The organism is Providencia sp. 2.29 (genome assembly GCF_015832305.1).
Taxonomy (GTDB): Bacteria; Pseudomonadota; Gammaproteobacteria; order Enterobacterales; family Enterobacteriaceae; genus Providencia; species Providencia stuartii.
On the sequence record NZ_CP065420.1, the window covers coordinates 2,994,866 to 3,052,536 of the forward strand.

Genomic DNA, 57,671 nt, shown 5'->3' on the forward strand with positions numbered 1-57,671 from the left:
AAGCACTGACTCTCGCACTTCAGGTTGGCTCTATTATGCGGGTTATCATTGGGCTAATAATCTCATTAATTTCAGTGCCTCAACCACTATAACCACAACTCAGTATCATGATATTGCAACAAATTATTCTGCGCCACCATTGGCGTTTAAGGGTAATGCTGTTTTTGGCTATAATTCGGAATATCTTGGTAGTTTTAGCCTGTCCTATTTTGGCTTTCGCCCCCATAATGACCCGACAATAGGTTATTTGGGTGCTCATTGGTACAAACCCATTAACGATACGCTATCTATTAGCGCCAGTATTAATAAAAAACTTACCGATGATAAAGAAAGCATTATATACCTAGCAGCCACCATGCTACTCGGGAATAAGCAAAGCATTCGCATCACGAGCCAAAAAAACCAGAATGCTCAAACGTACCAGATAAATGCAAACCAATCGGCCCCTTCAGAGGGAGGGTTAGGCTGGAATATTACGGCAAGCAAGCAGGATAGTGAAAATAATCACCAAATCGATATTAATTATTTTACCGATAAAATACATCTTAGCTCAGGGTTTAATAACCTAAACCAAACCCACTCACAGTATATTGGTGCAAGTGGTGCTATCGTCGCAGCTAATAATCAATTTTTTATTTCAAAGCCAATTATGAATAGCTTCGCCATTGTATCAACAAATGGTATCGGCAACCTTCCTATTCGGTTAGAAAATAGCGTTATCGGTACAACAAATCATGATGGGTTACTTTTAATTCCTTCACTTAATAGTTACCAGCGAAATGTGCTAACGTTAGATCCAACTCATTTACCTGCCAATATTCAAGTTAAACAGACCCAAATAGACGTTATCCCCAAATATCATTCAGGTGTTCTCGCTAAATTTGATTTAATTAAAACGCACCCTGCATTAGTGATCCTCGCTGACCCAAATGGTGTGCTATTACCTGAGGGAAGCCAAGTTGCATTAAATGGCCAAAAAGAGAATTTAGTGACAGTGGGATACGATGGCATAGCCTATTTCGATACCTTAAAAACTGACAACCATCTGCTGATCCATTACCCCAAAGGAGAATGTACTGTCACATTTACCTATCCAAAAACCGATGAGCTTATTCCTCAGATTGGCCCATTACACTGCCATCCTGAGTCATCCCCTTATTTAGATTAAAATCCGTCAACCAAGGATCAAATAATGTCTATTCACATTACCAACAAATACAAAACGCTGAGCTTATTATTCACTTTCTTTGCAATATTTCTCAATCAACCTCGCCCCGCTTATGGCTTAACTTGCTCCATTTTAAATATCGACACACTTAATTTCGGCAACATCATGCCCTTAACTAATAATACTGCAACTACCTCACTCACTATTCATTATAGTTGTACGAAGGAGTTACTCGATACGTTTCTTGGCGCCACACTATGTTTAAATATAGGTAACTCCAGTACCTCTAGCCAAATCGTTTCTCGGCAAATGTCCCCCATTGGAATAAATGCCCCCATAAGCTATCAGTTATATCAAAATGCAAATTATAGTCTTATTTGGGGGAGCCAATATATTTCTGACACTAGCCCTGTCATGATCAAACTGAATATCGGTCAAGGGTCAACGCCAACAACAGGTTCGGTGACCGTTTATGCCCAATTATCGCTCAATCCATCAACCGTGATCCCTGCCACTTATATTGATACCTATACCTCATTGACTGCTAGCTCAACTTTAAATATCGGTCTGCTCAGTACGCCAAATAGTTGCGGTTCCATTATTGGCCCCACTTTTCCTTTTACTGTGACAACCACAGTTAATAAGCAATGCATTGTTTCCGCCAGCGGCGATATTCATCTCGGTAATGTCAAAAGCCAGACAACCAACACCACAGCTAATGGTAATATTTCTGTTACCTGTACAAATACAACCCCTTTTAGTATTGGTTTACTACCTTCAAATAATAATTTGCAAGGTGCAGGTTTCTTGCAAAGTCCAACAACAACCGATCAAATACCTTATCAACTTAGCTCAACACCAGGAGCCAATGGGATAATATGGGGTAACAACCTCGTTAATTTGGTTTCCGATATAGGCTCTGGTATCGCTAAGCTTTACCCCGTGTATGTCACTGTTCCTTCTGCTAACTACCAACCCGGAAATTACAGCGATACCGTGACAGTTAATGTCAGCTATTAGTTTTATGGCAAAACAGAGTTAGTTAGACATCATCAAGATATTCCTATTTTGATAAGAGCTTAGAGCTTGTTCTAATTCATTTTCCCATATCATATGCTTTAAAATTCATTAAGTAATAAATAAGGTGTGAAAATAAAATATAAAATTCATCAATATCTTTTAATTAAGACAATCGCCCTATGAGTACAAAATTCCACGCTGGGAATGATCTTTGAAGATTTGCTTATTAAACAATGCATGTAACTATTTGTTATTATGGATAAAAATTAAAACAATCAGAATAATTATTTTATAGGATATACTTTTTTAGCATTAAAATTTACAACTAACAGACTTTATCCTCTACTTAACAAGCATTCTAAGTGTAAGATTTTTTATCATTGTAAAACAATGAGTTAAAGAAATTAAACGTTAGGAATTTTCTGGAACGTTTTTTCGCTCAATGTACATAGATTTTTTCTAATATTTTCGATAGTTAAGCGTTTTTCATCAAAATAACGAACAAAAGCGAAAACATTTTATACTGCTTAAATACTAAAAATGGCAAAACGAAAGCAATAAATATCGATATGACAATTATTTTACGCTGAGTCACTTATCCTAGGCTGTTCGGATTATTCCGATACATTTACATCCCCACCCTCGGCATATATTATTTTTCCTAACCGAAATCACCATGCGCATTGGCTGATATTAATGATATTGAGCAAGGAATATATTGCTCTTATTGCAATAAACCATCGTTATTAATCACCTGACTTATTATGATAACTCAGGATAATAAAAGGACATATTATGCCAACTCCATGTTATATCTCTATCGAAGGAAAAACGCAGGGCAACATCACTGCGGGAGCATTTACCCCTGAATCGGTCGGTAACATCTACGTAGAAGGTCATGAAGACCAAATGCTGGTACAAGAGTTTTCCCATATTGTGACCGTACCAACTGACCCCCAATCCGGTCAACCTTCAGGCCAACGTGCTCACAAGCCATTCCGTTTTACTGTGGCATTAAACAAAGCGGTACCACTGCTGTATAACGCACTGGCGTCCGGTGAAATGCTGCCAAAAGTGGAACTGAAATGGTACCGCACGTCTGTTGAAGGGAAGCAAGAGCACTTCTTCACCACCACACTGACCGATGCGACTATCGTCAACATCGATTGCCAAATGCCACACTGCCAAGATCCGGCCAAAGCGGATTATACGCAGCTGCTCGAAGTGTCACTCTCTTACCGTAAGGTGGACTGGGAGCACACCGTAGCAGGCACTTCTGGTGCTGATGACTGGCGCGCACCGCTGGAAGCGTAATCGCTTCACTCGACGAGCCTACATAGGCTCGTCTTTCTCTATTTAATGTCATGACGCCTACCCGTTAATTCGGAGCCTATTTATGTTCTCAAAAGACCCCAAAAAACCATCTATAGATCCGATAGCCTCGATTCAAGACGAAGTCATCAATCAAGCTAAAGATGCCTTAATTTCTCAAGCGTCCGCCAAAACTCAACAAGCCATTAATGCGGCGCAAACAGCGTTATCTGTAGCCTCTAATATGACCTCACGCCTTAATGGTGTTTCTGCTGCACTCACACCCGGCGGTGGGTTTACTGGTGGACTACAAGGAGCAATATCTTCAGAAACAGGCGCTTATAGTGAGATGGCTGATAAAGCACAATCCACACTTCTCAGTGCTCTAGGACTCAACCCTGATCCAAGTGGATTAGTATTTACCTGTGAAATCGGATTATTACCTCCGGGAACATTACAAGTTACCGATTTTTCATTAACGGAAGGGCTTTCTTCACTCTTTAGCTTGAGCATTAATGCCGTCAGCCTACTCCCAGTGATAGATTTCCAAGAACATCTTGGTCAAGTTTCATCACTTACCGTCAAACGTGACGGTAAAGTTGTGCGTACCGTAAAAGGTATTCTTGCAGGGGCTGCTCAAGGTAATACCGATGGAGTGAAAACGTGGTATCATTTTGATATTCGTCCTGAAATGTGGATCATGACCCTCAACCAAGACAGTCGTATTTTCCAAGACCAAAACGCCCCCACCATTTTAAAAACCTTATTAGACGAAGCGCACGTCAAATCAGACTGTCTTTTTTACCGTGAAGCTTTACATCCGGTACGGACCTACACCACACAAAAACGGGAATCCGCTTATGACTTTTGGTGTCGCTTAGCCTTTGAAGAAGGGATTAACTTCTGGTTTGAAGATGAAGAGATGTTCTATAGCGATGAACATATGGGAATGACCGCGGGGATCCACCTCACCTACAACCCACAAGCCGATACCGATATAACGGATAGCACCGTTTCAACATGGCAATACGGTGAATATCTATGCTCAGATGAGACGATCCAAAAAGATAATAATTATGTTCGACCTTCCTACCCTCTGATGCATAAAGGGAAATTAGAAAAAGGTGGGCAACATAGTGTGTTTGAAAGTTATGGTCGTTTCCAATTAGATGCGGAAGGCGAACCTTTAACAAAGGTCCGATTTGAGCAATTACGTAGCGGTAGTCGCATGGGGAATGCCACGACTAACTGTTTTGCCTTACGTCCGGGAAAAATTTTCACCTTACAAAATCACCCAAATGCGCTGATGAATGACAGTTGGCAAGTCATCACTGTCACTCACCATGGCGTACAACCACTCGCCGATAACGGGGGTGGTGACGGAACTCAACTAAGTAATAGCGTTACATTTATACCTGGCCGTGAAGAATGGCGCCCGCCTCATCATTACAAACCAACTGCCGATGGTGATGAATTAGCCACCGTAGTTGGTCCTCCAGGAGAAGAAATTTACGTCAACGAATATGGTGCCGTTAAAGTCCATTTCCATTGGGATCGCTATGGTAAGCCTGATCATGGCGCCTCCTGTTGGGTGCGTGTTGCTATGGGATGGAGTGGCAATGGCTACGGTTTTTCTGCCGTACCTCGTATTGGCACTATTGTGCAGATAAGCTACTTAAACGGGGATATTGACCGCCCCATTATCACGGGATGTACCTACGATGGGCGTAATGCACCACCAATAAAATTTCCTGAAAATAAAACGCGTACGACCTTCCGTACGAAAACCCATAAAGGAAAAGGTTTTAACGAGCTACGTTTTGAAGATGAGGATGGCAAGCAGGAAGTGTTTATTCATGCCCAAAAGGACATGAATACGAAAGTGCTCAATGACCGTACTACCCATGTATTACATGACCATATGGAAGTGGTTGATAACGACCAAGCGATGCTGGTGAAAGGCAATCGCACTGAAAGCATTAATAAAGACAATACAGAGACTGTTGGGCAAAGTAAAACTATCAATGTTACCAATCAGTTATCCATTAATGTCGGTGATGTCATTGAACTCCGCTGTGGAGCCAGCGTGTTGCGGATGGATAGTGCAGGCCATGTCACAATTAATGGACATAAGTTTAATTTTGAAGCATCCGGACCTGTACAAATTACCGGTAAAGATGTGGACTTAAACTAGAGGATAAGAAATGGAATTTCGTAATCTTACGCCTTTTTCAGTTCTTAATTATAAAATGCTCAATGTGGAAGATATTGAGCACCATGTAATTGCTATGAAGGTTGGGTACGCTCTGGTCCCAACAGAAAATAAAGGGGAATATGTTCCTTCTTTACTGACTGATTTAAATTTTGAGTTTGAAGATCAATTTATTAGTAAACCAAACAGTTCATCTGTTCTCGTAGAAAGTGACTTAGCCCCCTTCAAACCTCATTGTGATGTACTAATCAATGGCATAGCGTATGCACCAGACAACACGCCCGCTGAATCCATTACTGTCTCTTTTACCATGACAAGCCGAGATAATAAGGTACTAATTGAAAAATCCCTACGCTGTTTTGGGGCTCGTCAGTTTGTACTCGATGAAAAGTCAGGTGAATGGAAGTTAACTTCTCCTTCTCCCATACGGCAATTGCCGATTGATTATCGTTATGCATTTGGTGGTGAATGTAAGGTCTATGAAAATGAAAAACTGGCTAAGCCTATTCCCGATGAAGCGTTATTTCCTGAGGCGCTACGTGCTGAGCATCCTGAAAAGGATTTCGCACCGATAGCACACAGTACCTATGAATACAATCCGCTAGGACAAGGATTTATCACACCATGGTATCAACAATCTAAAGAAATCACTGTACTTCCTGCCCCACAAATCGAATCATTAGAATATCCAATCACCACTGAATGGTTGACGTCACAATTAAATAATGAGTTGCAACAAAATCCTGTCGCTGGATTTGGGGCGATTGGTCGAGCATGGTTGCCTCGGCGCTTGCTTGCTGGAACCTATGATGAAACTTGGTTAAACCAACGTCATCCTTATCTCCCCAGTGATTTTGATTTTGGTTATTGGAACTGTGCACCAATCGACCAACAAATTACTTACCCAAAAACTGATTTTTCACTAATACTCAAAAATTTAACACCAAGTGGTGAACTCAACACAACATTACCGGGACATCGGCCTTTTGTTTTATTGCGCATGTTAAATGGCCTTTTTATCCCTCTACATCTCAATTTAGATACGCTGTTAATTGATACTGAGAAATTACAACTGTCCTTAACCTATCGCTTAATGTTTGAAGCTGATTTACCTATACGTGTATGTGAAGCTCGATTTGAAATGGATCCAAATGCCCCATTAGTTCGTCTTGCTGAAACTCAAGAGGAGTTGAACCATGGCTGATAATTATTTAGCTCGCCAACAAGGTGAATGGTTGGTGATTAGCTTAACCCCTGATGTCTGTAAAACGCCTATGGGTTCATCAACACCGCCAATTCCATACCCTGTTATTGCAAAATTAGAAACTGCAGTCTCTGTGGTGCCATCCGTCAAAGCCAATGGTCATCCTGTTGTTGTTTACGATCAAAGCTATATTCCAACCACTTTAGGTGATGCGCCAGGAGTAGCTAATGGTGTGAAAAGTGGTACTGTCGGCGGCAAATGCTATCCCATCGAGCATTCAAAGAGTGTTCGAGTAGGAAAAAAACCTATATTGCGTCATGACGATAAATTTTGGATGAATGGGAAATAGGGATATAAAAAATGAAAGTTTATCTGACAGACGAAGTCCCCGAATTAGGGAAAGATAATCGTTATACAAGCATTGAGACCATAGATAAACAATGGGGAGATAGTATATTATCCACTGCCCCGCAAGGTTCTGCTGAAAGTAATGGACAACGCATTAGTTATGTTGGGTTAGAGTCTGGTCTAAATTTACAATTCCACTCGTCTTCCTCAAATGACTATGTCACAGTTTCATTAAAAGATAATGAATACAATGAGATACCAGGTTCACCTGTTCATTATATCAGCAATCAGACTTACGATGAATTTATCCAGAAACATCAACTTGATAACATACCGTTATCATCCCATTTTTTTCCTCCCTCAAATGGAATAGAAGCAAATGGAAATACGATAGGTATAATCACGCATATTGCCCTAACCGATAATCAAGAAGTGGGAAACGCGAATCCTATTGTAACTAGTGAAGGTCAAGAAGAAACAGAGGTTATTTCTCAAATCCTGAATCAAGCCATAAATCAAATCCCTTCGACGCAATCCGAAAGCACTAAGTGGATATTAGAAACACAAAAAAAGGTTAGAAAAACCGTTAATGATTTAGCAGACGACCCTATCGGGGGGGCAATAGGCGCAGGCAAGCAATTCTATAATGATATTGTGGATATTGGTGAATTGCTAGTGACAGGCCTACATTATTATTCTGCTTTTGAATCCATAAAACTGGCGATAATAGGGAAAATTTTTGGGATTGATTCGTTAGCTGACTATGCAATAAAAAATGCTAAAAATTCACTTGAATCGGCTAAAAATACGGATTTAGATCACTTGAAAGCAGAATTAACGACTCCAGCAGAAAATGCAGGAGCTTCAATCTATGAGGTTGCTAGTTATGCAACAGGCGCGGGTGGACTAGCAAAAGCCACCGTAAAAACGACAGCTAAAACGGTAAAAAAAGCGAATAAGGCGCGCAAAGATCTCGATGTTCCGATGGGGGATATAAGCACACCGCCCTCAGCAGGGGGAACAATTAAGGGAAAAGGCAAGGATAACCTGAATACGCCAGAAAAAACACCGGAACCACCGCAAACCAAAATCAATGAAGATAGCCAGAAAACCAAATCATCAGATGGCGGTAAAAATAATAAAAATGATGATGTACACACATGTGGTGATCCCGTTGATATGGTACGTGGGGATCTTATCCAAGTATGGCAGGCGATTAATATCCCAGGGGTACTCCCCATTGAATTAGTGCGAAGTTACTACTCGACTCAAACACACCGCGGTATTTTTGGTAATAAATGGGCAGATAATTGGTCCATGCAGCTTGAAGTTAATTCAAAAACGGTTGAGTTTCAAGATAGTGAAGGGCATTCCTACTTATTTGACACTCCCGAAGAGGAGGTTTATGCCCGTAATATGCGTGTACCTCACTATTTATTACAAGGAAATAAGCGTACAGGTTTATGGATACAAGATAATCGTCGCCAACAAAAATATCATTTTAAACATCAGTTTGCGGCTGTTCATAAGTTAGCATCAATACCAACTTGCAAGGATTATCATTGCAATTTGAGTATGACGACAAACATCAGCTTAAGCACCTTACCCGTTACGATGGTTTAGAATTACATTTACATTATGCTCATGACCAATTAATTCACATTGATTTACACCATCAAAAGCAAATTAAGCGATTGGTGACTTGTGCTTACGATAAATATGGTTTTTTGAGTGAATGTGATGCTTTCCAACAAAACCACTTATGGCACACTTATACACCTGAAGGTTGGATGACCTCATGGCGAGATACAGATCAAACAGAACTCACTATTCGTTATGATAAACAAGGACGGGTCATTCAAACTCATTCAGATAGTGGGTATTGGTGCGATCGTTTCTTATATGATGACACATTACAGATTAACACTTATATAGACGGTGAAGGAGGTCATTACCGCTATTATTACAATGAAGATCAATTGGTCGTGCGCACACTTGATCCCCTTGGACGAGAAACACGTACAGAATGGCAAGATTTCAAAAAAATCAGTGAAACCAATGATATTGGTGAAATAACTCGCTATGTTTATCATGCCGATGGCTCATTGGCACAAGTTTACCTCCCAAATAAACGCCATATAGGTTATGAATATAATGATGATGGGCAGCTCACTCGCTATGTTTCTCCCTTAGGAGATATATGGCAACTTACCTATGATGATATGCATAATTTATCAGCCATCATCGATCCACAAGGTCAAATACAAACTTACGAATATAGCCAACACGGCGAACTGCTCAAAGCCATTTCTCCCGATGGTGCACAGTGGCAATATGAATACAACGCCGCACATCAACTGATTAAGAGCACTAACCCATACCAAAATAGCACTGAATATCAGTTTGATGAACTCGGTCGCTTACAAGCTTATACCGATGCACTCAAGCACACTACCCGCTACCGTTATAGTCAAGAGCATGACGGCGTTAACGGCAGTGTCAGCGATGTATTATTACCTGATGGCACCCATCAACACATTGAATATGACAGCGAGCGCCGCATTGTTGCGGTCACCGACGGTGAAGGTCGCACTACCCGCTATCGGTATGGCCCGTTTGATTTGCTCATGGCAATGGTACGCCCCGATGGCAGCGAAATTCATTTTGAATATGACGCATTAACTCGTCTGAAAAAAGTGATAAGCTCACTCGGTGAAACATATACCTATGAGCGTGATGCGGCTGGGCAAATCATTCGAGAAACCGATTTTACTGGACGCGTACTTGAATATCGTTACGACCGCTTAGGCCGACGCATTGCCACCCGTTACCCCGATAACCACGAGCTTCGCTGGCGCTATGCCTCCTCGGGGGTCATCATTGAACAAAGTGAATGGGTCGACGATGGCATTAACACGCAATGCCTCTCCACCACCACCTATGAATACGATACCCATTTACGCCTCGTGAAAGCCACTAACCCCGATTCCGTGGTCGAGTTCGAATACAATGCCCACGGCCAGTTAACCTGCGAACGCATTAATGGCCGTGAGGTACACCATCAATGGGATGAAGCTACACATACCCTCACCCAAACGCGCTTTGGTGAACGTGAACTCCATTACGCTTTCGGTCAATTGGGGGAATTAACTTCCCTACAAGTGGGTCAGCATGCCCCCTTACGCTTTAGCTACAATGCCGTGGGACAAGAATATTTACGCCGCAGTGACGCCGGCTTTGTGAACTCCAGTCACTACAATGCAGCCGGTTTATTAGCACACCAACGGGCTGGACGCGGCTCCGAGAACTTCTTACGTGCCATGCAAGAAGCGCCGCATTTGCCTCCGGTCTGCACCGATGTGCACCGGTCATTCCACTATGACCGCGCCCATAATGTCGTGGGTATTGAAGATACGCGTTGGCAGCGAACCCAATACCGTTATAACGCCAATGACCAAATCACAGAAACCCAATACAGTAATCAGCACCGTAGCCAATACGAGCGTTTTCAGTACGACGCTAACTTAAACCTGATTGAACACACTGTCGTGCCTGAAGGCGCTCAAGTGGCTCTCCATCAGTTATCCCAACAGCAACAAGCCGGACGCGTTATTCGCCGTGGGTTACCTCGTGGTTATCAAGACTACCATTACGATGTGAATGGGCGATTGGCTAAGAAAGTGGTACATCAACACGGCTATCGCCCTCAAGAGTGGCGCTATCTGTGGAACACCCAAAACCAACTTATCACTTGCTTTACCCCCAGTGGCGATGTCTGGCGTTACACCTACGATGCCTTTGGGCGGCGGCTCAGTAAAACTAAAACGGTGGATAGCGAAAAACTCAATGCGCATCCCGCCTTCCCCGTGTTAAAACCTCGTGTGACCGCGTGGCACTACTTGTGGTCCGGTGACCAAATGGTGGAAGAGGCCCCCGTCTATGCCGACGGAACTGTGGCATATGATGCGGGTATTCAATGGCTCTATCAGCCGGGGGCCATCACTCCTACTGCTCGCTATCAAAAGGGGCAATTACACTATGTGGTCACTGACCATCAAGGTACACCCCGAGAGATTTTTACTGAAAAAGGGATAGCCAGTTGGGCAGGACGCCTCAATACATGGGGTCAAATGGCGTTTTGGCAGTCTCAAGACGGTCGAGCCGACAATGACCCAAATTATACCGAATGCCATTTTCGTTTTGCTGGGCAATATGAAGACCGCGAAACGGGCTTGTATTATAACCGCTTTCGGTACTATGATAAGGACAGTGGGCAGTATATTTCACCAGACCCGATAGGGCTACTGGGCGGGTTGAATCCGTATGGGTATGTGCACTGTCCGACAGGGTTTATAGACCCGTTGGGGTTGGCTGGTTATTGCTGTAATGAGTTACTAAAAGAAGATAGATTTAGAAGACATCATTCAAGTTCAGCTATATATCTTAAACACACCAAAGCTAAAACTCAGGAAGAAGCAATGATGTTTTCTAGTGGAGGAAAACCTGCTCAATATTGGGATATAGACGCCCCCAATGGCAAAGTAACCGGTAGTTCAATGACCAGTTTTAGAAATAAAACAGAGAAAGAAGCCTTACGATATGGAGTATATTCTCCTCAAAAAGGTGGCTCCGATTATTATATATATGATGCAGGTAGAACAATTGGCTTTAATAATGGTCAACCTACACAATACATGAGAGTTGAAGTTACAAAATCTACTAATGAGTTTCATGGACATCCAATCAGTAACCAAACTTACAATGACTACATGAGAAAGGTTGAGTAATGGATAACTTATATAAAAAATATTCACCTTTACTTGGATTATATGTTCCGAGTGACTGGTTAGTTGTTAAAAATAATATGTATGATGTTGCACCTGAGATATTAAACTTACCTCATACTGAAGATGAATTATTTTTAATAAAAGATACTTTCTTTGAAAATGATATTTTTATATCAAGATCAAACCTACCAATATCAACAAAAAAAAGAGCAATATCAATAGTATCCATATTTGCTAGATTGCAAGAAAATTTTAATGATAAGAATCATATTTATTGTATTTATGATATAGAGTTATCATTGATCTTAGATGATAAGGAGTTTTCATTCACTAATGAAAATGGTGCAACAAATCGATTTGATGCAGCCAAAATAGCTTCTGAATATATGATTATCTTTACACAATATATTATGCCAAATTTAATTTTAGGTAAAAAACTCACCCAAAATCTATTTGAATCATATATTAGAAAAGCTTATGAAGAAAGAAATTAAGTTTTAGGTTAATTTTAATAACCAGAAGATCTTCAAATCTTCTGGCTTCTTTGTTTTTAAGAGCTGCTCAGTTTACCCTTTAGCCGCTCACATACTCAGCCATCAACTTGCGCATGGTGTGTTTGATGGCACTGAGTTGCGCTTGCTGTTGTTGGTTTTGCTGCTTCATCGCTCGAATGTCTTCGCTGTTCGGTATCAATACCAAACAGCCGTTTAAAATTTTTACCGTAAAGGTGAAACCTATCTCAAATCCTGCGTCTTTTAACCAATGCCCTTTTAGGTGTATTGCGGGCGGTGGTGTGGCTTTACTGCCGTTTGGGGCATAACCAACGATGTAATAACGTTCTATTTTTTGAGATTTAAGGGCTACATCAGCCCCAGTTTTGGTGCATCAACACGGCTATCGCCCTAAAGGGTGGCGCTATCTGTGAAACACCCAAAACCAACTTATCCGTTGCTTTACCCCCAGTGGCGATGTCTGGCGTTACACCTACGATGCCTTTAGGCCGCGGCTCAGTAAAACTAAAACGCTGGGTAGCGAAAAACACAATGCGCATCCCGCCTTCCCCGTGTTAAAACCTCGTGTGACCGCGTGGCACTACTTGTGGTCCGGTGACCAAATGGTGGAAGAGGCCCCCCGCCTATGCCGACGGTACCGTGGCATATGATGCGGGTATTCAATGGCTCTATCAGCCGGGGGCCATCACTCCTACTGCTCGCTATCAAAAGGGGCAATTGCACTCTATGGTGACAGACTATCAAGACACACCCCGAGAGATTTTTACTGAAAAAGGAATAGCCAGTTGGGCAGGACGCTTCAATACGTGGGGTCAAATGGCGTTTTGGCAGTCTCAAGACGGTCGAGCCGACAATGACCCAAATTATACCGAATGCCATTTTCGTTTTGCCGGGCAATATGAAGACCGCGAAACGGGCTTGTATTATAACCGCTTTCGGTACTATGATAAGGACAGTGGGCTGTATATTTCACCAGACCCGATAGGGCTACGGGGTAGGTTAAATCCGTATGGGTATGTGCACTGTCCGACAGGGTTTATAGATCCGTTGGGGTTGGCGGGGAGTTGCCCTCTAATTACAAAAGGTGCAGATGTTACCTCTGACATTATTCAAGGTGCACTGAAAGGGGATACAATGCAAACCGTCCAAGGTTCTGTATCCTTACCAGCTATTCAACGTTATGTTGACCGATTATTAAAAGGTGATGTGGCTCCACCAATAAAAGTTGATGGTAATGTTATCGTTGAAGGTAACCATCGCTATGTGGCTGGCAAAATTGTAGGAAAAATCCCTGAAACAGTACCAGGAACATTATCTCCTAGCCAAGCGGCACGTATCAAACCAATGTCTGAAATAAAGGTAGATACTTTTGACTGGGGGAACTATTAAATGATAAACATCCATTTTGAATCTACCAACGAAATTAAAAAAATAGATAGTGATACCTTAGATGGCTATGATTTCTCTGGGGAATTATTACATACGGCAATTTTTGAAGGATTATCCTTACAACACGCATCTTTCGAGCAAGCTAATTTACGTAGTGCCAATTTTGCATATTGCATATTAAATAATACCAATTTTACTAGCTCATTATTGATGAATACTAACTTCTTAGGCTCATCATTAATTAACTGTAAGTTAGTAAACTCTAAACTCAGTGGCGCATTTTTTCAGGACGCTAATTTAGAGGGAGCTAATTTAAAAAATGCAGATTTATTTGCTGTAAATATGAATAATGCAAATCTAAAAGGGACTAATATGAATGCTAGTAGAATTATGGATGCAACTTTTATCAACGCAATCTTTGATAAAAATACAATCTGGCCTGAGGGATTTTCACCTTTAAAAGCCGGAGCTAAATATGTTGATTAAATAATGTCTAACTAGAAGAATTATCCTCTAGTTAGACATTATTAAGAGCCATTCAGTTTAGCCTTTAGTCTCTAACATACTCCACCATCAACTCACGCATGGTGTGTTTGATGGCACTGAGTTGCGCCTGCTGTTGTTGGTTTTGCTGCTTAATCGCTCGGATGTCTTCGCTGTCGGGGATTAACACCAAACAGCCGTTTAAAATCTTCACCGTAAAAGTGAATCCTGCCTCAAAACCTGCGGCTTTTAGCCACTGGCCTTTTAGGTGTATCGCCGGCGGTGGGCGGGTTTTACTGCCACTCAGGGTATACCCCACCGTGTAATAACGTTCTATTTTTTGAGATTTAAGGGCTACATCAGCCCCAGTTTTGGTGCATCAACACAGCTATCGCCCTCAAGAGTGGCGCTATCTGTGAAACACCCAAAACCAACTTATCCGTTGCTTTACCCCCAGTGGCGATGTCTGGCGTTACACCTACGATGCCTTTGGGCGGCGGCTCAGTAAAACTAAAACGCTGGATAGCGAAAAACACAATGCGCATCCCGCCTTCCCCGTGTTAAAACCTCGTGTGACCGCATGGCACTACTTGTGGTCCGGTGACCAAATGGTGGAAGAGGCCCCCGTCTATGCCGACGGTACCGTGGCATATGATGCGGGTATTCAATGGCTCTATCAGCCGGGGGCCATCACTCCTACTGCTCGCTATCAAAAGGGGCAATTGCACTATGTGGTCACTGACCATCAAAGTACACCCCGAGAGATTTTTACTGAAAAAGGGATAGCCAGTTGGGCAGGACGCCTCAATACGTGGGGGTAAATGACGTTTTGGCAGTCTCACGACGGTCGAGCCGACAATGACCCAAATTATACCGAATGCCATTTTCGTTTTGCCGGGCAATATGAAGACCGCGAAACGGGCTTGTATTATAACCGATTTCTATACTAGGATAAGAATACCGGACAATATCTATGTCCTGACCCAATAGGGCTACTGGGTGGTGTGAATCCGTATGGGTATGTGCACTGTCCGACAGTTTGGGTGGACCCGTTTGGGTTGGCGGGGTGTTGCCTTGGGCTCACAGCATCCATTAACTGGAAGGGGTTCAATCCTCAGAAGAGAGATTACCAAATTGATGGTGTGACACATAATAACTTATCTGGTTTACAATATCATTATCTTAAGCATGGTAAGAATTCGGTGATATCACTCAGCCTCAATATTTAAATAAAGCCAAAGAGTTTTCTAAAAAACCGCTTACGGAAAGCATGCAGGAAGCTAAGGTTAATAACATTATTATTAAACATGATAAGAGTACTGATGAGATCTTTGTCAGTCATGCTGGTAAAAGAGAAATGCGGACTTATTATATAGATGATGGTCGGGATAGCGATGCATTCCAAACTGCAATTGAATTAGCGAAGAGTTTATAATGAAGATTGAATTTTTATATTCAGAAGTGATTGATTTCTTGAAACTTCATGCATTATTTAAAGAGACTGTTGATGGGCGGGTTCAATTTCTTTTTGAGCTGAGTGAAATAGAAGATAAGCAACCACTAGAGGCAATAAAACAAAAGTATAATGATATAATACTTGATAATTTTAATTATTCAAAATTACTAAAAAATAGTTTTTTTGAAGAAATCATCAAAGATATTACAGGAAATGAAATAATAATTATAGACCGTGATGACAATTTAATTCGTGGTGTTCCTTGTTCCGCCTGTAACTATATTGTTTTTGAAGACAAAGAAGATGCATTTTATGAAATTTGTCCGGTGTGCAGATGGCAAAATGATGGTAGCTCTGGAGATGACTATAGTAGCTGTAACCATAGTTCCATGAATGAATACAAAAATACTGAATTTTTTAAACATCAATTAAATATAGAGAGTAAAAATTACGTGAAGTTTAATAACCAATAGCATATAAACAAGTAAAAACGATTATATTGAGTAATAGTCCGGAAAGATCCCCCCATGATTTTCCGGCTTTATTTGAGAGCTGCTCAGTTTACCCTTTAGCCGCTCACATACTCAGCCATCAAGTTGCGCTTGCTGTTGTTGGTTTTGCTGCTTCATCGCTCGAATGTCTTCGCTGTTCGGTATCAATACCAAACAGCTGTTTAAGATTTTGACGATAAAAGTGAAGCCTATCTCAAATCCTGCGTCTTTTAACCAATGCCCTTTTAGGTGTATTGCCGGTGATGGATTGGCTTTACTGCCGTTTGGGGCATAACCGACGGTGTAATAACGTTCTATTTTTTTGAGATTTAAGGGCTATATCAGCCCCAGTTTTGGTGCATCAACACGGCTATCGCCCTAAAGAGTGGCGATATCACTGGAATACCTAACACCAATTGATGGCCTGTTTCTCTCCCCCTTCCCCGCTGTATAGAAGGAGTTTACTAACGTTTAGGTATTAATAATGACTGAAAACTTACCATTTAACACCGATTTTATATGAAAATTAAATGAGTATGCATGAATGTTGATATCAGTTTTACTACAGAGATAAAAGCAGATTTAGAGAATATAAAAATACTGAATAGAAGTAATAATCACTAGCTTAATTTTTACTAAAAGAGAAAAAGATGAGTTTAGAATGGCTCTTGGGGACACTATTTAGTTACAGATATACCAATAAATTATCATAATAGGTTATTATTTTTATCGCTCAAATAAAACTCACACTCTAAATAAAAATGGAGGTCTGAGATCTGAGTGCTTAGTGAAATTGAAGTATATTTAATATATTACTACTATTTATATGCTCTTTATGTACAAAATCACTTATCTGGTATCCCCCATATAAGTACCACGAATACCTCCCCATCATGATCACTTAACATGATGGGGAAATTTAAGAAATAACAATTAAACTCTACTTTATAACTTAAAGTAAAAATATAAAATACTTAAACATGCTAATAAGACTAAAAAATCATTAGATGAGTTTTATTTCAGGAGCACTTATGATTATTCAATGAGAAATAAAAACATTATAGTATTTATCTTGAACCATATTCATATCTATATCAAAAGCATTTAGATAAACCCCTTTAAAAAACTCAAACAGTGTAATTTTAAAAAAACCTAAAATTATAATCAAAACATCAGTAGGGATCGCACAAACACCACACTCATATCTAGATATTTGCTGCTGAGATACATTCATAATTCCAGCTAATTCCCTACCACTTAAAGAATAACTTTTCCTCAATTTTCTTAATTCTATTCCTACAGCTTTAATAAACACTTCCCTATGGCTCAAATCTAATTCAATTTGTTCAAATTCTAAATTACTAATTTTCATTTTTATTTAACCCCGAGTACAGAACGAAACATAAAGTCTGAATCATTCAATATTTCTTCGGTAATTTAATCAATTATCCTGATTAAATCAAATTATCCTAAAACAATATCCATTGATTATAGAAACCCAAAAAACAACAAATAAGTGTAAAAACTAATGAATTCTCTTGAACTTATAAGCCTTAATAGCTCTTAATCCAAAAAAGACCATCATTATTGAATAGTAATAAAAACCAAAAGAAAACTCAGGAGGGAATATATTCAGATTAAATATTCGATTTTTACAAAAAAAAGCATTTAAATTTAATTGATAAAGTATATATTACAAAAAAAGGTAAAAATCATTAAGATTTATTCAATATCTTATAAATTAGGTTAAAAAACAGTCTACGGTGTAATACTTATATTAAAAAACGAAATATTACGAAACACTCAGCATCAAACTGACATAATACAGGCAGTTTACTCCCCTCTACGGCTTATTCAAAAATCTGATTTAGACATTCTCATTTATATTACTTTACTCATTTTATTAGATACATTTTTCTCTTGAAAAGAGTATTTCATCTCTTCATCAAATAAAATTTCAGCAACTCAGTTAGAGCAGAGCTTACTTCAAAATCAATATATATAAATTGGATTTTTTTACCTCATAATAAAAAATGAAGGCACTTAAATTCAATTAGAAGATATATAATAAAATAAAAACCAAGTAAACTCGAAAACAATAAAATAGATATTGAACATCGAAAAAATTAAATCATGCTATATCTCAATGCTAACTGAGCGCATCATGATGATAGCTGAAAATTAATAATCATCTAAAATAATACTATAAATCTGAAATTATTCACTTACTACTTATCCTAAAATAAGACAGCGACAACTAGATTCACCCTATCCTTTTAAGTGATCATATGAACAGCAATTTTACGGAAACATATAGCCGTAATAAATACGCCTATTATTCCCTAATAACCACATTTTAATTCACAGCCTGCTTGGCGATACCGTTGCTGAGTTTCACTCGATAGCCCACTATCGCTAATAATTGTTTTAATACAAGATAGGGTTGCAACAGCATGAGGTTCGAACATATCAAACTTTGTGTGATCCGCTAGCAAAATAACCTCTGGTGAACGCGCTATTAGTTTGCGTTTAACTCCCACCTCAAACATAGTAGCATTCGTTATTCCCATCTCAATCGATAATGCATCACAAGACATAAAGACACAATCAACGGCAAAAGCATTTAACGTCTCTAATGCTAGGCTTTCACCTACCGTAAAATAACCAGGCCTGATTAACCCCCCAATGATATAACTTTCTACATTTGGAAACATTCCAAGTTGGTTAGCTATTTTGATGTCATTACAAATGACTTTAACGCTAATATCCCCCAGACACTTCGCTAATTCTAAACAAGTAGAGCCTGAGTCAAGAAAAAAACAGTCGCCTTCATGAATTAATTTGCGAGCAATGAGTGCGATTTCACGTTTAGATGCACAATTTAAAGAGCGTCTGACATCAAATTGAGACTCTTTATCTGTCGTACTGTCGTCGAAATTTAAGTGCCCATGAGTTCGCGTCATACCAGGATAATGTTCAGCGATATATTGAAAATCGCGACGAATTGTCGCTTCTGCACAACCAAACAACTCCACCGCTTGTTGTGTTGAAAGCTCTCGACATTTCCAAAGATAGTGCAGCATCTGTTGGATCCGATCAGATTTATACAGACTCATAAGCGACTTCTCTCCGAATTTAATTGCTAAGTTGTTTTATCGTATTTTCATAATCGTCAGTCGAAAACAGTGCTCTTCCTATGACAAGATTATTAATACCAACCTTTTTTAATGACTGAATTTTATCTGCACTGATCCCACCATCAGCCCAATACTCCAGTTGGCTAAAGAGTGGTGGTATTTGCTGAATTTTATCCACTATTGATGGTATAAATTGCTGATTTTCACCATCCGGCTCGCTAGTCATCAACATCAAAGCATCTAATTTATTAATGAGGTATTGATAAGGAGCAACTGGTGTACTTGGATTTAATGCTATGCCTGCTTTTGCCTTTATCTTTTTTATTTCAGCAATAATTTCTGAAGGGTTTTGCACCGCCTCAGGATAAAAGAAGATCCATTTGGGGCTAAAAGGAGCAAGCTCCCTTATCCAAAATAACGGTTGAGACACCATTAAATGAATAGATAATGCATGTTCTGTAGCTTGTGCAACTGCTTTTACCAACTTAATACCAAAAGTAATATTGTTGATAAAATTGCCATCTTCAATGTCCAGATGTAATGACCCAATATTCTGATTAGCCAGTTTATTAATAATTGAACCCAGCCAAAGTGGGTCAGCAGAAGCCAAAGACGGGTGTAATATCATCATCACTCCTTCATGGATAAATCAATATGAATTTAGCAACCGCAAAACATCATCATGGGTTTTAGCACAACGAATTTCATCAAGTAATAATGGATTATCAATAAGTTCAGCGATGTACTGTATGAGTCGAATATGATCATCACTTTGAGTTGCGCAAACAGTCATTAATAACCATACAGGGTCACAATCTTCATGACCGAATACAACGGGCTGTTTTAAGGTTGTGAGAGTAATTTGGTTATAGATAGCCCCTTGTTCCGGACGTGCATGTGGCATAGCAATGCCCGGAGCAATTAAATAATAAGGCCCCCAACTTTGGGTGTTTTTAATGATGCCTTGTAAATAGTTAGGCTCAGCAGCACCATGAATAATTAAAGGCGTACAAGCTATGCTAAGCGCTTCTTTCCAATCGGCTGCAACTTGATTTATTTGGATCCATTTAGCATCATCAATCATTGTATATTGACTCCTTTAAGGTTCGGTATATGCTTGATTATTGAGTCCTCGCCTAACTTTTGGCGAAGCTTGCGAGGACTCTTAGTATCACGAGGGAGATAAGTATTTTGCTTATCTCCTTTCTTATTGCCTTATGCTATGCACTTTCTCCATAAATCTTTCCACTCGAGTTTGATCAACAAAGTTGGCAAAAATGCCATCTTTTTTAAAAGTCGTCGCGGTGACACAGCCATCAGCAATACTCAGCTGCTCTTCAACGTTTTCGAGGCAAACCCCAGTGTTGGCAAAGACCACAGTATTCGGCACCGTATCTTTCACTTGTTTCAAAATTGCACTATCTGTTTTTGCTCCAGCAGTTAATCCCGAAACACATAGTGCATCTGGTTTATTATTAAAAACGGTAGACTTTGCTATTGAGCAGATATCTCGTCCACCTAGATATACCGCGGCTTCAGGTACAATATTAAAAAGCGTTTTTACATCCCCTGCCCCAATACGATGTTGATGGCGAATAGTTTCACCAACATTGGTATTCCATACGCCAAAATCACTTGCATAGGCACCCGTAAATATTTCTCGGATAAATTTCGCTCCTGTCGCCATCGCTAAATCGAACGAAGCGATCGGATCCCAAAGAACATTTACACCAAATGGTATACGGATCTCACTCATTAATTGACCAATGATCCGTGCCATTGCCGCAGTTGTCTCCGGCTTCACTTTAGTGAGATAAGGCAGGCTAAATTCATTTGAAAACATAACTGCATCAACACCGCCATTTTGTAATGCCATTAAATCCTCATATGCCCTATCAATTACCCATTGCATACTATGCTGCGCATTAAAATCAGGATCACCAGGTAATGCACGTAAATGGCACATAGCAATGACTGCTTTTTCTGTTCCAATAACATCCTTCAACCAACTCATTTCTATACTCCTTATTCAGGTAATTCACGATTACGTAAGAAAATAACGACACAGGCAACAATGCCAACAGTTAACACGACACCGATAAGACCAAATGACATTAATTCGTAAATAGACCAACCAAACATATTGCCAACTGACAGTGCGCTAATCTGCGCGCCATTTTCGGCAAAGTTAAATCCGCCATTACGTGCCATTTCGGTAAAGAAAGGGGCAAACTGCGTTACGATGAGCAAAACGGTGCTCATAACAATCACACCACTCAGTAATGTGCGTAATAAGTCACCGCGGTGGATCACCGTGGCCATACAGATAAAGAAAGGAGCAACTGGCAAGTCAGCGAGTGGTAATACATTGTTCAATGGCAGGATACTTGCCAAAATCAACATGATAGGGATAAGAAGCAAACCCACTGCAATTGTGGTTGGATGACCCAGCGTTACGGCGGTATCTAGGCCAATAAACACTTCTCGATCATTAAAATGTTTCTGAAAAAATTTACGAGCGCCTTCAGAGATAGGAAGTAAGCCTTCAACAATTAAGCGGATCATGCGAGGGAATAACACCATGATCGCGGCAACCGTAATCATTAAAGTCGCACAACCTTTAAAGTCTTCTCCTGCTGCAAGCCCAAATAATAATCCCAGTACAACACCGATAATAACCGGATCACCCACCATGCCATAGCGTTTTTGAATAGCTTGTGCATCGATATTCTTTCCTTTTAGGAAAGGGATCTTTTCATAGATAGCATCAAGAAGTACAAATAGAGGAACTGAGCTAGAGCCATACCCTTGAGGAATTGAAATACCCTCCAAACCAACAATCGTCTGTACGCGTTTTGCCGTCCAATCTGCCATTTTTAGCGATAAGATGGCATGACACATAGCACCAGCGATACCATAAACTAAACTCCCCGTCGCAATTTGAACAACTGTTCCGGTAATTGCATAGTGCCAATAATTATAAATATCAACGTTCATTGTTTTCGTTAGGCGAGTAAACAATAACGTGATATTAAGTAAGAAAATAACGGGAATAATGACTGCACCAATCGCCGTTGCATAGCCAACACCGGATGCTGGCCCTGCCCCTACATCAAGTACATGTAGCGATAAGCCAAAACGTTCAATCATAATTTTGATGGGGGGGCTTAGGCTATCAATAGCCATCACGATCACTAGCCCCATTCCGACAAAACCAATACCGACGGTAACCCCAGCTTTAATGGCCTGTAGCCATGGAATGCGAAAGATTAAGCCAATAATTATCATGACGATTGGGACAAATACTGTACCGCCTAGAGAAAGTATATAGTCAAACATAACGTCACCTATGAGGTTTATTGTGATAACAACGTTTTAATTTTTTGTTTTAATGCATCGTCATTAACTCCTGTTAGTAAAGCGGCTCCATTCAAAGTCGGTACGCCATAATCTGTATCCGTTTTCATTGCGGTGATGATCAAATCAACACCGTGGCTGTTTAGTGGGATTTCGTTTAAACAACATTGTGAAGTCGCCACTAAGATGCCTTCACTAGCTAAGTAATCTTGGAGTTTTTGAGCAATCATTGTGGACGTAGACATACCCGTTCCACATGCAACGAGGACTTTTTTCATTTTAATGTAACCTCTTGGTTATTGTCTGAGTCAGACTCGATAGGAAACTGATTAGCGGGAAGTGTCGCTAATGCAGCCAATAACCGGATGCAGTCACTGAGATCTCGTAAGCTAGCAACTTCAGCCGGTGAATGTGTGTAGCGGCAAGGAATAGATAGGCTTGCGCAAGGAATGCCATCTTGTTCAACCTGAATATATCCCGTTTCTGTTATGACACCTGGTGCAACTTCTCTTTGTACCGGAATATGATTTTTGGAAGCTGTTTTTTCTAACATATTGATTAAGCGAACAGGAGTTACTAATCCCGCAAGCGTGCCTCTACCGTGATAGTTTAAGCAAGTAATGCCGACACCTTTGTTAATCACTAAATCCGAATAGTCTTGAAGGTCGGGCGTATCACAAGAAGGCGTAATATCGATCCCAATAGCAAGGTCGGGTTTTACACGGCGTAATACTGGTAAAATCCCACGAATATTAAATTCCTCTTGCACTGACGCGACAATAAATAGTGCGATTTCTAGCTTTTTATCTTTAATCGCATCAGCTAAACCAAGTAAAGCAGTGCATCCAAGTCGATCATCTAATGCTTTACTACACACCATGTCATTGCCTAATTCTTGAGGCGGGTTATACAGTGTGATTGGCGTACCGACTTTTATGCCCATTCTTTCAGCGTCAGCCTTATCTTTCGCTCCGACATCAATCCACAATTGATCAATCGAGGGTGATTGCGTACGTTCATCACCTTTAGCAAAGTGATAGGATTTAATACCGATACATCCAGGTATTGAGCCGTGCTCTCCCGCAAGACGGACAACAGATCCTGACATCGTCACCTGTGCAGGCCCTCCGACTCGTTCAAAACGAATAAACCCCGACGGTTCAATTTTTCGCACCATAAATCCCACTTCATCCATATGCGCAAATACCATTAAACGCAGCGCTTTTGCGTCGTCACTTCCATAACGAGCAACTATATTACCGAGGCGATCCTGCCAAACTTCCTTAGCGCTCTCTGTAAAATGTTTTTGCATAACATTGGCAATAGGGGCTTCATGACCTGAAATACCGTCCAAGGTCAGTAAGGAAAAAAGTGTATCTCGAATGGAAAATACCATAATGATGATCCTTCATTGACTAAAACGACATAAAGATGAGCGATTTATATGTAAAAAAAGATGGGATTATTGTGATTAAAATCACAACAAACCATTAAAAATAACAAATAGAAACAATTTTGTGACAAATATATAACAATTTCGCTCATGCTGATTGCACTAAATTTTTAGGCATTGATGGCTTTTAAATACTTAACAATGGTGATAGTGAATAGATCTTAGAAGCGTAAATGTCGATTTATCATGGATATAAAGCGCGTATATTGCCTTAATGGACTATGTTAGTTTACACGTCATTCCACACTGAAAGCTGATAACATTTAACTATTGAGCTAAGTGAGCGTTTAAGCAGTGATATTTAATGAAAGGCAAATCGGCAGATTTATAGGGGATTGCATATCACTTTGTAGTAAATTTGCCTATCTTCATATTCATAAGTTGCGATGAAAATGTAATTACAAAACAGGGGTTTTTTAGTTAATTCATACTAAACCGCCTTTTAATATTTGTGTTAGTCATTTACCTGTAGTATTTTCTGTAAACCCATCCAATACTGATGATTATTTATGAACCCATTTAAAAAATTGATCACTGGACAATACCCTCTTATATCTGTTGCTATATTTTGGTTTATTTCTCAATTTTTAATTGGGGCGTTATTGAAAACGATCCCGTTGTGGTTGATTAAACACCCTGATGAATCCCTTTTATATTCAATAATTGCGTCATACGGCTTAAAAGTTGTTCTCTCCGTTTGTGTTCTATCTGGGCTCATATCCTTTTTAAGAAGAAAATTCTCAATTATTTACTTGTTGACTACTATTTTTATCATTCTCCATATTATTTTTAATGGATATTTATTTTTTACATTCGCACATTCTATTTTGTCATCCCTCTAACATTGGGGTTCGTTATGGTTATCACAATAAATTAAGGCATTGAACACCCTTGGTGGTGGCTCGATACTTTTTCATAAAATTAATATTTAACGCTGACCATATATTGCAGCCGTAAACTAGCAGGCAAGCAAGCACGATTTCTATTGCTTCGTCGCCACCTAGCATTGAAGCTATCGAGAGCATTCAAACCGCAATAGAACCTGCAAAATCTAAATAATGAGTTAGAATGTACCATACTTCGATTAATGTCCTCTGCCTCGATTTCGATACCACCGTGGAAATTGTGAAAAAGATACTCATCCACAAGATATATACGATAGAAGAAAATAAGGAAGATCACCTAATCTAAAAGCATGTTGGATTAATATTAATTCACACACCTTATCAAATCATCTACTAATTTAAAATTAGGGCGTACTGTAATTGGAATTCGAATCGAAGTGTCCATTCGTGCAGTAATAACAGCTCGATGATACTTTACGCCACTAATGTAAATATCTATTGTTTTTCCAGTGTTTTTAACAGAAAAATCACTCAGCCCAGTACCGCTTTTTAGCATAATAGCTAATGAGTCGTTTGTATCTATATATGTATTGAGTTTCGCTGATTCTATATTTTTACAAGCTATAGAGATTTCACTCTCACTGGTTTTAAAAGACAAGCACTCATTATCAGGTTTGCATTGATTAGCCGCTATTGTCGATGTAGAGAATAATAAAGCAGCAACAGCTAGTAACTTCATAATCATAAACTCATTTTTTTAAGTTACATGGATTATATCAGTTAATCATAGAGAGAGTATGATTAGAATCATTTGTAAATGGCATAGTGAGGAGTATTAGGAAAAGAAAATAACCGCAGAAAATGAGGAAGTTTACGCAGCGCATATATATTTATGGGCTATCATTCGAGCTAAGCGCTAGATATCCAAGAAATACATCAGCAGTAGCCTACCGCACCAACACACTTTCAACGAAGACTTACATCACACTTGGGCAATCTGGGGAGGCTCTATCCGCGCTTCAAGAAATGGGCGACTGGGAAAACATTGATGATATTTTAAATGCGAATGGCACGAATATGACACGCAAGATAATTTAAAAATACTCACTCACACATAACGCACTGATTTAATTAGTGGGTCGTGGGGGGTTCGAACCCCCGACCAATTGATTAAGAGTCAACTGCTCTGCCAACTGAGCTAACAACCCGATGCACTTATTTAACGCCTCTCATTTAGCACAGTCAACATTATTCTGCTAATTTTACTTAACCAATTAAATTTTGGTTGCTAATGTTAACTTGGTGTTATATTCAGATTAAGATATCACCACTCTGATTACAGTCAGTTAAGTTTTTCTTACACTGACTGAGATTTGTGTCACAATATTTTATGCAAACACTGTCACACAATTAAAAATACACTGTGACTGCACATAACCACTTCTTTGGATAGATACTATGGAAGAAAATCAACCCTCAACATCAACAAATCCTCCCACAGAGAGGAATCAGCTAAAACGTAGCCTCAGCAACCGACATATCCAACTTATCGCTATCGGTGGCGCGATCGGAACGGGCCTATTTATGGGCTCAGGTAAAACTATTTCGCTAGCTGGCCCTTCTATCATCTTCGTTTATATGATTATTGGGTTCATCTTGTTCTTTGTTATGCGAGCGATGGGTGAATTATTACTCTCCGATCTTAATTACAAATCATTCAGCGACTTTTCTGCCGACCTGATTGGCCCATGGGCTGGCTTCTTTGTTGGTTGGACCTATTGGTTTTGTTGGGTCATTACTGGTATTGCTGATATTGTGGCTATCACATCCTATGTCAGCTTTTGGGTGCCTGATTTCCCTGAATGGGTGACCTCTTTCATCTGTGTTGTGACGCTGTTAACACTCAATTTAGTCTCAGTCAGATTATTTGGTGAACTGGAGTTTTGGTTTGCCATGATCAAAATTGTCGCCATTATCGCGTTAATTATCGTTGGCGGCACTTTAATCGCAATGAACTTCCAATCACCGGCTGGTCATACGGCATCACTAAGCAATATCTGGAATGACGGCGGAATGTTTCCTATGGGGATTAGTGGCTTCTTTGCTGGTTTCCAGATAGCTATTTTCGCTTTTGTTGGTATTGAATTAGTGGGAACTGCTGCTGCGGAAACCCGCGATCCCGAAAAATCATTACCAAAAGCAATTAACGCCATCCCTTTTAGAATTATTGCTTTCTATGTGCTATCGCTGATAGTTATTATGGCGGTAACACCTTGGCGCACCATCTTGGCGGATAAAAGCCCATTTGTAGAGATGTTTGTCCTGATCAGCCTTCCTGCCGCAGCAAGTATTGTCAACTTTGTCGTACTTACCTCTGCGGCATCCTCTGCCAATAGTGGCGTTTTTTCTACGAGCCGCATGCTATTTGGCCTATCAAAAGAAGGCGATGCACCAAAACAGTTTAGTCGCTTATCGAAAAAAGCCGTGCCTGCAACGGGGTTAATATTTACCTGCATTTGCCTAAGTTTCGGTATTATTTTGATCTACTTTATCCCAGATATCATGCACGCTTTCACGTTGGTTACTACCGTGTCAGCAATCCTATTTATGTTTATCTGGAGCATGATCTTATATAGCTATCTCAAGTTCAGAAAAAACCGCCCACAACTTCATCAGGCCTCGCATTATAAAATGCCAGCAGGTATTGTGATGTCGTGGATTTGCTTGGCTTTCTTTGTCTTTATGGTGATCCTGCTCGCCTTCCAGCACGATACAAGGCAAGCTCTTATCGCAACGCCTGTCTGGTTTATTATTCTATTCATTGGTTACCAAGTAGTTAAACGTCGTAAGCAGACCCATTAAAGACCAGATAGCAAAGTGTTCCCATAAAATTAGATACTTTGTTCAAATAACTTATCAGGCCTGATTTCAATACACTTCTGAACTCAGGCCTTTTAACGTTTATCTGTGTCGTAATGGCTTATCCATTCATATCCATAGCCTACCGATATGGCATATTTCTGCGCCAAATATGCTCAGCTCAAACTTCTTCATTTGTGCGAGTACATTTTCAATGCACTTTTTCCTAGCCATGCAGGCACCTTCTGTTAATGACGCCATTGACTTAAATTAGCATAGAGAATTTATATCTACGGACTATTAAGAATTTGAGCTGTTATTTATTAATTTATTTTGATATTACTTTGAAAGAGGTAAGTCACGAACTTGCCAGTAAAGTTCACTTTATCTCTAATGGGCAACGTTAAATTAAAGGTAAAAAAATGGCAGATTTATCCACATTAACTCTTTTTCATGATCCTACTTCAGAGCCAAGCAGAGCCGTTCACTGGCTTTGTATTGAAGCTAATATTCCCATCAATATCAAATACACATGGTTGACGCGGGGAGAACATCTTTCTAATGAATTTTTAGCCGTCAATCCGTTGCATCAGATACCCGCAATGCAGCACGACGATTTTTGCCTTTCCGAAGCAACGGCAATCATGAACTATCTTACAGATATTCACGGTTGCAGTGATAAATGGTTTGGAGCAACCCATCGAGCTAAGGCTGTCATCAATAAACATTTGTCTTGGTATCATACGAATCTTCGTAAAATATCAACATTGGAATATTTTCTTCCCGTACTGTTAATGCCTGCATATCTTGGGGTGGCAAAACCATCGGTCAATGAGATTGAAGCCAAATTAAATGCACTTCATGATATGTTTGCAAATTTAGATTTTCTGCTTGAAGGCAAAAATTTCTTAGCAGGAAGTGATATTTCCGCCGCAGATTTACTCTACGCTTGCGATATTTTTGCTTTAAGGATTGACCCCAATTTTAAGCAAATGATAGAAAAATACCCCAATATCCGTGGCTGGTTAACAAAACTTGAATCAAGGCCAAGTTATGAGCTTTCACATAAAGCATGGGATCATATTGTTCCGCAAATATTGGCACTAAACGGTGGGTCTAAGGGGTCTCCAGAGTGGATTGCGGATACTTGTGAGAAAGTCATCGGGTAACAAAAGCAAATAAGCGATTTAGACAAGCCTAGAGGAAGCAAGCTGAGCGCCTTACTCAAAGAAAATACTCAATTGGCTTATTTGTTCCGATTATTTTTACTGTCATTTACCGTGAAAAAACAACCAAAAAACTCAAATTTGAATGCTCATAAAATGAGACTATTTAAAAATAAAATCAATGAAAAAGATCCATTAGTCATTTTATATTTGCTCATAACCCCCAATAGTTGGTTACCCAACTATTGGGGGTTACTTTATTTTATCAATTATTTCATTTTATATTCCGCTTCAGCCTCATCAAAGCGGGCTTGAGCAGCGGCACTTGGCGCTTTAGTTATCATACTGACCACAATAATTGCAATTGTTGCAAGGATAAAACCAGGGATGATTTCATACAGATCAAACCATTTATATTTCATCCAGACTAATACGGTAACGGCACCAACAACCATCCCCGCAAGTGCACCTGTACGAGTCATTCGTTTCCATAACACAGAAATCAAGACGACTGGCCCAAATGCGGCACCAAAGCCAGCCCATGCGTTACTCACTAATGCTAACACCTTGTTATTCGGGTCACGTGCAATATAGATAGCAATCGCAGCCACTACCAGAACCATGATCCGCCCTACCCAAACCAGCTCTTTTTGGCTCGCATTTTTACGCAGGAACGGCTTGTATAAGTCCTCGGTTAACGCACTTGCGCACACAAGTAATTGACAGCTTAATGTACTCATAACCGCCGCTAAAATAGCAGAGAGTAAGATACCTGCAACCCATGGGTTAAACAGTATTCCTGCAAGCTCCATAAAAATACGTTCGTTATTTCCCATCACCGATGAGGCTAACGCAGGGTTAATTTCGAAGTAAGCAATACCAAAGAAACCAACCGCAGTTGTTCCTCCAAGGCAAAGGATCATCCATGTCATACTAATACGACGCGCAGAGCGAATCGTGCGATGTGAATCAGCAGCCATAAAACGCGCTAAGATATGAGGCTGACCAAAGTAACCTAGCCCCCACCCTAATAATGAAATAATCGCAACAAAATTCAACCCCTTAAACATATCTAAGTATTCAGGGTTTTTCGTTTGAATAACATCGATTGCAGTATCTAGTCCACCTAATGAGAAAATGATCACAATAGGCGTTAAAATAAGTGCAAATATCATCAATGAGGCTTGCACTGTATCAGTCCAACTGACAGCTAAGAAGCCACCAAGGAAGGTATAAGCGATAGTTGCTAACGCACCAAGCCACATAGCTTTTTCATAGCTAATATTAAAAGTACTTTCAAACAGTAATCCCCCAGCAACAACACCAGAGGCACAATAGATAGTAAAGAAAACAAGAATTACAACAGCAGAGATAATGCGTAAAATTTTACTATTATCCTCAAAGCGACTGGTAAAGTAGTCAGGTAGCGTCAATGCATTATTATTTTTTTCCGTTTGAACCCGCAAACGCCCAGCAACAAATAACCAGTTAAGATATGCCCCCAAGCTCAGCCCGATAGCAATCCAACTTTCTGAAATCCCAGCGAGGAAAATAGCACCAGGTAGCCCCATCAACAACCAACCACTCATATCAGAGGCCCCTGCTGAAAGTGCTGTGACTACACTACCTAAACTTCGTCCACCAAGAATGTAATCATCGAAATTCTTCGTTGAACGATAAGCTAAATAACCAATAAGTAACATGCCAGTAATATATACGATGAACATAATGATCATCGGAGTGCTTACAGTCATCCGTCTTCTCCATAGAATAGTTATCTTCTTTGGTTGTTGCACTAAATTGCACGCAAGCAAATTAAATAATAAATATAGTGTGTGTTGTGTTTGTATTTAGTTGCACTTGATTAAAAATGCTACCTTAGCATGCTAGACAATCTCATTTCCGATTAACAAGAAATTAACGTTATTTTGTTCAATAAACGATATCCGTATCACAAATGTTAAATTTTTGATGCGAGAATTAATCAATTCACTCACAACTCATCTAGCAAAGCGAATTAATAACATATTGATTTTTAATAAAAATCAGCAAAATCCATTTCTAACCATCTCATTTTACAAATAAAAATACGATATATTTCACAATTCCTTTAGAATAGTCTTTAACAACGTTGCACAAAGTTGCAACATCGTGCTATTGATGTGTAACTTTTTTGTTTCTAGTAGCTAATTATTTAGAGGAAATGGGATGAGTAGTACGACAACTATGGGTGTGAGACTTGATGAAGCGACTCGTGAACGCATTAAAACTGCTGCTCAACGTCTTGACCGCACGCCGCATTGGCTAATTAAACAAGCCATATTTAATTATCTTGAACAGCTTGATAATCAACAGTTCATCCCTGAGATTTCCTCGGGACAAGATAACAAAGATGGCCAAATATCAGAAGAAGAATCCGTTACTGAATCGAATTATCAGCCTTTTTTGGATTTCGCTGAACATATTTTACCTCAATCGGTTAAACGCTCAGCGATTACATCTGCTTATCGTATTCCTGAAACACAAGCACTGCCGATGTTGCTACAACAAGCACAACTCCCCGCAGAGCAAGCAGATGCCGCCCATAAGTTGGCTTATTCCATCGCAGAAAAATTACGTAATCAAAAAAATGGGATTGGCCGCTCTGGTTTAGTTCAAGGCTTATTGCAAGAGTTTTCACTCTCTTCACAAGAAGGTGTTGCACTCATGTGTTTGGCTGAAGCTTTATTACGTATTCCTGATAAAGCAACACGAGATGCACTCATCCGCGATAAAATCAGTACAGGTAATTGGCAATCTCATTTGGGCCAAAGTAGCTCCATGTTTGTTAATGCAGCAACTTGGGGATTACTATTTACAGGCAAACTGGTTTCGACTCACAATGAAGCCAAGCTATCTAGCTCATTGAACCGTATTATTAGTAAAAGTGGCGAACCATTAATTCGCAAAGGCGTTGACATGGCAATGCGCTTAATGGGAGAGCAATTTGTTACTGGCGAAACAATTGCACAAGCATTAGCGAATGCAAGGAAGCTGGAAGAAAAAGGTTTCCGCTACTCTTATGATATGTTGGGCGAAGCGGCGTTAACAGAAAAAGATGCTCAAGATTATATGGTATCCTACCAACAGGCGATCCATGCTATCGGTAAAGCATCGAATGGCCGCGGTATCTATGAAGGACCGGGGATCTCTATCAAGTTATCAGCCTTACACCCTCGTTACAGCAGAGCGCAATACTCTCGCGTAATGGAAGAGCTATACCCTCGTTTGCTATCACTCGTATTACAAGCCCATCAATATGATATTGGAATTAATATTGATGCTGAAGAGGCAGACCGTTTAGAAATCTCCCTCGACCTACTCGAAAAACTTTGCTTTGAGCCGCAACTTGCAGGTTGGAACGGTATTGGTTTTGTTATTCAGGCGTACCAAAAACGTTGCCCATTCGTGATTGATGCAATTATTGATCTTGCTGAACGAAGCAAACGCCGCTTGATGATCCGCCTAGTTAAAGGGGCTTATTGGGACAGTGAAATTAAGCGCGCTCAAATTGATGGTTTAGAAGGCTACCCTGTTTATACACGTAAAGTGTATACCGATGTTTCATACCTCGCATGCGCTCGCAAATTGTTGTCAGTACCAAATCTGATTTACCCACAATTTGCAACTCATAACGCCCATACGCTGGCTGCAATTTACCAAATTGCAGGTAAAAACTACTATCCAGGTCAATATGAATTCCAATGCCTACATGGAATGGGTGAGCCATTATATGAACAAGTTGTCGGGAAAGTTGCTGATGGTAAACTCAACCGCCCTTGTCGTATCTATGCACCTGTCGGAACACACGAAACCTTATTGGCTTATTTAGTCCGTCGCTTACTCGAAAATGGGGCGAATACCTCATTTGTGAACCGCATTGCTGATGCGACCATTCCACTTGATGAACTAGTATCTGATCCTGTCAAAGACGTATTAGAGTTATCGAAAGCAGAAGGACAAATTGGGTTACCTCACCCTAAAATAGCCCTTCCTCGTGACTTGTATGGAAAGAATCGTGTCAACTCAATGGGGCTAGACCTCTCCAATGAACATCGCTTAGCATCGCTTTCTAGCGCACTTTTAACCTCAGCGATGCAAGAAAAATTAGCTCAACCACTACTTGGTGGGGAATATCAACTGGCTAAATCAGCCGAAAATGCGCTTCCAGTGATTAACCCAGCATGCCATTCTGACATTGTCGGTCATGTTCGTGAAGCAACGTTGGAAGAAGCAGAGCATGCATTAAACATCGCCAATGATGCAGGAGCTATTTGGTTTGCGACTCCACCGTCAGAGCGTGCAGCTATCCTCTTACGTGCCGCAGACATCATGGAGCAACAATTACAGCCTCTACTTGATGTACTGGTTCGTGAAGCGGGGAAAACCTACGCTAACGCGATTGCAGAGGTTCGTGAAGCCGTTGATTTCTTGAATTATTATGCAACTCAAGTCCGCGATGACTTTGATAACAATACCCATCGACCGTTAGGCCCTGTGGTTTGCATTAGTCCATGGAACTTCCCTCTAGCAATTTTCACCGGACAGATTGCGGCAGCTCTCGCAGCAGGTAACACGGTATTAGCGAAACCCGCAGAGCAAACACCACTGATCGGCTCAATTGCAGTATCAATGCTCCATCAAGCCGGTATTCCACGTGAAGTATTGCAATTTTTACCGGGTAAAGGGGAAACAATTGGAGCGAAATTAGTGGGTGATACAAGAGTTCGTGGTGTAATGTTTACAGGCTCTACGGAAGTTGCTGGATTGCTGCAACGTAATATTGCGGGAAGGCTGGATGCTCAAGGACGTCCAACCCCACTCATCGCAGAAACTGGCGGATTAAATGCGATGATCGTCGATTCGTCGGCCTTAACAGAGCAAGTCGTGACAGATGTTGTCGCTTCTGCTTTTGATAGTGCAGGTCAACGCTGCTCCGCCCTACGTATTTTATGTATCCAAGAAGATGTCGCTGATCGCACAATTCGTATGTTAAAAGGTGCGATGGAAGAGTGCCGTATGGGCAATCCAGAGCACCTTTCTACGGATATCGGGCCGGTTATCGATAATGAAGCTAAAGAGAATATTGAACAGCATATCCAGCAAATGCGTAGCAAAGGTAAAGAGGTCTTCCAAGCTGTATTTGACAATATTGATGACCTACGTGAGCAGTCCGAAGGTACTTATGTTAAACCAACACTGATTGAGTTAGACAACGTTGGCGAATTGAAAAAGGAAATTTTTGGTCCTGTATTACATGTGGTGCGCTACAAGCGCGAACAACTCACCGATCTTATTGAACAAATTAATGCGGCAGGATATGGGTTAACACTTGGTGTTCATACCCGTATTGATGAGACTATCAATCAAGTCGTTATGAAAGCAAAAGTCGGTAACTTATATGTCAACCGCAATATGGTAGGTGCTGTAGTTGGCGTTCAACCATTTGGTGGTGAAGGCCTCTCTGGTACCGGACCTAAAGCCGGCGGCCCACTTTATCTCTATCGGTTGTTAAGTGAACGCCCTGATAATGCGGTATCACGTACACTCGAAAGACAAGACAATGAGTTAGCAATGGATGCCAGCGCAAGACCACAACTCCTCGAACCTTTTGATGCCTTCTCGTCATGGTTGGAGAAGCAAGAAAATCGCATCGAACCGGCTATCTTTGAGCAGTTTGCACGTCATGCACAGGCGGGGACTTCGCGTTTATTACCTGGGCCTACAGGGGAAAGAAACACTTATACTTTAACGCCTCGAGGCACTATTTTATGTCTCAGTGATAACGAGAAAGACTGCTTAGTGCAATTGGCGGGAGTTCTTGCGAGTGGCTGCCAAGCATTATGGCCAGAAAGCGAAATACACCAAAAACTGTATAAGTCGCTACCTGAAAAAGTGCGTAACGCAGTTTCAATCACCAAAGATTGGCAAGAGTATAACGGACATATTGAAGCGGTTATTTACCATGGTGACAGCGATCAACTCAAAATCGTCTGTGAAACGGTTGCCAAACGTAAAGGCCCGATTATCTCTGTTCAAGGCTTTGAACGAGGTGAAACTAACTTACTGCTAGAAAGATTAGTTCATGAGCGCTCACTAAGCATCAATACCGCTGCTGCTGGCGGCAATGCAAGCTTAATGACAATTGGCTAATTAACCACAGCCTGAGCCTAAAAATATTGGGGTCAGGCTGTTTTTTTGGTTTTCAGAATACCTCAATTGATCAGACTCCCTACCCTCAATAACACGCTCCTATTCACGCTTTAATCACTTACCATTATTACTGGCGCTTTATGATATTGGTTAATTAAGAGCGAATTATGCTCAATAAACAATAGTCATTATTGCTTATTCTTTATATGACTTAATTGGTCAAAATAATATCTATATTCTGATTCAGGAGTATTAAACTAATAAATATTTGGCAGTGTAATTGGTAATTGAATAATAAAAGTGGGCTTATTTAAAGGGAAAAGCAAAAAGGTGCCCAAAATGGACACCTGACATATTTTAACTATAACATTTTAAGCAAGCACTTGACTTGCTCTGATGCTATTGATTAATTTTTCTCTGATTCCCAGTATAAATATTGCTCATATTTACGGAGCGCAATATTATAATTACTGAAAGCCGATTCAGTCATTTTATCGCTTAATTGCTCTTGGATTTTGCTTGTAGTGAACTCTTTCATTGAGAAGTTTGATGATGAGAGTAGTTCATCTAGGCGGCGCAAACGAACAACATATTCACGAACGGTACTATGGCTCATTTCAGTCTGTAAAAACAAATACTGCTTAAATGACATAATATCAAAGAAGTCAGTATTACTATTGCAATAAATTTCGCTGCAGAAACGACAAAGTGCAGTAAATTTATCCTGTAACTCAAGCCAAGTATTTTCATCGACCAACTCAGTCATCTCAGCAATAGCTTCTTTATTCAAGATACTATCGTTAAAAACGAGAGAGATACGATCCAATGTTTTATGACAATGTGCACAATGTGTTTGGCTGTGTTTAAAGTCTTTAATATAACGACTCAGAGGCCGTTTCTTAACAATAGAAGCAGACATGATGATAAAGCCCTGTGTGTAAGTCTAAAATTAAAATTGTAGCGTGACATGTCACGTTACATTCTGATTATGCCCATAGCATTATTATTATCCGCTATGTTGCATAGTGATACAGATATACCTATATCAAGCTATTTACTTTCACTTAAGGTAAGCATTCATACTAAAAAAACACCGTATGCACTACTTCCCTCTGTGAAATGCATTCTATCGCGTCTATCGCTCTTTGGCGAATTTCTGCGAAGACTAGAGTTTGGTACGAATTTGATTTAGCGTCAACCTATTAAACCAGTCTTTTATTGTCTTTGCATAAAATCAAAGCACGATGAAATTTTATAAGACGCTCACCATACCAACCACTAGGACAGAAACTTTACTGATATTCACCAGTGCATTCAATGGAAATTTAATTTAAAAATCAGTTCTATAGATAAATTGACGCTAAAATAGCAAAAGTGTGACGCAAATCACTTAGCATAACTAAAATTTAACTATTTATGCCGTAGTTGTTTATTTTTTAAATAGTCCATAAGCTACTATAAACACTAAGATGTAAATTATTTTTTACATTTATATGACAATTACACATATGAATTTATTTTCTGATTATATGCAAAATAGTTATAGTTTATAGCAAAAAAGTCTATTAGGTTTATAGAACTTACTTAATGTTCTTCCAGAAAACCAGTAACTTAATGATATACAGCAAGTATATTCCTCTACGTACTTACTCATAGAAAAGGATAGTGAGTTCATCGAACGATGAAAAAAGCATCATAGAAAATGTCACGCCATCCACATTTTCTGTGGGTAAAACCCCCTTCAATCTGTGGATAACTTTCTTGGTAAGTGATGAAATGGCACTTTGCATTATCTGAATGAAAAACAAGCGACTCGCGGCAACTGTTCTAACGGCTCTCAATATCCAACAAGTGGAGCAGGTACACATATCGTACTTTCAATAACACATTTTCATTGTTCTTATTCCAAGCCTTATTTAATGAATAACTCGTATTGTTTAGACTAAAAAACCAAATAGTAAATTTATAACGATAAAAATATTTATTTTTGATTAACTTATAAACGATTTGTCGAGTTATTTTTTAGGATTTGTCACGTTTGATATTGCAGCAATCTCTTATATACTCGATTTTGCTACTTCAATAACAAATAATTTTAAGGTTGATTATGAAAAAGTTAATTTTAGCTTGCGGTATGGGTTTAATGGCATTGACTATCACTGCTTGCTCTGAAGAAGAGAAAAAAGCAGAAGTAGTTGCAGGTGCAACTGAGACTTGTAACGCATATTTTGCTGAAGTGGATGGTTTAATCGCTAAAGCTTCTGAAGATCCACAAGCAAAAACTCAACTGGACTCAATGAAAGGCCAGCTGGAAGAAGGTAAAAAGCAAATTGCAGCATTACCTAAAGATCAGCAAGATAAAGCTTGCCAACAAGGTATTGATGCACTGAAACAAATGAAATCTGTATTAGGTCTGCAATAATCAGATATCTTTGAAAACATGGAGCCATTAATCCTTGGCTCCATCACTCATAGCGAATCTCTTCATATCTTCCAATCGATGACATCCACGAAACGTATTATTGTTTTTTGAAAGTAATTTCATCTCTATTTACCTACTATAAATTATACGGAAAAAACAGTCATTGTGTGGCTATTAGACGCTATTTTAGATAATACGAAACTAACCTATTAAGATTCATTTTAATCGTAATCTAAATAACCACGTAATGATTAGATTTAAGGTTCTTTTAAATAGAGATTATTCAAAAGGGGAAAATATGAAATTTTATCTAACATCCACACCCACTAAAGCCTACGAAAGTGATACCTTTTTAAGAAAAATTAACAGTAAAGATAAGTTTATTGTCACTGTAGAGTCCGATAATAATGAATTAAAAGTTACCCCTCAAATAGCACCTAAAATAAACTATATTAAAAACACCCCTTTTGAATTAAAGAAAACATTAGAATTTGATATTAATCATATTCATGATAGCGTGAATCATTCCATCTCAGCATCTTTCCAAGATACCCTATCGAGTTTGACACGAGGGAAGCTTCCGTTTTTTAATCAAAAAGAAAAATCGAAGATCTATGAAAAGATTGTTGATGAATTTATCTTGCAAGAACAAAAAACCTATGTTTGCTCAATTATTAACAAAGAAATAGATAAAATAAACAGTCAAATTTTAACAAAAAACCAAGCTAACGATAAAAAAGAAAATATTATTACTAAAGCGGATAAAGCCAAAATATTTTCACAGATAGAGCAGTCTCATGGCATATACCTTGGTGTCGACTTTGATACGCTAGCTCAACCCTCAATTAAGGGAGCCGTTATCTCTGTCAAAGAGCTAGAAAGCAAGCTACACACTCTCGCAAAAGAGTTCTCGGACGGAAATAGCCTAGTGAGAGGCCAAATTAAAGAACTATGTTTAAACACAATTAGTGATTATATTTTCTCACACTATTACCCGAATATCTCATTAAGCAAGATCAGAGAAGATACGGCAACCCTCATCAATAATATTGTTATCGAGAAGTCCAAGCAACAACCATTAATTTTTGTTTGATAAATAAAAAGCAGTAAAGTAATCTTATATCACTTTACTGCTTTATTATGCCCCTTATATTACAGCCAATTACCAAACCGTTTAATATAAAACTGTTTCATTAACTGAGCGACAATACAATAACTGACTAGAGTTAACACCAGCCAAGGGAAATATTCAATTGGTAATGGCTGTAATCCAATCATTTCACCAAATGGTGAGAATGGAATATATAACCCTAGTACCATAATAAACCCTGTGGTTAATAATACAGGTAATGCTGCTGTACTTTGGATAAATGGGATCTTTTGAGTCCGTAACATATGAACGACTAATGTTTGTGATAATAATCCCTCGACAAACCAGCCTGATTGGAATAATGCTTCATGAGCAACCGTATTGGCCTGAAATACATACCACATCAGTGCAAATGTAGTGATATCAAATATGGATGATGTTGGCCCAATCCAAACCATAAAACGGCCAATGTTTTTTGCATCCCATTTACGGGGACGTTTTAAAAACTCTTTATCCATTTTGTCCCAAGGTAAAGCCAACTGGGAAATATCATACAATAAATTTTGCACTAACAGGTGGATGGCTAGCATCGGCAAAAAAGGAATAAATGCACTTGCAATCAATACCGAGAAGACATTTCCAAAATTGGAACTCGCAGTCATATTCAAATATTTAATGATATTGCCGAACGTTTCCCTTCCTTTAATTACGCCCTGCTCAAGAACCATTAAATCCTTTTCTAGCAGAATAATATCAGCGGATTCTTTCGCAATATCGCTGCCTGTATCAACAGAAATTCCGACATCCGCATCACGAAGTGCGGGCGCATCGTTAATGCCATCACCTAAAAAACCTACTGTATGGCCATTCGCCTGTAGTAATTTTAAAATTTTGGATTTTTGTAAAGGTGTTAATTTACAGAATACCGATACCTGCTCTACTTTTTGTTTTAACGCCTCATCGGTCATTGCCTCGACTTCAAGGCCAGTCATAATTTCACTAATACTTATCCCAACGTCACGGCAAATTTTTTCCGTAATGATGGCATTGTCACCTGTTAATACTTTTACGGTTACCCCATTGTCTCGCAATGCGGCAATTGCTGAAATTGCACTTTCTTTTGCAGGGTCGAGGAATGTCAAAATACCACGTAATTCAAGCTGCTGCTCAGCTTGGGCTGAAAGAGGTAAACAAGCCTCACCTTCATTTAAGTGACGAGTTGCAAGTAATAAAACGCGAAAACCTTGACGATTATAGTCACTCACTAACTCACTGATTTGCTTCCTAGCTTGTGAATCTAATAAGAGCGATTGACCATTTTGCTGATAGCTTGTGCATACCGCTAGCATCTCTTCCGCCGCACCTTTGCATATCAACAGAGCCTCACCTTCCGCTGTTTTTACCGTGACAGAAAGTTTACGACGAATAAAATCAAACGGTAACTCATCAATTTTTTGATAAGCACGTAACTGTTCAATCTCCTGTTTCCCTCTTCCTCGGCGAATAATTGCCTGATCCATCATATTTTTCGTGCCGCTTTGATTAAAACTATTTAACCACGCGAGCTGAAGGATTTGGTTATCTTTCTGCCCTGCACTATCTAAATAATGCTCTAATATGATCTTATCTTGCGTTAACGTGCCTGTTTTATCTGTACAAAGGACATCCATTGCCCCAAAATTTTGAATCGCATTAAGCCTTTTAACAATCACCTTGTGTTTAGACATGGCGATCGCCCCTTTGGCTAAATTAGAGCTAACAATCATAGGCAGCATTTCAGGTGTGAGGCCGACTGCAACAGCAAGAGAGAATAGTGTCGCTTCAAACCAATCGCCTTTTGTAAAACCGTTAATCAACAAAACAATCGGAACCATCACCAACATAAAGCGAATAAGTAACCAACTCACACTACTGACTCCACGATCAAATGCAGTTTGTGCACGGGTTCCTACGATTGATTTTGCTAATGAGCCAAGGTAAGTTTTTGCCCCTGTGGCAACCACAATACCTCTTGCTGCCCCACTGGTAACATTGGTTCCCATTAAACAAATATTGGAAATCTCCAATAATTCATTTTCCGTTGGTGAAACCGTTTCAAGACTTTTAGCACTAACATCCCCCAAAGTGTCATATTTCTCCACAGGAATTGATTCCCCTGTTAATATGGCCTGACTGATAAAGAGGTCGCGAGACTCAACGAGTTTGAGATCTGCTGGAACCATATCCCCTGCCGATAACAGTACAATATCTCCCGGCACTAAACACTTTATTGGAATTTCTTTACGGACTGAGCGCCCTGTTTGGTTATCACGACGAAATACGGTTGCTGTCGTACGAACAAGTGACTTTAACGCCTCCGCGGCCTTATTAGTTCGATACTCCTGCCAAAATCGCAATAATCCGCTTAGCAAAACCATCGTGACAATAATAATCACGCCCGTTAAATCAGTCTCTTCACCGTGTCGCTCTGGGATCAGGTAATCGGTGAAAAAACTCACTACAGCCAACGTCATTAAAACAAAAATAAAGGGGTTCTTAAATGAAGAGAGTAGCTGTTTCCATGCTGGAGGGGCCTTTTCATGAGCGACTTCATTTTCCCCCACAGAGACTAATCGGTCGAGTGCTTCATTCTCGGATAAACCAAGTAAATGAGTTTGATACGCATTCAGCACTTGCTCTACTGTTTTGTTTGCTTGTTCGCCAACAATAAATTTTTGGCGTCCAGTCACTTTGGCATTTTTGCCAGTTCTGTGTTGATGCCTGATTTCAGTCATAACGTTTATCTCTACTAGGCACTTTGCGTGCGGCTTAAAACGCTATCTAACTGAAAATAAATTATTTATTCATAGTTAGATAGCTCCTGTATTGGCTCCATGACGGAGGGTGATCGTCCATTGCGGCTCCTTTTGTTAATGATGATCTGGCATTCAGGCTGGCAGCTCTGATGCGACTTTCCAATTGATTGCGCTAACACTCTGTTCAAGACTGATCCGACACACTAGCGCTTCAATTTCTTTCTGTTCCGCTGGCGTCGCTAAAAACTCCGCGAGCACCTCTAACTGTTCAGGTTTCAATGTATCGGCACTGCTTAATGACTGTAGACGAATATTTAACCCATTGATGGCCTGTAAAATTAAAGTTCTCACTAAGATTTCGTCTTCTTGATGGCACATCACGCGGATCTTATAGCGCTGCGCTATATCAATCGCCTGCTGCTGTGGCTGTTTGTTAATACGTTGTGCTGCCTCTCGCAGTAAGATATTGGCGCACAAGATAAGCATGGTTGCCATGGTCGCTAAAGAATATTGGCCAAGTCCACATAACACACCAATCCCCGCTGAGCACCAAAGGGTTGCCGCCGTATTCAAACCACGGATATTCATTCCTTCACGCATAATGACACCAGCGCCAAGAAAACCGATCCCTGACACGACTTGTGCCGCAATTCGTCCGGGGCTATCAGGTGAAGTTGTCACTGAGCTTAAAATAAATACAGCCGCCCCAGTTGCAACTAAGGCATTAGTGCGTAGCCCTGCCATACGTTGACGCCATTGACGCTCAGCGCCGATTAATGCTCCTAGGCACATTGCAGAAACTAAATTGAAAATATCAGGAGTAAATAACATGATTGTTCCTCCAAAAATAATTTGGATATATCAGTCATATTTCAAGCCGCAGTGTTTTTAACAATATTTATTCACCGCAGAGGCATCATTAGCTATACCTCTGGCAATGTATTCTCTTGCTGCTCCACTGCATCTCAAATTATTTTGGGTAGATGAAAATATGGAAAATAAATTCCATATAGCCTTAAAATGAATAATAAAAATAATTATTCAGACGTTATAGGCATATACCCGGAGGAAATAATGAATAGAAATAGAGCTTCATGATTTTTACTCACAAAATAACAATAAGCTATTGATAGCTCATCACTTTATATTAAGGAGTATCGCGTGCATTTACGCTCGATACTGCCCGCCATGGTGGCAAGCAGTTAAATAGAAAGGTAATTAATTACTTGCCAATAAATTTAGTGTTTGTGTTACAACTCTGACTGTCCAAGTAATTATCTCCTAAGAAAATTTGCAAGAAGTATAGATTGCGTCATTTATGAAGTAAAGCTTTAAAAAAATATTTAACAAATTTAACTTTCAATAGGGCTGACAAATACGCCTTCACCACCCTCTTTTTCGTTAAAAAACCAAATACCGCCCGGGTACTCTGGCAAGGAAACTAAATACATTGTACCTTCATTAAAAGGCTCAATTAACAATATCTTCCCTTCACGACGACTCTGTCCGTCTGTTTTAACATAAACACGATCATGAATTTTCATTGATGGCGGTCTCCAGTAAAAAAAATCCTCTGAAGCCTAGTTTAGCGGGTATGAAAAAGCCCGTCATTAAAAATGACGGGCTTTAGAAAATCAGTTAAGCAATTAAGCTTAGATTGCAGTTACGTTAGCAGCTGCTGGGCCTTTCGCACCATTTTCAATGGTGAATTCAACTTGCTGGCCTTCTGCCAGAGTTTTGAAACCAGCGCCCTGAATGGCAGAGAAGTGAACGAAAACGTCTTTGCTACCATCAGCAGGAGTGATGAAACCGAAGCCTTTAGACTCGTTGAACCACTTAACTTGACCTTTCATTTTGTCGGACATTTGACTTTTCCTATATAACATCAAAAAAACTTGCCTTTTCGGCATATATGGGCCAGAGTCAACTATTTAATCAGGAAAAAACCAAGATGAAGCGTCACGGTCAAAGGCTATCTGGGATAACTTTCTTCTTTAGAACACAAACTCAGTAATCGTACATCAAATAGGACTGCTAAACAGGCCGAGACTCATTAACTCATGAGTTAAGGATAATAGCAACTATTTTATATAGATTACCCCTAAAAAAATGCTGTTTTTTAAGTTACGTCACTTTTCACGCGGTTAACCGAACAAATTTTTTCGCATTTTGTTGATAGATTAAAAGATTTATTGAACAAATATCCCATTTGTCAGTGAGATTATTCTTATACAGTGACAATTACACTCAAAATTTTTTACAACTGATATATAACAATTCAACTTACGCATGATACTCTTCAAGGTATAGATGCCTTTACAGAGAGCTATCACATTATGGATATCATCAAAAAAATACTTATTGAAGATTTAGACACCATCAATAAAAAAGAAAAACGCGATGGCAAACCTTACTTCAACAGTCAATTCATCGCAAATCATCCTTACCTGTGTATCGGTATGGTCGCGGCCTATATTCCATTAGCAATTTTGGTTTTATATGCCCCTTATTTTGGTCTGTATTGGATGCTAGGTTTTACCGCACTATTTGTTATTTTAGCGGCTGTCTTATTATTTGATATTAAACCTGTTTACCGTTTTGAAGATATTGGCGTGCTCGACCTGCGTGTTTGTTATAATGGCGAGTGGTTTGTTACCGAGCAAGTTTCTGATGCATCAATTCAAAAGATACTTGATTCAAATGAAGTCAATCATGCAATTAAGCAAGAAATAACCCGTTTGCTAGAACTTAAAGGGATGCTTTCATTTTATGATATTTATCATATTGCCTATCCTGAGATCCCATCACAGGCAAAGGCCCCTTTAATGACTCAGAATAAAGCGCAATATCAATAAGCTAGTATGAAAATCAACCATAATGCACAGTCAGTAATCAAACAGATTATTTTTGTGTTTTTATCGTTGACAGTCTGAGGCGATACCGTTAATATTCGCCTCGTTCTCAGGAACACAACAATTCCTCCATAGTTCAGTCGGTAGAACGGCGGACTGTTAATCCGTATGTCGCTGGTTCAAGTCCAGCTGGAGGAGCCAAATTTTGAAAGCCCGCTTTATAGCGGGCTTTTGCTATTTAAGCAACCGCATTTTTTAAGAATGCATTACGCCAATGCTGAACCCCCTGCGCATTTCGCTGATATTGCCTTATCGGCGCTAGCACCAAACTAAAAAAGGCAAAGTAGCCTTCGCACAATTGGTTACGTCCAAATTGATTCAAATGAGCCGGGCAACCGCCTTGGCAAACCATTTTAACCGAGCATTGTTGGCACTCTTTGCGTCGACTCTTATTTTGCCCAAAAGGCAACGAGATAGATGCCTCGACAAAATCACTAAATCCTTGCTGCCCATTAAATTGACCAAGATAGTGACTTTGATTTGCTTGATGATCGCAAGCGTAAATCTCGCCTTGAGTTTCCATCATCATATTCGTGCCACAGCGTTCTGAATGAACACAAGTACTGCTCACCTGAGTAAAGTATTGGCTATATACCTGTTCAATGTTCATCACAAAAACACGCCCGATATGCCCTGACGCTTGCCACTGTTGATACACTGAGCTTAAAAATAGCCCCCAATTATTCGCACTGAGCGTGAATCCTTGATGGATAGCATCCCCCTCCAGCATAAGGGGTTGAAATTGAATATAGCGAATACCGAGTTGTACAAAATGAAGGTAAATCTCTTTGCCTAAATGAGCGACACCATCGTGTACCACCGTTAATATATTGAATTCAATGTCAAACTGTTGCAGTAGTGCGATCCCTTTTATTACGGAGGCATAGCTGCCACTATTTCCCCTTCTATCATGACGGTATTGATCATGGATAGATTCGGGGCCATCAAGGCTCACGCCAATAACAAAATCATGTTGTTTCAAAAAACGGCACCAAGAAGGCGTTAATAACGTCGCATTCGTTTGCAACGTGTTAATAATACGCACTCCGTGAGGCGCATATTTTTGCTGTAACGCAATCGCGCGCTTATAAAAATCTAACCCCGCTAATAACGGCTCTCCACCTTGCCAGACAAAATTGATCTCTTTGGTGTAAGCCGGCTGGGCAGCTATATAATTTTTAATAAATGGTTCCAACATGGCTTTGAGCATTGGCGCCGCTTTCTGCTCATTATGCTGGGGGTAATAACAATAATCACACTTTAAATTACATCCCGAACCAACAGGCTTTAATAAAATATGAAAAGGAATTGCTGATTTTAATGATTTCCCCTGCAATCTGGGAGGGTCATAAAAAGAAATTTTCATATTAACCTCCCATCATTTCACCTTTGCAGGCTCAATACGCTTATTTGTCTTCGGATCTATGCCGATATAGTTCCCTGTAGACTCATCGACACCGATGTAATCGATAGCCTCTCCTTTCGCTTCAATAATCATGCCGGTCTTGGCAAATTGTTCGTATTTCTTTTGCAGCTTTTGCACAATTTCAGGGTGTTTTGCCGCTAAATCACGGGTTTCAAGTGGATCTTCTTTTAAATTGAAAAGTTGCCAAGGAGCCATTTCTGCTTTTGGAGAGGCTTTCACTAAACGCCTTAATTTCCAATCGCCTTCGACTAACGCCGCTTGATTATGTAATTCGACACCAAATAGCTGCCGTGGATTAACAGTCGATTTGCCAAGGAAATGGGATTTAAAGCTCGTACCTAACATCGGTAATGGATGGATATTTTTGATCTGCTTATTAGCATCAATACCAGCAAATTCATATAGCGTTGGGGCAATATCGTAAACCGCCATCAGTGTTTTATCTATACTCCCCGCCTTACCAATACCCGGCCCAGTGATAATTAAATCGGTATTGATCCCCCCTTGAGCACTGGTCGTTTTATGGTAATTGGCATAAGGTGCATTACTGACATTCGCCCATTGAGGCCCCACAGAGACAAACGAATTCTTACGCCCAAGATTTTCATAGCTATTATCAAACTGTTTCCAATATTCAGGGTCTGACTCATAATAAAAACCGGATGCAGGGTTTGCACCATTATCTGTCGCAAAAATAATAATCGTATTTTTATCTCTCCCCGTCTCTTTTAGCGTATTAATAACGCCACCAATCTGATCGTCCATATAGGCAATCATTGCAGCATATACTTGCATCGTTTTAGCTGCATAGCGCTTTTCTTCAGGGGTTAATTGTTCCCATTCCTTATCCAAATTTAATTTCGGCATCGGTGTTTTATCGTTAATAATCCCTAATTCTTTCAAGCGATTTATTCTTTGCCGATAAATTTTGCCAAATCCTTCGTCATATTTTCCGTCAAATTTACGGATCCAGTCATCAGGCGCTTGGATAGGATCATGAGGTGCGGTGAAAGCGAGGTAAGCAAATATTGGTTGATCACTCGGAGTCTGTTTAATCCACTGTTCCAATTGCTGCGCATAGTTTTTACTTGAATAAAAATCGCTCGGCAACGAAACTTTCTCGCCATTTAACGTATAATACGTATGGAAACTTTCAACCGTTCCAAGCGGTTTAGCATCATCAAAATGACTGGTTCCTCCTCCCATAAAAGCAAATGCTTGATTAAAACCTCGGTCTGTTGGCCTCGCACCTTTGGTATAACCTAAATGCCATTTGCCTGACATCAACGTGTTATAACCCGCATCTTGGAAGCGTTCAGCCATGGTTACCACTCTATCCGTTAAGCGTAATTCATAACCTGGCTTGCCGACCGTATTTTCATACCACCACATCCCTCCCATTCCCGCTTGTTGGTTTGTGGCTCCAGTCATTAACATTGAGCGTGCAGGAGCAGACATCGGCGAAGTGTAATACTGGCTCATCCTGACACCTTGCTCAGCCATTTTTTGCAAATTTGGTGTTGGGATTTCCCCTCCAAAAGGGCTAATGTCCGAATACCCCATATCGTCGGCAATGATGATCAGAACATTAGGCCTATCATCGACTTCCCCCAATGCCACACCCGACATCACGGAACTTAATGCAATTGCTAGCAGTGTTTTTTTCATCACATCACCATATTGTTAATTTATTGTATCATTAACGTTAAATATAGTTTTGCTTTATGACTATCGTTCTTAGGTATGATATCTACAGGTAATGTTTTTCGCCGACATAACCACCGCATTGCTCACTTAGCAATCACTTGGCATTTTTTTTCATATTTATACTTTACAAGCATGAACAGGATGGGTAATATGCGCCTCGTTCTCAGGAACACAGCAATTCCTCCATAGTTCAGTCGGTAGAACGGCGGACTGTTAATCCGTATGTCGCTGGTTCAAGTCCAGCTGGAGGAGCCAAATTTTGAAAGCCCGCTTTTTAGCGGGCTTTTTCGTTATGCAGACTTATTCTAACATTATTTGAATAAATCGCGTTCGTTAGCTAATAACTCTTTATTTCCCTTCTCTATGGTTTGCCTAAAACGTTATGAGAGATCTAAGAAATCAATAATGGTCAAGTGCTTTTTATTCATTTCTAACACTCGATTTTGTAAATATTGCTGAGTGATTTCATAACGGTCATTGTTAGCATATTTCACATAAACCATTCTTAGTAAAAAATAGAGCACAAAAAGTACCAAGTTGAGCCCTAAGAATAACAACAGAATATGTAGATTAGCTCTAAGTTCAGGAGCAAGGGAAAAAGAAAAAGGCATTAGTGAGAATGTCATAGTGAAACCAAAGAGAATGGCGAATTTTAATGAAAACATTACGCTATATCTTTTGAAGAAAAAAAATATATTGAAGTAAATAGGTAAGCTGATTGACTCGTATTATTAATGAGACCAATCACCGCTTTTTTCTCATCATGGATAATCTCAACATCATCCCCTTTTGCAACAATAAATGGCGCTTGGCTCCTCATAAAGATACTATTTTCCTTTCTTCGTTCATGAGTACCACAATAGTAAATATTGCCCTTACTGTGAATATAATGGTAATTATTGGATGCATCAATTTCTACCCTTTTATCAGCAACATAGTTACTTATATGTACATTCTTATTAATAGTTTCCTTTTCCTCAACTTCAAAATGACTAACATGCAAACCTAATTTTTTTATACGATTAATATTTATATCAGGATTACTTTCTATATAATAATGTTCAGTGAAACTCAATTTATTAATTATCTTTCTTAACAGAAAAAACATATAGAAATAGGCTTTTTTATTGAATATTCCAGTTTCACTTTGTCCCTTTTCTTTTTGTAAATTTAGAATCGCCGAATTAAAAGGAGAACATAACATTATCCACAATCCTTTTACCCCATAAATCAAACCTATGTAAACAATTGCCATCAGAATAAATGCTATTCCTGATAGGAATATATCTGCTTTTATAATCATTATCAGGATCGCCATGATAATTAGCACAAAAAAATTAAAGAGAAATGCAAAATCTCCCTCTCCTCGCTCGTAATCAGTCGTCAATTCACATCCATTTTCAGCGATTAACCAATATAACCAATAATCACCACTATCGAGTTGACTAACACAAACCTTTAATTTTTCATTTTTTTGATACTGTCTAATTTGGGAAGTATTTGGGGAAATTGAGAGCTATAACAATATAAAACCTTATTTGATGCTATGATCCTTATAATGTCATCACCACAAATTTGTTGAATATCATATCGGTCAAACTGTACCTCAATGACCGTAGTATCCTTTGGCACATGCTCCTCCTTGTTCTATTCCATTTTTAGTTTTATCGTACGTTAAGATAACGTGCCTACTATTATTAAATCAGTTATCCATACTAAAATATGCAAACCAAGCCACAAAAATAGCAATGACCATTCATCGCAAATACCACAATTATAGCGATCAGTTTATTTTTAGCACCTGTCAGATCCCTTATTCGATGAAAGTTACAGCAATTCGATCACATAACAAGCAATCGAACTTTTATTGCTGTTTCTTCTTTGACTTTTAGAATCAGTAACGCTAATATTCCTCTCGCTTTAAGGCGTTCCTCCATAGTTCAGTCGGTAGAACGGCGGACTGTTAATCCGTATGTCGCTGGTTCGAGTCCAGCTGGAGGAGCCAATCTCTTCTTATTTAATTCATCTTAATTCACCCAACCTTATCTTAAATTCACATTTTTTCTGTCCTATCATAAAACCATTCTTTTTCAAGATAATTGTGAATTAACATAGCTATTTTATCGTTTTCGTTTTATCATTCTGCTCCGGCTTGAGCATTTCGCTCATTACTCTATTTACCCTTTACGGAGCCGGTTTCATGACAACTGCAACAACTTTAACGATCCGCCGCCCAGATGATTGGCATGTTCATTTTCGCGATGGTGATATGCTAAAAACTGTTGTGCCTTATACCAGTCAATTCTTCGGTCGCGCCATTGTCATGCCAAATCTCGTTCCCCCTGTCACGACAATAGAGATGGCTAAAGCATATCGTGAACGTATTATTCAAGCAGTTCCTGAAGGTGATCGCTTTACGCCATTAATGACGTGTTATTTAACTGACACCACGAATGCTGATGAACTAATACGCGGCTTTCATGAAGGGATATTTACTGCTTGTAAACTGTACCCTGCCAATGCAACAACCAATTCAAGCCACGGAGTCTCTGATATAAAAAATATCTACTCTGTACTTGAGGCAATGGAGCAAGCAGGAATGCCATTATTGATCCATGGAGAAGTCACATCCAGTCAGATTGATATCTTTGATCGCGAAGCTCGTTTTATTGAGCAAGTCATGGAACCTCTTAGAAAAACATTCCCTAAATTAAAGGTGGTTTTTGAGCACATCACCACTAAAGAAGCTGCCCAATATGTACTAGGGGGCGATGACTATCTAGCAGCTACATTAACACCACAACATTTAATGTTTAATCGCAATCACATGTTAGTTGGCGGTGTGCGCCCACATTTGTACTGCCTGCCTATTCTAAAACGCAATGTTCACCAAGAAGCATTGCGTGCAGCCGTTGCTTCAGGCAGTGATCGTTTCTTCTTAGGAACGGATACAGCACCTCATGTTCAACATCGTAAAGAGTCCTCCTGTGGCTGCGCTGGGGTTTTTAATGCTCCAACAGCACTTGCAGCTTATGCAACAGTTTTTGAAGAACTCGGCGCACTTGCTCATTTTGAAGCCTTCTGCTCATTAAATGGCCCTAAGTTCTATAATTTACCTGTTAATGATGGCTTTATTCAGTTAACTAAAGAAGAAAATATAACCACCTCATCCATTGAGTGCGGCCATGATGCACTGATCCCTTTCCTTGCAGGTGAGGATGCTCGCTGGTCTGTACGCGTTGTTGACTAGTCATATCGACGGGAAGCTCATCACTTCCCGTTAGTCCTTTTCCCTTTTTTGTCACTTTTTTGCATAATCTGTCATTTGGATGCAAAAAAAAGCGTATTTTTCTTTTCAATTGGCAAAATCCCCTTATACTGATTGATACTCGTTATGAGTTTTTCGCTCTTAGTCAGTTATCGATATATATTTATCACGCAGTATGATTAGGAGGTGTTTATGAATAGAAAAAATGAAGTGATTCAGACTCACCCTGTTGTTGGCTGGGACATCAGTACTGTTGATGCCTATGATGCAATGATGTTGCGTTTGCATTATCTCCCAGAAAAAAGTGAAAACAGTGAGAACGCCATTGTTGATAAAACAATGTGGTTAACAACCGATGTAGCCAGACAACTTATTGATATTCTACAAGCCGGTATTGATAAAATAGAGTCCGGTGATTATGTAGAGCCTGACTTTAAAACGCACTAGTGAAAATAATGGATATTTGGTAATAACCAAATATCCATTAACACCATCAATAATTCATATCTTTTTAGTATATTAAATTTTTATACTTCTAATAATTAATATTCATAATATAAAAATAATAATAGTTATTTTTATATTAATTGCAAAAACAAACTAAATTAATTATTTTTTATCACTAGTTTATTGACTTTAATATCCATTCCAATTTATTGTAATCCTCTTTCGAACAAGGATGTTCCTTATGAGAATACTCATTATTGATGAATGTTATTATACTCGAATTGGTATTACTGAATACTTATCTTCAAATAAAAAACTTGAGTTTATTAGTGTAGGATGTATTGATGAAGCTATTCATTGTATTAACAATAGTAAACCCAATATCATACTCGTGAATTTAACTTATTATTGTCACCATTCCAATTACTGTTTAACTTTAAAAAAGCTATTAAGCACATCAAATGAGATTAGATTCTATATCTACATTAATGCCCCTTATCCAATATCTGATAAGCCACTATTACTTAAAGATAATTATTTTATTATGTCTAAGAAAATCATTATCCCTACGTTAGATAAAGTGATCAATGATGCGGAACAAATAGAAAAAACAATAAGGCTAACTAATAATTCAAACTCATCAATATTTACACTAAAAGAACAATGCATTATTAATAGTTGGATGAATGAAACACCGAATCATATTATTTCAAAAAAACTGGGGATCAGTAATAGCACCGTTTATTCACAAAAAAGACATATTGTCACCAAAGTCTATGTTAAAAATCGTATTGAGCTATTTTTTATTTATAATATTTTTAAATATCTCTATTAAAAAAAGCCCTTAATCGGGCTTTTTTATGAGTGACTAATTATCGTTATTTAATAGGCCATCACTTAAGCGATGACGTGATTTATTAAATATTTTATTGCTGACTTCACGCCCTGCTCGACGTGCACGTTGCACTTCTTCTGGCAGTTTCATCTCCTCAGTACAGGCAACACTACAGCAGCCTTCATATTTTTCTGCGCATGAAGGGCACTGAATAAATAATAAATGACAGCCATCATTACGGCAGTTCGTATGCGTGTCACAAGGTTCACCACATTGATGGCAGTGAGCCAATACTTCATCAGTAATGCGCTCCCCCATGCGGTTATCAAACACAAAGTTTTTCCCTTTAAAACGTAACGGTAAACCTTGCTCTTTGGCTTTACGCGCATATTCAATAATACCGCCTTCAACGTGGTATACGTTCTTAAAGCCATTATGCAGCATGTAAGCACTCGCTTTTTCGCAGCGGATCCCACCTGTACAATACATGACTATATTTTTATCTTTTTGTTCCTGTAGCATATCTACAGCCATTGGCAGCTGATCTCTGAAAGTATCAGAAGGCACTTCAATCGCGTTTTCAAAATGACCAACCTCGTATTCATAGTGGTTACGCATATCTACAAATACGGTATTCGGGTCATCAATCATCTCATTCACTTCATGTGCTTTAAGATATTGCCCTGTCTTTGAGGCATCAAATGAATCGTCAGTAATCCCATCCGCAACCACACGATCACGGACTTTCATGCGTAAGACCCAGAAAGATTTACCATCATCATCAATAGCGATGTTAAGACGTAAATTATTCAGTTCAGGGCTAGTGCTATAAATCAGTTCGCGCAACGCTTCGACATTTGATGAAGGCACGCTGATTTGAGCGTTGATACCCTCTTTAGCGATATACACACGGCCAAACACATTAAGTGCTTTGAACTTCACATACCACTCGTTGCGAAATTCTACTGGGTCGTGGATGTTGAAATATTTATAAAACGAAATTGTGGTACGTGGCTCAGTCTCCGCCAACATACGCTCTTTAAGAATTTTATTTGAAATTTGATTATGTAACACTGGCATGGTGTTCTTTAAACCCTTATAACTCATTGAGATTAATTTAATAAAATGTACCAGTGTCCACATAGTGTCCACACTAGCCATTATGACTATTATCGCTGTTATTTTGTGAATAAAAAACCCTGAATGTTAAAAGGTTTTATATTGAATATTACAATGCCCTCTCGATAGTAAGTTGCACCATAAATTTATTTCACATTGAAATTAAGTTATGTTATAACATTTTTCGCCTATTTGACTTACTCGTTGAAATGTACCGCTTATGAAATTCAATGTGTTATTCCTCAGTTTGTGTTTAGTCTTTTCTTTCAAGAGTTTTGCTCACCCCCATAGCTTTATCGATATGCAGGTCATACCCGAAATCAAGCAACAGCAAGTTATCGGCCTGACATTCACGTGGAAGATGGATCCAATGACCTCTGCGGATATTGCTTATGAGTTAAAAAATAGCCAAGAAGATGACATTCAATGGAAAACGCAAGCGGCAACATTAATGGCAAATATTCTTGCCCAGGACTATTTCACCGACTTTTATTCACAAGGTAAAAAAATAGCTTTTCAAGCGATACCAAGCCATTACCGCTTACAACGTGAAGGGCTACAGCTTATTTTTTCATTTACTGCGCGATTAAAACAACCCGTGCCGATAAAAGGATTGGATATCGAGTTTATGACTTATGACCCGACATTTTTTGTCAGCATGACCTATCCCAATCAACAGGCGGTTATTCTATCTAACACGCTAGACTCCCAATGTAAAATGACGCTCAACGAGCCTAATGTCACTGATGAGTTACGCTTTTATGCCTACTCGCTCGATATCAATCAAACACCTGAAGATGACACCACATTAGGGCTGCAATTTGCTCAAAAGGTGAAGATTGCATGCCAATAATTCAACGTAATAAACCCAAGCACCTAAACTTAATCATCGTTGGCGTAGTTTTCATCGCTCTCTACGCCGCCGCTTATCTCTACCAAAATTGGTCAGTTTGGTTACAAACCAGTGTTGCTTGGCAGCGCCAGCTCAATCTTTTACTCTCGGAACTACTGCAATCGACTCAGCGCGACCCATTACAAGCAGGTAGCTTGCTAGTCGCTGTCAGCTTTTTATATGGGCTCCTTCATGCACTAGGCCCAGGTCATGGTAAGCTGATCATTAGCACCTATATCGCCACCCACCCAACACGTTTAAAACAAAGTGTTATCCTTAGTCTACTCGCTTCTTTATTACAAGGTGCCGTGGCGATTGTGTTAGTTTCAGCTGTATTAGTGGTTTTCCAGCTCTCTACTCGCCACTTGAATATGGTTAGCTTATACAGCGAAAAACTCAGTTATGGTTTCGTTGTTTTGCTGGGTGCCTTATGTTGCTACAAAGCATTTCATCAATGGCTAAAAGCCAGAAATAAACGGACAGCATCAGTCTTACATATCCAGCGCCTTTTGCCGTTAAATTCAACCTCAATATCCGCTATCAAGACACCGCCTAAAATGGCTCCTCTTTGCCAGTGTGGTCACCAACATGTTGTCTCAAGTCAGCAGTTACAAGCCTCTTTACGCACCCAAGCCATTTTGGTTCTATCTATGGGGCTGCGACCTTGCTCCGGTGCATTATTGGTATTGCTTTTTTCTTATGTGATTGGGGTGTATACGTGGGGGATCTTCGCTGCACTAGCCATGGCAATGGGAACCGCATTCACCATCAGCCTTATTGCTTTGTTTGTCTATTTTATGCGTCATCACGCAATGCGGCTGACCAAAACTCAGGGGATCTCTTTTTCGCCTTACTGGCGCGCGCTCCTTTATTTGTGTACAGGGTTAATTTTTATTCTGTTAGGTGTCTTGATGTATCAAAGTTTGATGCTCACTGAAACAGCGTCACCTTTGCTATCGCCACGAATACGCTGATCAAAAGACGAAAAAAAGGAGGGCTCCCCCTCCTAGGCATCTGCCGAAGTTACGATGAGGTAGCCACATCGTAAAGCGCAATGTCAACTGTCTAAACTTATGGTGACCAGCGCAAAGTGCGCTGGTCTGTTATTACTTTTAACCGATTAATTCAATTCGAGCCGGTAAGCCTTGTCTCACTGAGGCACCGGATACCCAATCTAACCAAGTATTCGCCACTTCACGCGTCGGGTCGGCAAAACCTAAATCATTTAGGTTAATGCCTGAACCATTCGCAGCGTTCATTGGCATTGGCTCACCATCAAGGTAATGCTGTTTAGCCCCCATTTCTTTATGACCATAACCATGTTCGATGGCTAAAACCCCTGGCATAACACCGTCTAACACACTGATTTGTGCTTCAACATGACCACCTGGCGTAGTTATCTTGACCCAATCTCCATGCTTAACCCCCATTTTTTGGGCATCATCAGGGTGAATAGCCACAAGATTGGTAGGTTTCACATGGCGTAAACGTTCAATCATTGTCGTTGAGCTACTCATGACATGGGATTTAAATGACATAAGCTTTAACGGCCATTCTGTTGGTGGGAAAATCTTATTCACATCTTCCCCATTCGCTAAACGAGGCGGATAGTAAGTTGGACAACCACTATAGCGCTCCCCCGTAATCGCATGACGGTTCACCGCCACCGTTGGGTTCCAAATCTGCAACCCTTTCTTCCACTGAGGCCCTGTTGCATCACCATCCCACGCTTTTTCATAAGGCGCAAAACGACCACCGCGAGTATAGATATAGGCAACACGACGGATCTCTTCCGGTTTGAGTGTTTTTTCCATTGCAGGCAAAATCCGTTCCACACCACTGATTTGGATGTCTTCATTTGCTGCTTCTGGCACTGGTTTTTCACCTAACCATGCCATATTTGCAGCGACACGTAGGTAATAATCTTCAGCACAATTAAGTGGATATTTATTTCCATCCATATCTTCAATCACGTTGTCACCAAACCCAGGAAGGTCGAGCGCTTTCGCCACTGCGATACAAAATGCTTCCATTGAAATAGGCTGACCGTCGGCCGTTTTCGCGGTACGTGCTCCAACAATTGGCCAGCGAGCAGTACTGGCTTTCACTTGAACCCCCGACCAAGCCCCACTAAAGCCCCAACTTTCAAAGTTATGGGTATCCGGCACAATATAATCCGCCAGCGCTGTTGTCTCATTCATAAAGGCGTCAATACCAATGATAAGTGGAAGATGTTTTGGGTCTTTCAGCTTTTCTTCCATCACCTGACGAATGCCTGCAATACCGTAAACAGGGTTAGTCATGTTGGTGATCCATGCCTTAAGTGGATACGGATATCCCATCAACGCTGACGCTAATTGTTCAGTTAACTGACCTTTGGCAAACGGATACCATGGTGCTTTTGCAGGATAAGGATTTTCACCAGCAGCAACGCGAGCCTTGAATTCATCTGATTTTTCATAGGATTCGTTACTACGGGATAACACAACACCTTTTGGTTTCACTTTGCCAGCGTAGCTCGTTATCTTGTAACGAGGACCATCGCTTTCACCGTTGAATTTACCACCACCTACTGATACCCCACCTTTCAAATTCAGGTTACCAATAAGCGCATTCAGCATAATGACCGACCACGCGGTATAGAATCCATTCCCCCCCATCATACCGCCATGCGAGATCACCGCAGCTTTACGATCATAAGAGGTTAATGCACGCCCCAGTGACTCAATGGTTTTAACTGGGACTTGGCAGCGTTCACTATACTCTTCCAACGTCATGCGCTCAGCTGCTTCTTTCAAACATTGGAAACTAGATTTAACCGTGACTTCGCTACCATCGTGCAATGTCACCTGACGCGTGACAAACAGCTCTGCCTGCGTCACATCATCTGCGAGTTTTAGCTCACCTGACGCATCCTGAACCAAATATGCTTTTTTGCTGTCATCATCTTCCGCCATCTGACCATTAAGATGTGAAGCGATCAATAATTGCCCTGCTAATGGATGCTCGTCATCAGTGATCACTAAATGAGTAGAGTTGGTCCAGCTCTTTTCGCCAACTGCTTTCATCGATTTTTCGCTTGGTACGCGCAAATATGCGGCATTGTAACGCTCATTTTCGATGATCCAACGGATCATTCCCATGACTAATGCCGCATCCGTTCCCGGCTGCACAGGAACCCAATGCCCATGATCATTCGCCAGAGTCGTTGTAAGTGGCAATGCAGGGGCAACCACAACATAGTTAAAATTGTCACGTAAACGTGCAGATGCCAGTTGGCGACCTTGGCGTTTAAATGGGTTACCCGACTGTGCTGGCGATGTTCCAATAAATAGCGCAAAACGAACATTATCCCAATCCGGTTTGAC

49 protein-coding genes, 4 tRNA genes and 1 pseudogene (2 of these 54 running past the window's edge) are annotated in these 57,671 nt (G+C 39.8%); 27 read left to right on the forward strand and 27 right to left on the reverse strand.

The genetic code is table 11. The features are described from left to right. The 9 genes from I3B46_RS13970 to I3B46_RS14005 form a co-directional block, all read left to right on the forward strand. On the forward strand, positions 1 to 1,168 hold the 3' end of the coding sequence (locus I3B46_RS13970; RefSeq protein ID WP_104873388.1) for a fimbria/pilus outer membrane usher protein. It extends 1,229 nt beyond the left edge of the window; only the last 1,168 of its 2,397 coding nucleotides appear in the window; its start codon lies off the left edge, out of view; the stop codon is at positions 1,166 to 1,168. A gap of 24 nt (positions 1,169 to 1,192) precedes the next feature. Continuing rightward, the gene (locus I3B46_RS13975; RefSeq protein WP_104873387.1) at positions 1,193 to 2,188 is read left to right on the forward strand and encodes a Csu type fimbrial protein; all 996 of its coding nucleotides are present in this window, start codon (positions 1,193 to 1,195) and stop codon (positions 2,186 to 2,188) included. A 795-nt stretch (positions 2,189 to 2,983) separates the two neighbouring features. Beyond that, positions 2,984 to 3,502, forward strand: coding sequence for an Hcp family type VI secretion system effector (locus tag I3B46_RS13980; protein WP_004918557.1), 519 nt, complete (start codon positions 2,984 to 2,986; stop codon positions 3,500 to 3,502). A gap of 82 nt (positions 3,503 to 3,584) precedes the next feature. Then, a complete protein-coding gene (locus tag I3B46_RS13985; protein WP_004918555.1) occupies positions 3,585 to 5,693 on the forward strand; it encodes a type VI secretion system Vgr family protein in 2,109 nt (702 codons plus the stop codon). Positions 5,694 to 5,703: 10 nt separating this feature from the next. Then, positions 5,704 to 6,915, forward strand: a complete 1,212-nt coding sequence (locus tag I3B46_RS13990) for a DUF2169 family type VI secretion system accessory protein (protein ID WP_004918554.1) — start codon at positions 5,704 to 5,706, stop codon at positions 6,913 to 6,915. Beyond that, complete coding sequence (locus I3B46_RS13995) at positions 6,908 to 7,264, forward strand: DUF4150 domain-containing protein (RefSeq protein WP_004918553.1); 357 nt, start codon at positions 6,908 to 6,910, stop codon at positions 7,262 to 7,264. The genes I3B46_RS13990 and I3B46_RS13995 overlap by 8 nt, the downstream gene beginning before the upstream one ends. Before the next feature lie 11 nt (positions 7,265 to 7,275). Continuing rightward, the gene (locus I3B46_RS21840) at positions 7,276 to 8,886 is read left to right on the forward strand and encodes a DUF6531 domain-containing protein (protein WP_231405857.1); all 1,611 of its coding nucleotides are present in this window, start codon (positions 7,276 to 7,278) and stop codon (positions 8,884 to 8,886) included. After that, positions 8,826 to 12,050 carry an RHS repeat-associated core domain-containing protein gene (locus I3B46_RS21845; protein WP_231405858.1) on the forward strand — a complete coding sequence of 1,075 codons (3,225 nt, stop codon included), beginning with the start codon at positions 8,826 to 8,828 and terminating at the stop codon, positions 12,048 to 12,050. Before I3B46_RS21840 ends, I3B46_RS21845 begins: the two co-directional genes overlap by 61 nt. Continuing rightward, positions 12,050 to 12,544 (forward strand): hypothetical protein, encoded by a 495-nt coding sequence (locus tag I3B46_RS14005; protein WP_104873386.1) that lies wholly within the window; start codon positions 12,050 to 12,052, stop codon positions 12,542 to 12,544. The genes I3B46_RS21845 and I3B46_RS14005 overlap by 1 nt, the downstream gene beginning before the upstream one ends. 205 nt (positions 12,545 to 12,749) lie before the next feature. Here I3B46_RS14005 and I3B46_RS22025 read toward each other — a convergent pair. Together I3B46_RS22025 and I3B46_RS22715 are read right to left on the reverse strand one after the other, a co-directional pair. Then, positions 12,750 to 12,893, reverse strand: a pseudogene (locus I3B46_RS22025) (SymE family type I addiction module toxin); the annotation flags it as partial. A 22-nt stretch (positions 12,894 to 12,915) separates the two neighbouring features. Continuing rightward, positions 12,916 to 13,101 (reverse strand): hypothetical protein, encoded by a 186-nt coding sequence (locus I3B46_RS22715; protein WP_318566651.1) that lies wholly within the window; start codon positions 13,099 to 13,101, stop codon positions 12,916 to 12,918. Between the two features lie 55 nt (positions 13,102 to 13,156). Between I3B46_RS22715 and I3B46_RS21855 the strand changes: the two genes are divergently transcribed. Together I3B46_RS21855 and I3B46_RS14025 are read left to right on the forward strand one after the other, a co-directional pair. Continuing rightward, positions 13,157 to 13,951: an RHS repeat-associated core domain-containing protein gene (locus tag I3B46_RS21855; protein WP_282555179.1), complete on the forward strand. Its 795-nt coding sequence runs from the start codon at positions 13,157 to 13,159 to the stop codon at positions 13,949 to 13,951. Beyond that, positions 13,952 to 14,437, forward strand: coding sequence for a pentapeptide repeat-containing protein (locus I3B46_RS14025; RefSeq protein WP_104873384.1), 486 nt, complete (start codon positions 13,952 to 13,954; stop codon positions 14,435 to 14,437). A gap of 64 nt (positions 14,438 to 14,501) precedes the next feature. Here the strand turns inward: I3B46_RS14025 and I3B46_RS14030 are convergent, their stop codons facing one another. Further along, on the reverse strand, positions 14,502 to 14,771 hold the full coding sequence (locus I3B46_RS14030; protein ID WP_104873383.1) for a SymE family type I addiction module toxin: 270 nt from the start codon (positions 14,769 to 14,771) through the stop codon (positions 14,502 to 14,504). 22 nt (positions 14,772 to 14,793) lie between these two features. Beyond that, a complete protein-coding gene (locus I3B46_RS22720; RefSeq protein WP_230088981.1) occupies positions 14,794 to 14,979 on the reverse strand; it encodes a hypothetical protein in 186 nt (61 codons plus the stop codon). Between the two features lie 12 nt (positions 14,980 to 14,991). Between I3B46_RS22720 and I3B46_RS21865 the strand changes: the two genes are divergently transcribed. Next, a complete protein-coding gene (locus I3B46_RS21865; RefSeq protein WP_231405860.1) occupies positions 14,992 to 15,255 on the forward strand; it encodes a hypothetical protein in 264 nt (87 codons plus the stop codon). Positions 15,256 to 15,868: 613 nt separating this feature from the next. Next, positions 15,869 to 16,363, forward strand: coding sequence for a CPCC family cysteine-rich protein (locus tag I3B46_RS14040; RefSeq protein ID WP_004918541.1), 495 nt, complete (start codon positions 15,869 to 15,871; stop codon positions 16,361 to 16,363). Between the two features lie 111 nt (positions 16,364 to 16,474). Here I3B46_RS14040 and I3B46_RS14045 read toward each other — a convergent pair whose 3' ends face one another. The 11 genes from I3B46_RS14045 to I3B46_RS14095 form a co-directional block, all read right to left on the reverse strand. Beyond that, positions 16,475 to 16,699, reverse strand: coding sequence for a SymE family type I addiction module toxin (locus I3B46_RS14045; RefSeq protein WP_072152284.1), 225 nt, complete (start codon positions 16,697 to 16,699; stop codon positions 16,475 to 16,477). 721 nt (positions 16,700 to 17,420) lie between these two features. Then, on the reverse strand, positions 17,421 to 17,753 hold the full coding sequence (locus tag I3B46_RS22465; RefSeq protein ID WP_004918538.1) for a helix-turn-helix domain-containing protein: 333 nt from the start codon (positions 17,751 to 17,753) through the stop codon (positions 17,421 to 17,423). Positions 17,754 to 18,723: 970 nt separating this feature from the next. Continuing rightward, on the reverse strand, positions 18,724 to 19,497 hold the full coding sequence (locus I3B46_RS14055; protein ID WP_053110762.1) for a DeoR/GlpR family DNA-binding transcription regulator: 774 nt from the start codon (positions 19,495 to 19,497) through the stop codon (positions 18,724 to 18,726). A gap of 19 nt (positions 19,498 to 19,516) precedes the next feature. After that, entirely contained in the window at positions 19,517 to 20,146 is a 630-nt protein-coding gene (locus I3B46_RS14060; protein WP_104873382.1) for an epimerase, read from the reverse strand. A gap of 21 nt (positions 20,147 to 20,167) precedes the next feature. Then, on the reverse strand, positions 20,168 to 20,602 hold the full coding sequence (locus tag I3B46_RS14065; protein WP_004918535.1) for a PTS sugar transporter subunit IIA: 435 nt from the start codon (positions 20,600 to 20,602) through the stop codon (positions 20,168 to 20,170). 123 nt (positions 20,603 to 20,725) lie between these two features. Further along, the gene (locus tag I3B46_RS14070) at positions 20,726 to 21,532 is read right to left on the reverse strand and encodes a BtpA/SgcQ family protein (RefSeq protein ID WP_004918534.1); all 807 of its coding nucleotides are present in this window, start codon (positions 21,530 to 21,532) and stop codon (positions 20,726 to 20,728) included. 11 nt (positions 21,533 to 21,543) lie between these two features. Next, entirely contained in the window at positions 21,544 to 22,857 is a 1,314-nt protein-coding gene (gene sgcC / locus I3B46_RS14075; protein WP_163762091.1) for a PTS sugar transporter subunit IIC SgcC, read from the reverse strand. 17 nt (positions 22,858 to 22,874) lie between these two features. Continuing rightward, positions 22,875 to 23,153 carry a PTS sugar transporter subunit IIB SgcB gene (sgcB, locus tag I3B46_RS14080; RefSeq protein WP_004918532.1) on the reverse strand — a complete coding sequence of 93 codons (279 nt, stop codon included), beginning with the start codon at positions 23,151 to 23,153 and terminating at the stop codon, positions 22,875 to 22,877. Beyond that, complete coding sequence (locus tag I3B46_RS14085; protein WP_004918530.1) at positions 23,150 to 24,271, reverse strand: M42 family metallopeptidase; 1,122 nt, start codon at positions 24,269 to 24,271, stop codon at positions 23,150 to 23,152. The genes sgcB and I3B46_RS14085 overlap by 4 nt, the downstream gene beginning before the upstream one ends. A 1,266-nt stretch (positions 24,272 to 25,537) precedes the next feature. Then, entirely contained in the window at positions 25,538 to 25,912 is a 375-nt protein-coding gene (locus I3B46_RS14090; RefSeq protein ID WP_225829581.1) for a hypothetical protein, read from the reverse strand. 396 nt (positions 25,913 to 26,308) lie between these two features. After that, a tRNA-Lys gene (locus I3B46_RS14095) sits at positions 26,309 to 26,381 on the reverse strand. A gap of 250 nt (positions 26,382 to 26,631) precedes the next feature. Between I3B46_RS14095 and cycA the strand changes: the two genes are divergently transcribed. Together cycA and I3B46_RS14105 are read left to right on the forward strand one after the other, a co-directional pair. Next, positions 26,632 to 28,035: a D-serine/D-alanine/glycine transporter gene (cycA, locus tag I3B46_RS14100; protein ID WP_076914412.1), complete on the forward strand. Its 1,404-nt coding sequence runs from the start codon at positions 26,632 to 26,634 to the stop codon at positions 28,033 to 28,035. 419 nt (positions 28,036 to 28,454) lie between these two features. Beyond that, positions 28,455 to 29,201, forward strand: a complete 747-nt coding sequence (locus tag I3B46_RS14105; protein WP_004918526.1) for a glutathione S-transferase family protein — start codon at positions 28,455 to 28,457, stop codon at positions 29,199 to 29,201. A 266-nt stretch (positions 29,202 to 29,467) separates the two neighbouring features. Here I3B46_RS14105 and putP read toward each other — a convergent pair whose 3' ends face one another. Then, on the reverse strand, positions 29,468 to 30,952 hold the full coding sequence (gene putP, locus I3B46_RS14110; RefSeq protein WP_014658023.1) for a sodium/proline symporter PutP: 1,485 nt from the start codon (positions 30,950 to 30,952) through the stop codon (positions 29,468 to 29,470). A gap of 472 nt (positions 30,953 to 31,424) precedes the next feature. On the opposite strand from putP, the gene putA reads away from it, so the two are divergent. Next, complete coding sequence (gene putA / locus I3B46_RS14115; RefSeq protein ID WP_169342114.1) at positions 31,425 to 35,390, forward strand: trifunctional transcriptional regulator/proline dehydrogenase/L-glutamate gamma-semialdehyde dehydrogenase; 3,966 nt, start codon at positions 31,425 to 31,427, stop codon at positions 35,388 to 35,390. A gap of 406 nt (positions 35,391 to 35,796) precedes the next feature. Here putA and fliZ read toward each other — a convergent pair whose 3' ends face one another. After that, the gene (fliZ, locus tag I3B46_RS14120) at positions 35,797 to 36,309 is read right to left on the reverse strand and encodes a flagella biosynthesis regulatory protein FliZ (RefSeq protein WP_004918523.1); all 513 of its coding nucleotides are present in this window, start codon (positions 36,307 to 36,309) and stop codon (positions 35,797 to 35,799) included. A 1,188-nt stretch (positions 36,310 to 37,497) separates the two neighbouring features. On the opposite strand from fliZ, the gene I3B46_RS14125 reads away from it, so the two are divergent. Together I3B46_RS14125 and I3B46_RS14130 are read left to right on the forward strand one after the other, a co-directional pair. Further along, positions 37,498 to 37,812, forward strand: coding sequence for a DUF5339 domain-containing protein (locus I3B46_RS14125; RefSeq protein WP_004918520.1), 315 nt, complete (start codon positions 37,498 to 37,500; stop codon positions 37,810 to 37,812). Positions 37,813 to 38,110: 298 nt separating this feature from the next. Further along, positions 38,111 to 38,905 carry a hypothetical protein gene (locus I3B46_RS14130; protein ID WP_225829582.1) on the forward strand — a complete coding sequence of 265 codons (795 nt, stop codon included), beginning with the start codon at positions 38,111 to 38,113 and terminating at the stop codon, positions 38,903 to 38,905. Positions 38,906 to 38,964: 59 nt separating this feature from the next. Here I3B46_RS14130 and mgtA read toward each other — a convergent pair whose 3' ends face one another. From mgtA to cspE, 4 genes are all read right to left on the reverse strand, one after another. Then, complete coding sequence (gene mgtA, locus I3B46_RS14135) at positions 38,965 to 41,676, reverse strand: magnesium-translocating P-type ATPase (protein WP_104873380.1); 2,712 nt, start codon at positions 41,674 to 41,676, stop codon at positions 38,965 to 38,967. A gap of 153 nt (positions 41,677 to 41,829) precedes the next feature. Then, complete coding sequence (locus I3B46_RS14140; protein ID WP_004918513.1) at positions 41,830 to 42,528, reverse strand: MgtC family protein; 699 nt, start codon at positions 42,526 to 42,528, stop codon at positions 41,830 to 41,832. Between the two features lie 521 nt (positions 42,529 to 43,049). After that, on the reverse strand, positions 43,050 to 43,241 hold the full coding sequence (gene dsrB, locus I3B46_RS14145) for a protein DsrB (RefSeq protein WP_004918512.1): 192 nt from the start codon (positions 43,239 to 43,241) through the stop codon (positions 43,050 to 43,052). 108 nt (positions 43,242 to 43,349) lie between these two features. Then, positions 43,350 to 43,562, reverse strand: a complete 213-nt coding sequence (cspE, locus tag I3B46_RS14150) for a transcription antiterminator/RNA stability regulator CspE (protein WP_008911725.1) — start codon at positions 43,560 to 43,562, stop codon at positions 43,350 to 43,352. 471 nt (positions 43,563 to 44,033) lie between these two features. Between cspE and I3B46_RS14155 the strand changes: the two genes are divergently transcribed. Together I3B46_RS14155 and I3B46_RS14160 are read left to right on the forward strand one after the other, a co-directional pair. Continuing rightward, entirely contained in the window at positions 44,034 to 44,552 is a 519-nt protein-coding gene (locus I3B46_RS14155) for a YlaC family protein (RefSeq protein ID WP_004918510.1), read from the forward strand. Between the two features lie 122 nt (positions 44,553 to 44,674). After that, a tRNA-Asn gene (locus tag I3B46_RS14160) sits at positions 44,675 to 44,750 on the forward strand. 37 nt (positions 44,751 to 44,787) lie between these two features. On the opposite strand, the gene I3B46_RS14165 is transcribed toward I3B46_RS14160, so the two are convergent. Continuing rightward, positions 44,788 to 45,975 (reverse strand): anaerobic sulfatase maturase, encoded by a 1,188-nt coding sequence (locus tag I3B46_RS14165; protein WP_004918509.1) that lies wholly within the window; start codon positions 45,973 to 45,975, stop codon positions 44,788 to 44,790. A gap of 12 nt (positions 45,976 to 45,987) precedes the next feature. Then, positions 45,988 to 47,703 (reverse strand): arylsulfatase, encoded by a 1,716-nt coding sequence (locus I3B46_RS14170; protein ID WP_163762092.1) that lies wholly within the window; start codon positions 47,701 to 47,703, stop codon positions 45,988 to 45,990. Positions 47,704 to 47,921: 218 nt separating this feature from the next. On the opposite strand from I3B46_RS14170, the gene I3B46_RS14175 reads away from it, so the two are divergent. After that, positions 47,922 to 47,997 (forward strand) — tRNA-Asn (locus tag I3B46_RS14175). Between the two features lie 125 nt (positions 47,998 to 48,122). Here the strand turns inward: I3B46_RS14175 and I3B46_RS14180 are convergent. Continuing rightward, positions 48,123 to 48,368: a hypothetical protein gene (locus tag I3B46_RS14180; protein ID WP_231405861.1), complete on the reverse strand. Its 246-nt coding sequence runs from the start codon at positions 48,366 to 48,368 to the stop codon at positions 48,123 to 48,125. A gap of 38 nt (positions 48,369 to 48,406) precedes the next feature. Then, positions 48,407 to 49,045: a hypothetical protein gene (locus I3B46_RS14185; RefSeq protein ID WP_230084754.1), complete on the reverse strand. Its 639-nt coding sequence runs from the start codon at positions 49,043 to 49,045 to the stop codon at positions 48,407 to 48,409. A gap of 626 nt (positions 49,046 to 49,671) precedes the next feature. Between I3B46_RS14185 and I3B46_RS14190 the strand changes: the two genes are divergently transcribed. The 4 genes from I3B46_RS14190 (at position 49,672) to I3B46_RS14205 (ending at position 52,292) form a co-directional block, all read left to right on the forward strand. Beyond that, positions 49,672 to 49,747: transfer RNA gene (locus I3B46_RS14190), tRNA-Asn, on the forward strand. Positions 49,748 to 49,942: 195 nt separating this feature from the next. Continuing rightward, the gene (pyrC, locus tag I3B46_RS14195) at positions 49,943 to 50,992 is read left to right on the forward strand and encodes a dihydroorotase (protein ID WP_104873378.1); all 1,050 of its coding nucleotides are present in this window, start codon (positions 49,943 to 49,945) and stop codon (positions 50,990 to 50,992) included. Between the two features lie 210 nt (positions 50,993 to 51,202). Next, positions 51,203 to 51,457: a biofilm formation regulator BssS gene (gene bssS, locus I3B46_RS14200; protein WP_004918503.1), complete on the forward strand. Its 255-nt coding sequence runs from the start codon at positions 51,203 to 51,205 to the stop codon at positions 51,455 to 51,457. 241 nt (positions 51,458 to 51,698) lie between these two features. Then, the gene (locus I3B46_RS14205; protein ID WP_014658016.1) at positions 51,699 to 52,292 is read left to right on the forward strand and encodes a LuxR C-terminal-related transcriptional regulator; all 594 of its coding nucleotides are present in this window, start codon (positions 51,699 to 51,701) and stop codon (positions 52,290 to 52,292) included. Positions 52,293 to 52,325: 33 nt separating this feature from the next. Here the strand turns inward: I3B46_RS14205 and trhO are convergent, their stop codons facing one another. Further along, on the reverse strand, positions 52,326 to 53,372 hold the full coding sequence (gene trhO / locus I3B46_RS14210) for an oxygen-dependent tRNA uridine(34) hydroxylase TrhO (RefSeq protein WP_014658015.1): 1,047 nt from the start codon (positions 53,370 to 53,372) through the stop codon (positions 52,326 to 52,328). Positions 53,373 to 53,631: 259 nt separating this feature from the next. Between trhO and I3B46_RS14215 the strand changes: the two genes are divergently transcribed. Both I3B46_RS14215 and I3B46_RS14220 read left to right on the forward strand, forming a co-directional pair. Continuing rightward, the gene (locus tag I3B46_RS14215; protein ID WP_040132990.1) at positions 53,632 to 54,264 is read left to right on the forward strand and encodes a DUF1007 family protein; all 633 of its coding nucleotides are present in this window, start codon (positions 53,632 to 53,634) and stop codon (positions 54,262 to 54,264) included. Next, the gene (locus I3B46_RS14220) at positions 54,255 to 55,277 is read left to right on the forward strand and encodes a nickel/cobalt transporter (RefSeq protein WP_163762093.1); all 1,023 of its coding nucleotides are present in this window, start codon (positions 54,255 to 54,257) and stop codon (positions 55,275 to 55,277) included. Before I3B46_RS14215 ends, I3B46_RS14220 begins: the two co-directional genes overlap by 10 nt. Before the next feature lie 138 nt (positions 55,278 to 55,415). Here I3B46_RS14220 and ttrA read toward each other — a convergent pair whose 3' ends face one another. Then, positions 55,416 to 57,671 carry the 3' portion of a tetrathionate reductase subunit TtrA gene (gene ttrA / locus I3B46_RS14225; RefSeq protein ID WP_104873376.1) on the reverse strand. 831 nt of this gene lie beyond the right edge of the window, so the window shows 2,256 of its 3,087 coding nt (coding positions 832-3,087); its start codon lies beyond the right edge, outside the window — the gene reads right to left on this strand; its stop codon occupies positions 55,416 to 55,418.

Excerpts from the sequence above, each read along its gene's own strand:
- I3B46_RS13975 (WP_104873387.1), top strand. The coding sequence starts at position 1,193 with ATGTCTATTCACATTACCAACAAATACAAAACGCTGAGCTTATTATTC.
- I3B46_RS13980 (WP_004918557.1), top strand. The coding sequence starts at position 2,984 with ATGCCAACTCCATGTTATATCTCTATCGAAGGAAAAACGCAGGGCAAC.
- I3B46_RS13985 (WP_004918555.1), top strand. The coding sequence starts at position 3,585 with ATGTTCTCAAAAGACCCCAAAAAACCATCTATAGATCCGATAGCCTCG.
- I3B46_RS13990 (WP_004918554.1), top strand. The coding sequence starts at position 5,704 with ATGGAATTTCGTAATCTTACGCCTTTTTCAGTTCTTAATTATAAAATG.
- I3B46_RS13995 (WP_004918553.1), top strand. The coding sequence starts at position 6,908 with ATGGCTGATAATTATTTAGCTCGCCAACAAGGTGAATGGTTGGTGATT.
- I3B46_RS21840 (WP_231405857.1), top strand. The coding sequence starts at position 7,276 with ATGAAAGTTTATCTGACAGACGAAGTCCCCGAATTAGGGAAAGATAAT.
- I3B46_RS14005 (WP_104873386.1), top strand. The coding sequence starts at position 12,050 with ATGGATAACTTATATAAAAAATATTCACCTTTACTTGGATTATATGTT.
- I3B46_RS22715 (WP_318566651.1), bottom strand. The coding sequence starts at position 13,101 with ATGCGCATTGTGTTTTTCGCTACCCAGCGTTTTAGTTTTACTGAGCCG.
- I3B46_RS14025 (WP_104873384.1), top strand. The coding sequence starts at position 13,952 with ATGATAAACATCCATTTTGAATCTACCAACGAAATTAAAAAAATAGAT.
- I3B46_RS22720 (WP_230088981.1), bottom strand. The coding sequence starts at position 14,979 with ATGCGCATTGTGTTTTTCGCTATCCAGCGTTTTAGTTTTACTGAGCCG.
- I3B46_RS14040 (WP_004918541.1), top strand. The coding sequence starts at position 15,869 with ATGAAGATTGAATTTTTATATTCAGAAGTGATTGATTTCTTGAAACTT.
- I3B46_RS22465 (WP_004918538.1), bottom strand. The coding sequence starts at position 17,753 with ATGAAAATTAGTAATTTAGAATTTGAACAAATTGAATTAGATTTGAGC.
- I3B46_RS14055 (WP_053110762.1), bottom strand. The coding sequence starts at position 19,497 with ATGAGTCTGTATAAATCTGATCGGATCCAACAGATGCTGCACTATCTT.
- I3B46_RS14060 (WP_104873382.1), bottom strand. The coding sequence starts at position 20,146 with ATGATATTACACCCGTCTTTGGCTTCTGCTGACCCACTTTGGCTGGGT.
- I3B46_RS14065 (WP_004918535.1), bottom strand. The coding sequence starts at position 20,602 with ATGATTGATGATGCTAAATGGATCCAAATAAATCAAGTTGCAGCCGAT.
- I3B46_RS14070 (WP_004918534.1), bottom strand. The coding sequence starts at position 21,532 with ATGAGTTGGTTGAAGGATGTTATTGGAACAGAAAAAGCAGTCATTGCT.
- sgcC (WP_163762091.1), bottom strand. The coding sequence starts at position 22,857 with ATGTTTGACTATATACTTTCTCTAGGCGGTACAGTATTTGTCCCAATC.
- sgcB (WP_004918532.1), bottom strand. The coding sequence starts at position 23,153 with ATGAAAAAAGTCCTCGTTGCATGTGGAACGGGTATGTCTACGTCCACA.
- I3B46_RS14085 (WP_004918530.1), bottom strand. The coding sequence starts at position 24,271 with ATGGTATTTTCCATTCGAGATACACTTTTTTCCTTACTGACCTTGGAC.
- I3B46_RS14090 (WP_225829581.1), bottom strand. The coding sequence starts at position 25,912 with ATGAAGTTACTAGCTGTTGCTGCTTTATTATTCTCTACATCGACAATA.
- cycA (WP_076914412.1), top strand. The coding sequence starts at position 26,632 with ATGGAAGAAAATCAACCCTCAACATCAACAAATCCTCCCACAGAGAGG.
- I3B46_RS14105 (WP_004918526.1), top strand. The coding sequence starts at position 28,455 with ATGGCAGATTTATCCACATTAACTCTTTTTCATGATCCTACTTCAGAG.
- putP (WP_014658023.1), bottom strand. The coding sequence starts at position 30,952 with ATGACTGTAAGCACTCCGATGATCATTATGTTCATCGTATATATTACT.
- putA (WP_169342114.1), top strand. The coding sequence starts at position 31,425 with ATGGGTGTGAGACTTGATGAAGCGACTCGTGAACGCATTAAAACTGCT.
- fliZ (WP_004918523.1), bottom strand. The coding sequence starts at position 36,309 with ATGTCTGCTTCTATTGTTAAGAAACGGCCTCTGAGTCGTTATATTAAA.
- I3B46_RS14125 (WP_004918520.1), top strand. The coding sequence starts at position 37,498 with ATGAAAAAGTTAATTTTAGCTTGCGGTATGGGTTTAATGGCATTGACT.
- I3B46_RS14130 (WP_225829582.1), top strand. The coding sequence starts at position 38,111 with ATGAAATTTTATCTAACATCCACACCCACTAAAGCCTACGAAAGTGAT.
- mgtA (WP_104873380.1), bottom strand. The coding sequence starts at position 41,676 with ATGACTGAAATCAGGCATCAACACAGAACTGGCAAAAATGCCAAAGTG.
- I3B46_RS14140 (WP_004918513.1), bottom strand. The coding sequence starts at position 42,528 with ATGTTATTTACTCCTGATATTTTCAATTTAGTTTCTGCAATGTGCCTA.
- dsrB (WP_004918512.1), bottom strand. The coding sequence starts at position 43,241 with ATGAAAATTCATGATCGTGTTTATGTTAAAACAGACGGACAGAGTCGT.
- cspE (WP_008911725.1), bottom strand. The coding sequence starts at position 43,562 with ATGTCCGACAAAATGAAAGGTCAAGTTAAGTGGTTCAACGAGTCTAAA.
- I3B46_RS14155 (WP_004918510.1), top strand. The coding sequence starts at position 44,034 with ATGGATATCATCAAAAAAATACTTATTGAAGATTTAGACACCATCAAT.
- I3B46_RS14165 (WP_004918509.1), bottom strand. The coding sequence starts at position 45,975 with ATGAAAATTTCTTTTTATGACCCTCCCAGATTGCAGGGGAAATCATTA.
- I3B46_RS14170 (WP_163762092.1), bottom strand. The coding sequence starts at position 47,703 with ATGAAAAAAACACTGCTAGCAATTGCATTAAGTTCCGTGATGTCGGGT.
- I3B46_RS14180 (WP_231405861.1), bottom strand. The coding sequence starts at position 48,368 with ATGACATTCTCACTAATGCCTTTTTCTTTTTCCCTTGCTCCTGAACTT.
- I3B46_RS14185 (WP_230084754.1), bottom strand. The coding sequence starts at position 49,045 with ATGATTATAAAAGCAGATATATTCCTATCAGGAATAGCATTTATTCTG.
- pyrC (WP_104873378.1), top strand. The coding sequence starts at position 49,943 with ATGACAACTGCAACAACTTTAACGATCCGCCGCCCAGATGATTGGCAT.
- bssS (WP_004918503.1), top strand. The coding sequence starts at position 51,203 with ATGAATAGAAAAAATGAAGTGATTCAGACTCACCCTGTTGTTGGCTGG.
- I3B46_RS14205 (WP_014658016.1), top strand. The coding sequence starts at position 51,699 with ATGAGAATACTCATTATTGATGAATGTTATTATACTCGAATTGGTATT.
- trhO (WP_014658015.1), bottom strand. The coding sequence starts at position 53,372 with ATGCCAGTGTTACATAATCAAATTTCAAATAAAATTCTTAAAGAGCGT.
- I3B46_RS14215 (WP_040132990.1), top strand. The coding sequence starts at position 53,632 with ATGAAATTCAATGTGTTATTCCTCAGTTTGTGTTTAGTCTTTTCTTTC.
- I3B46_RS14220 (WP_163762093.1), top strand. The coding sequence starts at position 54,255 with ATGCCAATAATTCAACGTAATAAACCCAAGCACCTAAACTTAATCATC.